This is a genomic window from Streptomyces sp. SID13666 (assembly GCF_010548325.1).
GTDB lineage: Bacteria > Actinomycetota > Actinomycetes > Streptomycetales > Streptomycetaceae > Actinacidiphila > Actinacidiphila fildesensis.
This window is the reverse complement of the sequence record NZ_JAAGLX010000007.1, coordinates 1-57,671: the sequence shown is the minus strand read 5'-3', so window position 1 is coordinate 57,671 and position 57,671 is coordinate 1. Positions and strand designations below refer to the sequence as shown.

At 71.5% G+C, this 57,671-nt stretch carries 44 protein-coding genes, 1 tRNA gene, 2 rRNA genes and 1 pseudogene (1 of these 48 running past the window's edge); 17 read left to right on the top strand and 31 right to left on the bottom strand.

The genetic code is table 11. The features are described from left to right. Positions 1–789, top strand: the 3' portion of a protein-coding gene (locus G3I60_RS13020) for a serine protease (protein WP_138357310.1). The gene continues 375 nt to the left of window position 1, outside the view; only the last 789 of its 1,164 coding nucleotides appear in the window; the start codon falls outside the window, past its left edge; it ends in the stop codon at positions 787–789. An 86-nt stretch (positions 790–875) separates the two neighbouring features. Here G3I60_RS13020 and hflX read toward each other — a convergent pair whose 3' ends face one another. From hflX to miaA, 6 genes are all read right to left on the bottom strand, one after another. Continuing rightward, on the bottom strand, positions 876–2,381 hold the full coding sequence (gene hflX, locus G3I60_RS13015; RefSeq protein WP_164293584.1) for a GTPase HflX: 1,506 nt from the start codon (positions 2,379–2,381) through the stop codon (positions 876–878). Between the two features lie 80 nt (positions 2,382–2,461). After that, positions 2,462–3,934: a M1 family metallopeptidase gene (locus G3I60_RS13010; RefSeq protein ID WP_164293583.1), complete on the bottom strand. Its 1,473-nt coding sequence runs from the start codon at positions 3,932–3,934 to the stop codon at positions 2,462–2,464. Positions 3,935–4,084: 150 nt separating this feature from the next. Beyond that, positions 4,085–6,262, bottom strand: a complete 2,178-nt coding sequence (locus G3I60_RS13005) for a bifunctional (p)ppGpp synthetase/guanosine-3',5'-bis(diphosphate) 3'-pyrophosphohydrolase (protein WP_138357313.1) — start codon at positions 6,260–6,262, stop codon at positions 4,085–4,087. Between the two features lie 230 nt (positions 6,263–6,492). Then, the gene (gene dapF / locus G3I60_RS13000; RefSeq protein ID WP_164293581.1) at positions 6,493–7,401 is read right to left on the bottom strand and encodes a diaminopimelate epimerase; all 909 of its coding nucleotides are present in this window, start codon (positions 7,399–7,401) and stop codon (positions 6,493–6,495) included. A gap of 60 nt (positions 7,402–7,461) precedes the next feature. Continuing rightward, positions 7,462–7,920 (bottom strand): hypothetical protein, encoded by a 459-nt coding sequence (locus G3I60_RS12995; protein WP_138357321.1) that lies wholly within the window; start codon positions 7,918–7,920, stop codon positions 7,462–7,464. Between the two features lie 105 nt (positions 7,921–8,025). Next, positions 8,026–8,976, bottom strand: a complete 951-nt coding sequence (gene miaA, locus G3I60_RS12990) for a tRNA (adenosine(37)-N6)-dimethylallyltransferase MiaA (protein ID WP_138357322.1) — start codon at positions 8,974–8,976, stop codon at positions 8,026–8,028. 195 nt (positions 8,977–9,171) lie between these two features. Here miaA and G3I60_RS12985 point away from each other — a divergent pair, with 195 nt between their 5' ends. Further along, positions 9,172–9,417, top strand: a complete 246-nt coding sequence (locus tag G3I60_RS12985; protein ID WP_164293580.1) for a hypothetical protein — start codon at positions 9,172–9,174, stop codon at positions 9,415–9,417. Between the two features lie 22 nt (positions 9,418–9,439). Further along, a complete protein-coding gene (locus G3I60_RS12980; RefSeq protein ID WP_164293579.1) occupies positions 9,440–9,679 on the top strand; it encodes an antitoxin in 240 nt (79 codons plus the stop codon). Positions 9,680–9,801: 122 nt separating this feature from the next. Here the strand turns inward: G3I60_RS12980 and G3I60_RS12975 are convergent, their stop codons facing one another. Continuing rightward, positions 9,802–10,524: a class III extradiol dioxygenase subunit B-like domain-containing protein gene (locus tag G3I60_RS12975; RefSeq protein WP_164607150.1), complete on the bottom strand. Its 723-nt coding sequence runs from the start codon at positions 10,522–10,524 to the stop codon at positions 9,802–9,804. A 211-nt stretch (positions 10,525–10,735) separates the two neighbouring features. Further along, entirely contained in the window at positions 10,736–12,223 is a 1,488-nt protein-coding gene (miaB, locus tag G3I60_RS12970) for a tRNA (N6-isopentenyl adenosine(37)-C2)-methylthiotransferase MiaB (RefSeq protein ID WP_164293692.1), read from the bottom strand. A gap of 160 nt (positions 12,224–12,383) precedes the next feature. Here miaB and G3I60_RS12965 point away from each other — a divergent pair, with 160 nt between their 5' ends. Together G3I60_RS12965 and G3I60_RS12960 are read left to right on the top strand one after the other, a co-directional pair. Continuing rightward, on the top strand, positions 12,384–13,367 hold the full coding sequence (locus G3I60_RS12965; RefSeq protein WP_138358549.1) for a TAXI family TRAP transporter solute-binding subunit: 984 nt from the start codon (positions 12,384–12,386) through the stop codon (positions 13,365–13,367). Between the two features lie 45 nt (positions 13,368–13,412). Further along, positions 13,413–15,419 (top strand): bifunctional serine/threonine-protein kinase/glutamate ABC transporter substrate-binding protein, encoded by a 2,007-nt coding sequence (locus G3I60_RS12960; protein WP_164293577.1) that lies wholly within the window; start codon positions 13,413–13,415, stop codon positions 15,417–15,419. Between the two features lie 107 nt (positions 15,420–15,526). On the opposite strand, the gene G3I60_RS12955 is transcribed toward G3I60_RS12960, so the two are convergent. Both G3I60_RS12955 and G3I60_RS12950 read right to left on the bottom strand, forming a co-directional pair. Then, positions 15,527–16,933, bottom strand: coding sequence for a HAMP domain-containing sensor histidine kinase (locus tag G3I60_RS12955; protein ID WP_164293576.1), 1,407 nt, complete (start codon positions 16,931–16,933; stop codon positions 15,527–15,529). 16 nt (positions 16,934–16,949) lie between these two features. After that, positions 16,950–17,684 (bottom strand): response regulator transcription factor, encoded by a 735-nt coding sequence (locus G3I60_RS12950; protein ID WP_164293575.1) that lies wholly within the window; start codon positions 17,682–17,684, stop codon positions 16,950–16,952. 293 nt (positions 17,685–17,977) lie between these two features. Here G3I60_RS12950 and G3I60_RS12945 point away from each other — a divergent pair, with 293 nt between their 5' ends. From G3I60_RS12945 to G3I60_RS12925, 5 genes are all read left to right on the top strand, one after another. Then, the gene (locus tag G3I60_RS12945) at positions 17,978–18,754 is read left to right on the top strand and encodes an amino acid ABC transporter ATP-binding protein (protein ID WP_164293574.1); all 777 of its coding nucleotides are present in this window, start codon (positions 17,978–17,980) and stop codon (positions 18,752–18,754) included. A gap of 161 nt (positions 18,755–18,915) precedes the next feature. Further along, complete coding sequence (locus tag G3I60_RS12940) at positions 18,916–19,839, top strand: glutamate ABC transporter substrate-binding protein (protein ID WP_138358557.1); 924 nt, start codon at positions 18,916–18,918, stop codon at positions 19,837–19,839. A 207-nt stretch (positions 19,840–20,046) separates the two neighbouring features. Further along, positions 20,047–20,694 (top strand): amino acid ABC transporter permease, encoded by a 648-nt coding sequence (locus tag G3I60_RS12935; RefSeq protein ID WP_138358559.1) that lies wholly within the window; start codon positions 20,047–20,049, stop codon positions 20,692–20,694. Further along, positions 20,691–21,542 carry an amino acid ABC transporter permease gene (locus G3I60_RS12930; RefSeq protein WP_138358561.1) on the top strand — a complete coding sequence of 284 codons (852 nt, stop codon included), beginning with the start codon at positions 20,691–20,693 and terminating at the stop codon, positions 21,540–21,542. Before G3I60_RS12935 ends, G3I60_RS12930 begins: the two co-directional genes overlap by 4 nt. Positions 21,543–21,818: 276 nt before the next feature. Next, entirely contained in the window at positions 21,819–23,504 is a 1,686-nt protein-coding gene (locus tag G3I60_RS12925; protein ID WP_164293573.1) for an FAD-dependent monooxygenase, read from the top strand. A 105-nt stretch (positions 23,505–23,609) separates the two neighbouring features. On the opposite strand, the gene recX is transcribed toward G3I60_RS12925, so the two are convergent. The 4 genes from recX to G3I60_RS12905 form a co-directional block, all read right to left on the bottom strand. Then, complete coding sequence (recX, locus tag G3I60_RS12920; protein WP_164293572.1) at positions 23,610–24,179, bottom strand: recombination regulator RecX; 570 nt, start codon at positions 24,177–24,179, stop codon at positions 23,610–23,612. A 4-nt stretch (positions 24,180–24,183) separates the two neighbouring features. Further along, the gene (recA, locus tag G3I60_RS12915; protein WP_138358567.1) at positions 24,184–25,302 is read right to left on the bottom strand and encodes a recombinase RecA; all 1,119 of its coding nucleotides are present in this window, start codon (positions 25,300–25,302) and stop codon (positions 24,184–24,186) included. A gap of 215 nt (positions 25,303–25,517) precedes the next feature. Next, positions 25,518–26,603 carry an AI-2E family transporter gene (locus tag G3I60_RS12910; RefSeq protein WP_164293690.1) on the bottom strand — a complete coding sequence of 362 codons (1,086 nt, stop codon included), beginning with the start codon at positions 26,601–26,603 and terminating at the stop codon, positions 25,518–25,520. A 114-nt stretch (positions 26,604–26,717) separates the two neighbouring features. Further along, entirely contained in the window at positions 26,718–26,912 is a 195-nt protein-coding gene (locus tag G3I60_RS12905) for a DUF3046 domain-containing protein (RefSeq protein ID WP_138358569.1), read from the bottom strand. Positions 26,913–27,050: 138 nt separating this feature from the next. On the opposite strand from G3I60_RS12905, the gene G3I60_RS12900 reads away from it, so the two are divergent. From G3I60_RS12900 to G3I60_RS12890, 3 genes are all read left to right on the top strand, one after another. Beyond that, entirely contained in the window at positions 27,051–27,614 is a 564-nt protein-coding gene (locus G3I60_RS12900) for a potassium channel family protein (protein WP_164293571.1), read from the top strand. Then, positions 27,611–28,990, top strand: coding sequence for a chloride channel protein (locus G3I60_RS12895; protein ID WP_164293570.1), 1,380 nt, complete (start codon positions 27,611–27,613; stop codon positions 28,988–28,990). The genes G3I60_RS12900 and G3I60_RS12895 overlap by 4 nt, the downstream gene beginning before the upstream one ends. 126 nt (positions 28,991–29,116) lie before the next feature. Next, positions 29,117–30,031 (top strand): hypothetical protein, encoded by a 915-nt coding sequence (locus G3I60_RS12890; RefSeq protein WP_164293569.1) that lies wholly within the window; start codon positions 29,117–29,119, stop codon positions 30,029–30,031. A 36-nt stretch (positions 30,032–30,067) separates the two neighbouring features. Here G3I60_RS12890 and G3I60_RS12885 read toward each other — a convergent pair whose 3' ends face one another. The 3 genes from G3I60_RS12885 to G3I60_RS12875 form a co-directional block, all read right to left on the bottom strand. After that, positions 30,068–30,379 carry an AzlD domain-containing protein gene (locus G3I60_RS12885; RefSeq protein WP_164607148.1) on the bottom strand — a complete coding sequence of 104 codons (312 nt, stop codon included), beginning with the start codon at positions 30,377–30,379 and terminating at the stop codon, positions 30,068–30,070. Continuing rightward, positions 30,376–31,128, bottom strand: coding sequence for an AzlC family ABC transporter permease (locus G3I60_RS12880; RefSeq protein ID WP_164293689.1), 753 nt, complete (start codon positions 31,126–31,128; stop codon positions 30,376–30,378). The genes G3I60_RS12885 and G3I60_RS12880 overlap by 4 nt, the downstream gene beginning before the upstream one ends. Positions 31,129–31,225: 97 nt before the next feature. Continuing rightward, the gene (locus G3I60_RS12875) at positions 31,226–32,092 is read right to left on the bottom strand and encodes an AraC family transcriptional regulator (protein WP_164293568.1); all 867 of its coding nucleotides are present in this window, start codon (positions 32,090–32,092) and stop codon (positions 31,226–31,228) included. 152 nt (positions 32,093–32,244) lie between these two features. On the opposite strand from G3I60_RS12875, the gene G3I60_RS12870 reads away from it, so the two are divergent. Genes G3I60_RS12870 through G3I60_RS12860 form a run of 3 tightly spaced genes read left to right on the top strand, consistent with a single transcriptional unit; the run spans position 32,245 to position 38,598 of the window. Then, a complete protein-coding gene (locus G3I60_RS12870; protein WP_164293567.1) occupies positions 32,245–36,960 on the top strand; it encodes a DEAD/DEAH box helicase in 4,716 nt (1,571 codons plus the stop codon). Positions 36,961–36,967: 7 nt separating this feature from the next. Beyond that, a complete protein-coding gene (locus G3I60_RS12865; RefSeq protein WP_164607146.1) occupies positions 36,968–37,768 on the top strand; it encodes a DNA-formamidopyrimidine glycosylase family protein in 801 nt (266 codons plus the stop codon). A gap of 32 nt (positions 37,769–37,800) precedes the next feature. Next, on the top strand, positions 37,801–38,598 hold the full coding sequence (locus G3I60_RS12860; protein ID WP_164293565.1) for an SDR family NAD(P)-dependent oxidoreductase: 798 nt from the start codon (positions 37,801–37,803) through the stop codon (positions 38,596–38,598). A gap of 26 nt (positions 38,599–38,624) precedes the next feature. Here the strand turns inward: G3I60_RS12860 and G3I60_RS45365 are convergent. The 10 genes and pseudogenes from G3I60_RS45365 to G3I60_RS12815 all read right to left on the bottom strand — a co-directional run. Then, positions 38,625–38,828 (bottom strand): annotated as a pseudogene (locus G3I60_RS45365) (hypothetical protein); the annotation flags it as partial. Between the two features lie 369 nt (positions 38,829–39,197). Next, on the bottom strand, positions 39,198–39,668 hold the full coding sequence (locus G3I60_RS12855; protein ID WP_164293564.1) for a Dps family protein: 471 nt from the start codon (positions 39,666–39,668) through the stop codon (positions 39,198–39,200). 166 nt (positions 39,669–39,834) lie between these two features. After that, positions 39,835–40,218, bottom strand: a complete 384-nt coding sequence (locus G3I60_RS12850; RefSeq protein WP_138358948.1) for a helix-turn-helix domain-containing protein — start codon at positions 40,216–40,218, stop codon at positions 39,835–39,837. Between the two features lie 94 nt (positions 40,219–40,312). Further along, complete coding sequence (locus G3I60_RS12845) at positions 40,313–40,873, bottom strand: CinA family protein (protein ID WP_164293563.1); 561 nt, start codon at positions 40,871–40,873, stop codon at positions 40,313–40,315. Further along, positions 40,870–41,607 carry a CDP-diacylglycerol--glycerol-3-phosphate 3-phosphatidyltransferase gene (gene pgsA, locus G3I60_RS12840; protein WP_239069791.1) on the bottom strand — a complete coding sequence of 246 codons (738 nt, stop codon included), beginning with the start codon at positions 41,605–41,607 and terminating at the stop codon, positions 40,870–40,872. Before pgsA ends, G3I60_RS12845 begins: the two co-directional genes overlap by 4 nt. Before the next feature lie 38 nt (positions 41,608–41,645). Beyond that, on the bottom strand, positions 41,646–43,136 hold the full coding sequence (rimO, locus tag G3I60_RS12835; protein WP_164293561.1) for a 30S ribosomal protein S12 methylthiotransferase RimO: 1,491 nt from the start codon (positions 43,134–43,136) through the stop codon (positions 41,646–41,648). A 48-nt stretch (positions 43,137–43,184) separates the two neighbouring features. Next, positions 43,185–43,976, bottom strand: a complete 792-nt coding sequence (locus tag G3I60_RS12830; RefSeq protein ID WP_138358940.1) for a helix-turn-helix domain-containing protein — start codon at positions 43,974–43,976, stop codon at positions 43,185–43,187. Positions 43,977–44,208: 232 nt separating this feature from the next. Beyond that, the gene (locus G3I60_RS12825; protein WP_164607144.1) at positions 44,209–46,962 is read right to left on the bottom strand and encodes a DNA translocase FtsK; all 2,754 of its coding nucleotides are present in this window, start codon (positions 46,960–46,962) and stop codon (positions 44,209–44,211) included. A 114-nt stretch (positions 46,963–47,076) separates the two neighbouring features. Further along, positions 47,077–47,757 carry a two-component system response regulator gene (locus tag G3I60_RS12820; RefSeq protein ID WP_138358936.1) on the bottom strand — a complete coding sequence of 227 codons (681 nt, stop codon included), beginning with the start codon at positions 47,755–47,757 and terminating at the stop codon, positions 47,077–47,079. Positions 47,758–47,982: 225 nt separating this feature from the next. After that, positions 47,983–53,415 carry a HAMP domain-containing protein gene (locus G3I60_RS12815; protein WP_343241940.1) on the bottom strand — a complete coding sequence of 1,811 codons (5,433 nt, stop codon included), beginning with the start codon at positions 53,413–53,415 and terminating at the stop codon, positions 47,983–47,985. A gap of 293 nt (positions 53,416–53,708) precedes the next feature. On the opposite strand from G3I60_RS12815, the gene G3I60_RS12810 reads away from it, so the two are divergent. Continuing rightward, on the top strand, positions 53,709–56,330 hold the full coding sequence (locus tag G3I60_RS12810) for a SpoIIE family protein phosphatase (protein ID WP_138358954.1): 2,622 nt from the start codon (positions 53,709–53,711) through the stop codon (positions 56,328–56,330). An 89-nt stretch (positions 56,331–56,419) separates the two neighbouring features. Here the strand turns inward: G3I60_RS12810 and G3I60_RS12805 are convergent. From G3I60_RS12805 to G3I60_RS12790, 4 genes are all read right to left on the bottom strand, one after another. After that, positions 56,420–56,495, bottom strand: a tRNA-Thr gene (locus G3I60_RS12805). 76 nt (positions 56,496–56,571) lie between these two features. Continuing rightward, the gene (locus G3I60_RS12800) at positions 56,572–57,243 is read right to left on the bottom strand and encodes a DegT/DnrJ/EryC1/StrS aminotransferase family protein (RefSeq protein ID WP_138358952.1); all 672 of its coding nucleotides are present in this window, start codon (positions 57,241–57,243) and stop codon (positions 56,572–56,574) included. Between the two features lie 130 nt (positions 57,244–57,373). After that, positions 57,374–57,490: ribosomal RNA gene (gene rrf / locus G3I60_RS12795) — 5S ribosomal RNA — on the bottom strand. Positions 57,491–57,568: 78 nt separating this feature from the next. Further along, a 23S ribosomal RNA gene (locus tag G3I60_RS12790) occupies positions 57,569–57,671 on the bottom strand; the annotation flags it as partial.

Genomic DNA, 57,671 nt, shown 5'->3' with positions numbered 1-57,671 from the left:
GTCAACAAGGCCAAGGCCGTTGACGCGCCGTACCACGAGAACGGCCCCGGCGACGGGAAGATCTTCTTCGACGGCCCCAAGGGCTCGATGGTCTGCTCCGGCACCGTGGTGCAGGACCCGGCGCACCCGGGCAAGTCCAACCTGGTGTGGACCGCGGGCCACTGTGTGCACGCGGGTGGCGCGGGCGGCTGGTACCGCAACGTCATCTTCGTCCCGTCGTACAACGACGCGGGCAGGACCGAGGCGCAGCTGAAGGGCGCCAAGCGCGACGAGCTCGCCCCGCTCGGCGTGTTCTGGGCCGACGGCGCGGCCACCTCCGACCAGTGGATCGCGAACGGCGCGGAGACCGGGGGCAAGGGCTCCCCGTACGACTTCGCGGTGCTGCACGTGACTCCGGACAAGGCGAGCGGCACCAAGTCGCTGGAGGAGAAGGTCGGTTCCGCCCTTCCGGTGTGGTTCAACGCTCCGTCCGTGACGAAGATGGGCAACATCGGCGCCTGGGGCTACCCGGCCGCGCCGCCCTTCGACGGCCAGCGGCTGTTCAACTGCACGGGCAAGGCCGGCCGGCTGTCGCTCTTCGCCGACCAGCCGACCGAGTACCGGCTCGGCTGCACGATGACCGGCGGTTCGTCCGGCGGCGGCTGGTACGCAAAGAACCCGGCGAACAATCAGGTGTCGCTGGTCAGCAACACCTCGATCGGCCCGGTCACGGCTACCTGGCTGGCGGGCCCGCACCTGGGCGCCGAGGCGAAGGCCGTGTACGACAAGGTGAGCAAGCAGTTCAAGTAACACCGGCGTCCAGCCGGTAGCAGGTCACACGGAAGGGCCCGCCCCCATCGGGGACGGGCCCTTCCGTCGGTGCTCCGGCGGACCGGTCAGTGCTTGGCGACGAGCGCGAAGGACGCGAACTCGGCGGCCAGGTCCTCGTGCACCCGTGCCTTGAGCAGCGTGCCCTCGCCGGTGTGCTCCTCGGAGAGCACCTCGCCGTCGGCGTGCGCCCGGGCGATGAGCGCGCCCTGGCTGTACGGCACGAGGACGTCGACCTCGACCTCGGGCCGCGGCAGCTCCTCGTCGAGCAGCGCGAGCAGCTCGTCCATGCCCTGGCCGGTGCGGGCGGACACCGCGATGGCGTGCTTCTCGTTCCGCAGCATGCGCTGCAGGACGAGCGGGTCGGCCAGGTCCGCCTTGTTGATGACGACGATCTCGCGCACCTTGAGCGCCTCGACCTCGCGGAAGACGTCCCGCACGGCGGCGAGCTGCTCCTCCGGGACCGGGTGCGAGCCGTCCACCACGTGCAGGATGAGGTCGGCTTCCGCGACCTCCTCCATGGTGGAGCGGAACGCCTCGACCAGGTGGTGCGGCAGGTGCCGGACGAACCCGACGGTGTCGGTCAGCGTGTACAGCCGGCCGCCGGGGGTCTCCGCCCGGCGCACGGTCGGGTCGAGGGTGGCGAACAGGGTGTTCTCCACCAGCACGCCCGCGCCGGTGAGCCGGTTGAGCAGCGAGGACTTGCCCGCGTTGGTGTAGCCGGCGATCGCGACGGAGGGCACCTTGTTGCGCTTGCGTTCCTGCCGCTTGAGGTCACGGCCGGTCTTCATCTCCGCGATCTCCCGGCGCATCTTCGCCATCTTCTCGCGGATACGGCGCCGGTCGGTCTCGATCTTGGTCTCACCGGGACCGCGGGTGGCCATACCCCCACCACCGCCGGCCCCGCCGCCGCTGGAGCCGCCACCGCCCATCTGGCGGGAGAGCGAGGCACCCCAGCCGCGCAGGCGCGGCAGCATGTACTGCATCTGTGCGAGCGAGACCTGGGCCTTGCCCTCACGGGACTTGGCGTGCTGGGCGAAGATGTCGAGGATCAGGGCGGTGCGGTCGACCACCTTGACCTTGACGACGTCTTCGAGCTGGATGAGCTGTCCGGGGCTGAGTTCACCGTCGCAGACGACCGTGTCGGCGCCTGTCTCCTGCACGATGTCCCGCAGCTCGCGCGCCTTGCCCGAGCCGATGTACGTGGCCGGGTCCGGCTTGTCACGGCGCTGGATCACGCCGTCGAGCACCAGGGCGCCCGCGGTCTCCGCGAGGGCGGCGAGCTCCGCGAGGGAGTTCTCCGCGTCGTGCACGGTTCCGGAGGTCCAGACACCGACGAGTACGACGCGCTCCAGACGGAGCTGCCGGTACTCGACCTCGGTGACGTCCTCCAGCTCGGTGGACAGACCCACGACGCGGCGCAGCGAGGCGCGGTCGGAGCGTTCGAGCTGAGCACCGTCCCGCTCTTCGTCGATCTCGTGGCTCCAGGCGACGTCCTCTTCCATCAGGGCGTCTGCGCGAAGGCTCTCGGGGAGGCGCTGGCGGTCGTTTGAAGAGGAGGAAGAGGAGGTCATTGGATCCTTTGGTCGAGCGGCTGGGATGGGGACGGGCGTGTTGTCCGTCATAACGATGGTCGCACGCCCGCCGCCGGGGGTCACGCGGGTTTCGCCGCCGTCGCCGCACGGGCCCTGGCCGCGCCGGCGACCCAGTCGCCGTGACCGGGCATCGGCGGGGTGACGGTCCCGTACAGCCAGGCGTGCAGGAAGCCGCTGAGGTCCCGCTCAGCGACCTCGGAGGCGAGAGCGGTGAAGTCGACCGTCGAGGCGTTCCCGTCCTGGTGACGGGCCACCCAGGCGCGCTCAAGGCGCTGGAAGGCGGGGGCGCCGATCTCCTGGCGCAGGGCGTACAGGGCGAGCGCCCCGCCGTCGTAGACGTTGTTCCGGAAGATGCCGAGCTTGCCCGGCTCGGGCACCTTCGGTTCGGCGGGCGGGCCGTCCGCCGCCCGTACCCGGTTGTCGCCCTCGTAGGCGGCGCGGACCTGCTGGTCGAGGCCGACGCCGTACTTCTGCGCGTTGTACAGCCACTGGTACCAGGTGGCGTGGCCCTCGTTGAGCCAGAGGTCCGACCAGGCCGCGGGGGTGACGCTGTCGCCGAACCACTGGTGGGCGAGCTCGTGCACCATCAGCGGGGCTGCCAGCGCCTCGGGGGCGAGCAGGACGCGGCGCTCGAAGAGCGAGAGGGTCTGGGTCTCCAGCTCGAAGCCGGTGGTGGTGTCGGCGCTGAGGATCCCGTACGTCTCGAACGGGTAGGGGCCGACCTGCTCCTCCATCCAGGAGATCTGCCCGGGGGTCATCGCGAGCCGGGCCTCCAGCCGGTCGCGGTCGGCGGCTCCGACGACGTCGCGCAGCACCAGCCCGTGCGGACCGGCGCGGTGCAGTACGGCGGAGCGGCCGATGGAGACCTGCGCGAGCTCGGTGGCCATCGGGCTCGCGGGACGGTACGTCCAGGTGAGAGCGGACGCGGGCGCGGCCTCGGGGACGGCGTCCGGGACGCCGTTGGTGATGACGGTGAGGTCCTTGGGGGCCGTGACGTGGAAGGTGAAGGCGGCCTTGTCCGAGGGATGGTCGTTGCACGGGAAGACGCTGTGGGCGGCATCGGCCTGGTTGGCCATCGCCAGTCCGTCGGCGGTCCGCACCCAGCCGGTGTTCGCGGCGCGCGGATCGCTGGTGTGCGTGACGGTGATCAGCAGCTCGCCGCCGTCCGGTACCGGCTCCTCGGGGGTGACGACGAGCTCCTCGCGCTCCCGGGTGTAGACCGCCGGATGCCCGTTGACCTGCACCGATGAGACCGTGCCCGCGGCGAAGTCCAGATGGAACCCGGTCAGTGGCGCCGTCGCGCGGGCCTTGATGCGGGTGACGGCGTCCAGCGGCCGGTCCTGGCCGTGATAGTCGAAGGAGAGGTCGTAGGCGGCCACGTCGTAGCCGGGATTGCCGAGGTCGGGATAGAGCCGGTCGCCGAGACCCGACGTCGATACGGCGGGATCGCCGGGCAGGTCCGCCGCGGTCAGGGTCAGTACGGCGGCGAACGCCGCCAGCACGGCGCCGCTGCGCGGCGTGATGGGGATCATGCGCTACCGCTATCAGGGGGCGGCGGCCGGGGACGCGCGACGCGCAGCAGCACACCCGATCGGCCCTGATCCGCCCGGCCGGTTGTCCGAACCCGACCGGACCCGACCGGCATGGAGCGGATCGGACCGGATCAGAGCGCGTCGCGCCCGTTACCGACGCGCGGCGGCCATCGCCCGCTGGGCCCGGTAGACGTCGTAGACGCCCGGCACCGATCGCATGGCGCGCATCAGGCTCGGCAGGGCTTCCGCGTCGGGCAGCTCGACGGTGTACGTGTGCCGCACCCGGTGTTCCTGCGGGGGTTCCACGGAGGCGGAGACGATGCCCACGCCCTGGCCCGCGATGGCCTCGGTGAGATCCGCGAGCAGCCGCGGCCGGCCGAGCGCCTCGGCCAGCAGGGTGGCGCGGAATCCGGCCCCGGCGGGGCGGCCGCCCCGCCACCGGACGGGAACCGGCTCCCGTCCCGCGCCGATCATCCGGACCGCGGTCGGGCACTCCTCGCGGTGCACGGCGACCGTGCCGCCGCGGATGACGAACCCGGTGACCTCGTCGGGCGGTACCGGCGTACAACAGCGCGCCAGCCGGACGGCCGCGCCCGCCAGGTCGGTGACGGCGACCGGTTCGTCCTCGGCCGCGGTGTCCGCGCTGTACGCGGGGCGTTCCGCGCGGGCGGCGGGCTCCTCGTCGGCGGGCGGCACCGGATGGAGTTCCAGCCAGCGGGTGACGGCGATCCGGGCCGCCGGTGTACGGACGTGCTCCAGCCAGTCGGCGGACGGGCCGGAGGCGCCGGTCTCGTCCAGCAGGATCTGCACGATGTCGCCGTCCCGCAGCTTGCTGCGCAGCGGTGCGAGACGGCCGTTGACGCGGGCGCCGACGCAGGCATGGCCGGCCTCGCCGTGCAGCGCGTAGGCGGCGTCCACACAACTGGCCCCTGCGGGTAGCCGGATGGTGCCGGTGGTGTCCCCGCCGTGCGCGGAGAAGACGGTGACCTCCCGGTCCTGGGCGAGGTCGGCGCGCAGCGCGGTCCAGAAGGTGTCGGGGTCGGGGGCGTCGCGCTGCCACTCCAGCAGGCGCGACAGCCAGCCCGGCTGGGTGGGGTCGACGCGTTCGCCATCGGCGGCCTGCGGGGGCTCGTCGACGGTGTGCGGATTGCCCAGCGCGATGACACCGGCCTCGGCGACCCGGTGCATCTGCCGTGTGCGGACCAGGACTTCGGCGATCCGGCCCTCTTCGTCGGCGACGGCGGTGTGCAGCGACTGGTACAGGTTGAACTTGGGGGCCGCGATGAAGTCCTTGAACTCCGCGATCACCGGGATGAAGCAGGTGTGCAGCTCACCGAGGACGGCGTAGCAGTCGGCGTCCTCCGCGACGAGCACCAGGATCCGGCCGAACTCGCAGCCGCCGAGCTCGTCCGCGCCGCGCTTGAGCAGCACCCGGTGGACGGAGACGGTGTGCCGCGGCCGGATGGCGACCTCGGCGGCGATCCCGGCCTCGCGCAGCACGGCCCGCACGGCGTCGGCGACGGCCGCCAGCGGGTCCGGGCGGACGGAGTTGGCGCGGATCATCGCGCGGGTCCTGGCGTACTCCTCGGGGTGGAGGATGGCGAAGACCAGGTCCTCCAGTTCGCTCTTGAGGGCCTGGACACCCAGCCGTTCGGCGAGCGGGATGAGCACGTCCCGGGTGACCTTCGCGATCCGCGCCTGCTTGTCGGGTCGCATCACCCCGAGGGTGCGCATGTTGTGCAGCCGGTCGGCGAGTTTGATCGACATGACGCGTACGTCGCTTCCGGTGGCGACCAGCATCTTGCGGAAGGTCTCGGGCTCGGCCGCGGCACCGTAGTCGACCCGTTCGAGCTTGGTGACGCCGTCGACGAGATAGCAGACCTCCTCGCCGAACTCCTCCCGCACCTGATCGAGTGTCACTTCCGTGTCCTCGACGGTGTCATGCAGCAGAGAGGCCGTCAGGGTCGTTGTCTCGGCGCCGAGTTCGGCGAGGATCAGCGTCACGGCGAGCGGATGCGTGATGTACGGCTCGCCGCTCTTGCGCATCTGGCCGCGGTGCGAGGACTCGGCGAGCAGATATGCGCGGCGCAGCGTCTCGATGCCGGCCGCGCCGACCCCCGGGTGGCGCAGCCGGTGGACTTTGGCAAGGTGCTCGATGGCGTCCGGCACGCGCTGGCCCCTGCCGCCGGCGGGCAGGCCCCACTCCCGGCCGCCGGGGCCGAGCAGTGCCGCCCGGCCGAGTCTGCGCAGGTCGATGCGGCGAAGTCCGCGCCTGCGGCCCTCATCGTCGGGGGCGGGGGCGGCATCCACTGCGTTGTCCGCGCTCATCGGGCACCTCCGGCAGCGTCAACCGGCGGCGGGCGCTCTCCACGGAGAATGGGGGCCGCGCCGGTGCTTGATGCTACCGAGCCCACCACGTGCGGCAGCCGCGCTCTCGTCCAGAGTGATCGCCATCACCCGTTCGAGGGAACAAGTGCGGGAAGTCAGTACGGGAGGCCAGTTCGGAAAGGGGGCTCAGGAGTCCGATTCCCGGCAGGGTTTCGGGCGGTGGCGGGCCGTCAGGCTGACGGTGCGTCCAGCCACTCCCGGTCGATGGTCCCCTCGGCGACGATGACGGCGGGGCCGGTCATCTCGATCTCGCCGTCGGCGCGCTCGGTGATCACCAGACGGCCGCCGGGGACGTCCACGGTGTAGGTGACGGGGCGTCCGGTGATGGCCGGGTCCGCGCCGTCGCGGCGGGCGGCGGCGACCATGACGGCGCAGGCGCCGGTGCCGCAGGAGCGGGTCTCGCCGGAGCCCCGCTCGTGGACGCGCATCGCCACATGCCGCTCACCGCGGTCGACGACGAATTCCACGTTCACGCCGGTCGGGTACGCGGCGGCGGGCGTGACGGTGGGCGCGGTGTACAGGTTTCCCGCGTCGTCCAGGCTGCCGACGAAGGCGACGGCGTGCGGATTGCCCATGTTGACGTTGCTCGCCAGCCAGCTGCGGCCGTCCACGGTGACGGTCACCTCGCCCGCGGGCAGGGCGGCCGCGCCCATGCCGACGGTGATCCCGCCCAGGGTGCCGTCCGCGTCCGTCTTGGCGATGTGCACCCGGCGGACGCCCGCGCGGGTGGCCACGGCCAGGTCACCGGGCCCGGTCAGCCCGGCGCGCTGCAGATACCGGGCGAAGACCCGGACGCCGTTGCCGCACATCTCGGCGATGCTGCCGTCGCTGTTGCGGTAGTCCATGAACCACTCGGCCTCGCCGGCCATGCCGGCGGCCTCCGGATGGGCCTCCGAGCGCACGACCCGCAGCAGCCCGTCGCCACCGATGCCCGCCCGGCGGTCGCAGAGCCGCGCGACGGCCGCCGCGGACAGCTCGATGCGGCCGTCCGCGTCGGGGACGATGACGAAATCGTTCTCGGTGCCGTGGCCCTTGAGGAAGGACAGGCCCTGGTGCGTGGTGGGCTGCGAGGTGGTCACAAGGACAAGCGTAAGGCCACCGGCCCGGCACGCTCCGGTGCGGGGCGCTCGGCGGGCGGCTCAGCGCAGGCGGGCCACGCGCCAGATGGCGAGGACCGCCAGCAGGCCGCTGATCAGGGTGTAGGCGACGATGAAGCGCCAGTCCGCACGGCGGCCGGAGCCACGGGCGGGCAGTCCGGGCCAGGTGTAGCCGACCCGGCGGGCGGCCATGATGCCCCAGCCCGCGGAGCAGCAGCTGAGCAGCAGGCCGAGCATGGCCACGACCGCGCCGCCGTCACCGAACTCGAAGGCGAGCGGGAAGGCGAACATCAGGGAGCCGCCGACACCGAGGGCGACGATCGGGGCGAGCTGCCAGATCCGCAGCCGCCGCTGCGGCCGCAGCTCCACCGGAACGAGTTCCGGCTCGATCATCGCCTCCGGGTCGATCAGCGACCCGGGTTCGAGCAGTTCGTCCGTCCCGAGCTGTGCCTCGGTCTCGGCATGACGGTCGGGTGAGGAGTCTCGGGGACCGGCTTCCATCGCCACGCGCCCTCCCCCTTCTCCGACGCCGTAACTCGTTGCTCGATGATGGCACGGCCGCGTGGCCGTCTCCTCACGCTGAGGCGTCCCGATGCCATCACGTGATCAGGCTGTAACCGCAGCTTCGACCAACGTCAGCGCCTGATCGGTGAGTTCCGGGCCCCGGGCGGAGAGCCAGTGAACCCGCTGATCGCGGCGGAACCACGAGTCCTGGCGCCGGGCGAAGCGCTTGGTGGCCCTGACGGTCTCGGCGCGCGCCTCGTCGTCGGTGCACTCCCCCACGAGCGAGGCGAGTACCTGCTGGTAGCCCAGCGCCCGTGAGGCGGTGCGGCCGTCCCGCAGCCCCACCGCGGCCAGCTCCCTTACCTCGTCCACCAGTCCGGCGTCCCACATCCGGTCGACGCGCAGCGCGATGCGCTCGTCGAGCTCGGGCCGCGGCACGTCGACCCCGATCTGGACGGTGCCGTAGATGGAGTCGGGGCCCGGCAGATTGGCCGTGAACGGCCGGCCGGTGATCTCCACCACCTCCAGCGCCCGGACGATCCGCCGGCCGTTGCTGGGCAGGATCGCCCGGCCCGCCTCGGGGTCGACCGCGGCCAGCCGGGCGTGCAGCGCCGCGGAACCCTGCTCGGCGAGCTCCGCCTCCAGCCTGGCCCGGACGGCGGCGTCGGTGCCGGGGAACTCCAGCGCGTCGATGGCGCCGCGCACGTACAGCCCGGAGCCGCCGACCAGTACGGGGGTCCGCCCGGCCGCGTGCAGCCGGTCGATCTCGGCGCGGGCGAGCCGCTGGTACTCGGCGACGCTCGCGGCCTCGGTGACGTCCCAGATGTCCAGCAGGTGGTGCGGCACGCCGTGGCGCTCGTCGGTGGTGAGCTTGGCGGTGCCGATGTCCATGCCCCGGTAGAGCTGCATGGAGTCGGCGTTGACGACCTCACCGTTCAGGGCCTGGGCCAGGGCTACGCCCAGATCGGACTTGCCGGCCGCGGTGGGGCCGACGACGGCGATGACAAGATCTTTACTCGGAAGTACGGGGGGTCGCTCCCCGGGAGTGTGCAGCACGTGTCCAGTCTCCCAAACCTCCGGGCCCCCTCACGATCGAGGGACGTGACGCGGCGCTGCCGGACTCGTTGCCTCTGGAGAGATTCCGCAGGCCGGATTCCGGGTTCTCCGGACCGGCCGGACCCGAGCGGTGCAACGAGGCGCCCCGGGCAACGCGGATTTTCGACCTCACGAGTATGGTCTGGAGTAGAAATGGGCGTTTTCGGATGGTTTCGGCGTCAGTCGGCCGACCCGTCAACCGAAGCGGCGGAAGCCGTCACTCTGACGGCGGAGCCGGAGGGCGTCGAGGCGGTCGCTGAGCCCGCCGAGACGGAGGAGGCGGCGGAGCCGGCCGGGGACGCGGAGCCCGCGGGCGCGGCGGAGCCCGTCGGCATCCCGAAGCAGCAGTCCACAGCGGACGCCGCCGACAGCGAGGCCGGTGAGGGCGCCCGCGCGTAGCCGCCCCGAGGGAAGGTGCCGGATGGGCCTGATGGACACGATCAAGGACAAACTCGGACTCGCCAGGAACAAGGCGGGCGACCTCGCGCAGCAGCACGGGGGAAAGATCGAGTCGGGGCTCGAGAAGGCCGCCCGGACGGTGGATTCCAAGACCCACGGCAAGTACACGGACAAGATCGACACGGGTGTGCACAAGGCGAAGGGCGCCTTGGACCACCTGAAGAGCGGCAAGGAGGGAAGCGGGCCGGACACTCCGGCCTGACGCCCCCAGCCACCGCTGGGAGGTGCCCCCGGACCCCAGCGCGGGAAGGCCGCGGGTGCTTCGGCCCCGCGGTCTTCCGCCGTCCCGGTCCGCACCAGGCGGCGGCTACGGCCGAGCGGGGGCTACGTCCACGTGGCGACGAAGTAGCCGACACCGTACGGGGCGTCCTCGTAGAGCAGTTGTCCGGCCAGGCCCGCGCCCTGCGCGGCGCCCGCGAGGACCTGCCAGGGGGCGCGTCCCGCGGCCTGGAGCGTCTCCGCCAGTTCCGCGTCCAGTGCGGCCAGCGCCTCGGTGTCGGCGGCGGCCTGCGCGGCGGCGACCGAGGCGTCGAAGGGTGCCGCGCGCTCGTCCAGATACCCGGGAGCCTTGAGGGTGCGGCAGGCGCTGCCGTCGCCCATCACCAGCAGCGCGACCCGGTCCGCCGTTGACGCGATCATGGCACCGGTGGCGGCGCAGCGGTCCTGTTCGAGCGGCTCGCCCACGCCCAGGCCCTCCAGCGGAGCGGCGGCCCAGCCGCGCAGCAGCCAGGCGGCGACGGCCAGCGAGGGCGGCAGCGCGCGGTCGGCGCCGACGTCCTCGGACGGAATCCCGGGTGCGGTGCCGAGGCGTACGTCCAGGTCCACGCCGAACTCCCGGAACGAGCCCCGCGCGCCCTCGTGGTGCCGCCCCCGGTCGGGCTGCCCGGCCGGGCCGATCACCACCAGCCGGTCCGGCCGGGACGCCGCGAGCACCCCGACCGCGTCGGCGCACGCTGCGCGCAGCGCGTCCAGTTCGAACGCGGCACCGGCCGCGACCTCGGGTACGAGCAGCGGGGCGGACGGGCAGACTGCGGCGGCTACGAGCATGAACGCAGCCTAATGGGGCTGATCACCGTTCCCCAGGACCGTGCACACCGTTCCGACCCCTGTCGCCGACATCCCCGCCACCGACCTGTGGGCCTTCACCCTCGAGGACGACGGCCGGCCTCGGAAACTGACAAGCCACGGCGTGAGCTTGCGCGGCCGCACCGCCGGACCGTCGGCACCGGTCCGGCGGAACCGTGATCGGACGCTGTCGTCAGCCGAGCCCGCAGCCGCTCTCCACCGCGGGCGACGGCGCCGGGGCGCCGATCGTCGGCAGCCCGAGCATCACTCCGGCCGGCGCCTTGGGCGCGGCGTTGCGCTGCTCCCACGCGTCGCCGGCCCGGGTGCGCCGCACGGAGAGCGCGGGGCGCTCGGCGAGCAGGTGGTGCGGGGCGGCGTAGGTGATCTCCACCGTGGCCATGTCACCGGGGCGCGGGTCGGTGCCCGCCGGCTTCTCGAAGTGCACCAGACGGCTGTCGGGGGCCCGGCCGGACAGCCGGTGCGTCGCCTTGTCCTTGCGGCCCTCGCCCTCGGCGACCAGGACCTCCAGCGTGCGGCCGATCTGCGTCTTGTTCTCCTGCCAGGAGATCTCCTCCTGGAGCGCCGACAGCCGCATGTAGCGCTCCTGGACGACCTCCTTGGGGATCTGCCCGTCCATGTCGGCGGCCGGGGTCCCGGGGCGCTTGGAGTACTGGAAGGTGAAGGCCTGCGCGAAGCGCGCCTCGCGCACCACGTGCATCGTCTGCTCGAAGTCCGCCTCGGTCTCGCCCGGGAAGCCCACGATGATGTCGGTGGAGATGGCGGCGTCCGGCATGGCCGCGCGCACCTTCTCGATGATGCCGAGGTAACGGTCCTGCCGGTACGAGCGGCGCATCGCCTTGAGGACGGTGTCGGAGCCGGACTGCAGCGGCATGTGCAGCTGGTGCATCACGTTCGGCGTCTCGGCCATGGCGGCGATCACGTCGTCGGTGAAGTCCCGCGGGTGCGGGGAGGTGAAGCGCACCCGCTCCAGCCCCTCGATCTGCCCGGTCGCCCGCAGCAGCTTGGAGAACGCCTCGCGGTCGCCCATGCCCGAGCCGTACGCGTTCACGTTCTGCCCGAGCAGGGTGATCTCGACGACGCCCTCGGCGACCAGCGCCTCCACCTCGGCGAGGATGTCGCCGGGCCGCCGGTCCTCCTCCTTGCCGCGCAGCGCGGGCACGATGCAGAAGGTGCAGGTGTTGTTGCAGCCCACCGAGACCGAGACCCACGCGGCGTAGGCGGACTCGCGGCGGGACGGCAGCGTGGAGGGGAACGCCTCCAGCGACTCGGCGATCTCGACCTGCGCCTCTTCGGCGATCCTGGCCCGCTCCAGCAGCACCGGCAGCCGGCCGATGTTGTGGGTACCGAAGACCACGTCGACCCAGGGGGCCCGCTTCACGATGGTGTCGCGGTCCTTCTGCGCGAGACAGCCGCCGACCGCGATCTGCATACCCGGCCGGGCCGCCTTCTGCGGGGCGAGCTGGCCGAGGTTGCCGTAGAGCCGGTTGTCGGCGTTCTCCCGCACCGCGCAGGTGTTGAAGACGACGACGTCCGCCCCGTCCGCTCCCTTGGGCGCGCGGACATAGCCCGCGCCCTCCAGGAGGCCGGACAGCCGTTCCGAATCGTGCACGTTCATCTGGCACCCGTAGGTGCGGACCTCGTATGTCCTCAAACCAGCCACCTCACCGCTCACCCAACCAGGGTACGGGGGGCGCGGGGGTACGGAGAGCCGCGGGCGGCCCGGCCCCCTCGGCCCCTCCCGCCCCACGGGCCCCGCTCGTGCGGCAGGCCCCCGGGGCCGGCCCTACCCACGGCGGCGCCCGCCTGGCAGGATCCGGACCATGAACGTCCCCCACATCGGCAGACGCCGCGCGCTGCAGTCGGTCCTCGCGGCCGCCGCCGCACTCGCGCTGCTCCTGTGGTGGCTGCTGCCGTCCCGCGGTCCGTCGTATCCGCACGAACCGGTCTCGTTCTCCACCGGCGTGGCCGCCGGGGTGTACGAGACCTACGGGAAGATGCTCAAGACCGATCTGCGGGACCAGCTGCCAGGGGTGGCGGTGAACCTCGTCCAGTCGCAGGGCTCGGTCGACAACGTGAAACGCGTCGCCTCGGGGCAGGCCGACTTCACGATCGCCGCCGCCGACGCGGTCGCGGACTACCAGGGCCCGGGCAAGGACCGGCTGCGCGCCTGCGCGCGGCTGTACGACGACTACATGCAGCTCATAGTCCCCAGGGACTCGCCGATCAGCTCCGCCCGCGATCTGCGCGGCAAGCGCGTCGGGGTGGGCCAGGCGGCCTCCGGTGTGCACCTCATAGCCCGTCGGCTGCTGGACGCCGCCGGGCTCGACATGGCCAAGGACCTCACCGCGGTGCCGGTCGGCATCGACACGGCACCCGGCCTGCTCAAGGCGGGCAAGCTCGACGCGTTCTTCTGGTCCGGCGGCCTGCCGACGAACACCGTGACGAATCTGGCGGCGTCCAGCAACGTCAAGCTCGTCCAGCTCGGCGACCTCGTGGACAAGCTGCACGCCAAGGGCGACACGATGGGCTACTACCGGCAGGCGGTGATGCCCGCCGACGCCTATCCGACGATGCAGCACGGCACGGCCGTCACGACCATCGCCGTCGCCAACCTGCTCGTGACCACCGACCGGGCGGACACCGGACTCGTCGAACGGCTCACCCGCGCGGTCATCGACAGCCGCGACGAGATCGGCAACAAGGTCCACGCCGCCCAGCTGGTCGACCTGCGCACCGCCGTCTTCACCAACCCCCTTCCACTGCACGAAGGCGCCAGCCGCTACTACCGGTCGGTAAAGCCCTAGGGTGCCCCTCGCGCGACTGCCGGGGATAGGCCCTAATCTCTACGCATGCGAAACGGGGGTACACCAGACGGCGGGCCCCACACTCTTGTCGACGGCCGGTACGAGCTGCAGCGCCCGCTGGGCCGTGGCGGTATGGGCGTGGTGTGGGAGGCGTACGACAACCGGCTGGGGCGCCAGGTCGCCGTGAAGGAACTGCTGTTCCGGGGCGCGGTGGACCCCGACACCCAGGCCCAGTGGGTGGAGCGGGCACGCCGGGAGGCGCGGGCCATCGCCCGGATCGGGCATGAGCACGTGGTGGCGGTGCACGACGTGATCGAGGCCGACGGCCAGGTCTGGATCGTGATGGAGCAGGTCAATCCGCGGTCGCTCGCGGACCAGTTGCAGGAACGCGGCCGGCTGGCCGCGCTGCAGACGGCCAGGATCGGCCTGGAGGTGCTGCGCGGGCTGCGCGCGGTGCACGCGGCAGGCGTGCTGCACCGGGACGTGAAGCCGCACAACATCCTGTTCCGCCGGGACGGGCGCGCGGTGCTGATGGACTTCGGCATCGCGACCTTCGAGGGCGCGGCCCAGGTGACCCGGCTGCACGAACTCGTCGGCACCCCGCGGTACCTGGCACCCGAGCTGTGCACCCCGCACGGCCGGTCGCCGCGCGAGGCGACGCCCGCCGCCGACCTGTGGTCGCTCGGGGTGACGCTGTACGAGACGGTCGAGGGACGCGCGCCCTTCCGCGGGCCGACCCCGTACGAGGTCCTGGAGGCGGTGCGTGAGGACGAGCCGCCGCCGATGGAGTACTGCGGCCCGCTGCGGCCGCTGATCGAGGGCCTGCTGGTGAAGGAGCCGCTGGAGCGGCTGACGGCGCAGCGGGCCGAGCAGTTGCTGCAGCATGTGGCGCAGGAGACCCCGCAGTATCCGACGGCGTTCTACCCGGAGGACGGCCACCCGCCGGTCACGGAGTCCCCGTGGACCGCGGGCGGCAGCGTCACGAGCACCGGTGCCGACACGGGCCCGCTGGAACCGCCGGACGTGACGGACCCGCCCGTTCCGACCGCTGCAGCCGGTTCGGCTGCTTCATCCGGTTCAGCTGCTTCATCCGGTTCAGCTGATCCTTCTCATCCTTCTGATCCGTCCGGTTCGGCGGACCCGGGGGCACCCGTCCCGCCCCGCCGCCTCGCCGCCCGCCTCCGCGGTCCCCGCGCGTGGGCGGCCGCCGCAGTGGCGCTGGTCGTGCTCGTGACCGCCGGCTGGTTCACCGTGGACCGGCTCACCACGGCCGCCGGCCCGTCCCTCGACAGCTCCGCGACCCTGCGGGCGGCCCGGGAGCGCGGCTTCCTGCTGGTCGGGGTGAAGGGCGACCAGCCGGGGCTCAGCGAGCGTTCGGCACAGTCCGCCGGCGGCTTCCGCGGGTTCGACATCGACATCGCGCGGGCGGTCGCGAAACATCTGGGCTTCGACACGGTGCGGTTCGAGGTGGTCAACACCCAGAGCCGCGAATACCGGCTCAGCACCGGGCAGGTCGACCTGATAGTGGCCAGCTACTCGATCACCCAGGGGCGCAAGGAGTCGGTGGACTTCGCCGGCCCGTACTACGTGGCAGGACAGGACTTCCTGGTACCGGCCCGGTCGACCGGCGTGAACGGCGTCGCCGACCTGGACGGTCACAAGGTCTGCACCGTGCAGGGCTCCACGCCGGAGGCCCGGCTGCGCACGGAGTATCCGCGGATAGTGCTGGAACCGCGCGCTTCGTACGGGTTGTGCGTCACCGACCTGCTGGCCGGCACGGTGGACGCGGTCTCCACCGACGATGTCATCCTGGCCGGCTACCGGGCCCAGCACCCCACGGAACTGCGGCTGCTCGGCGCCCCGTTCGGCAGCGAGCAGTACGGCGTGGGCCTGCACCGGGGCGAGCCGGCGCTGCGCGCCGCGGTGTGCGGCGCCATAAGGGACGAGATCTCCTCGGGCCGCTGGAAGTCCTCGTACAACACCTATCTGAAGCCGCTGGCCCCGAAGGAGCTGGCGGACCAGCTGCCGCCCGACCAGACGGAGTGCGGCTGACGGAGTGCGGCTGAGGCCCGGATCGCCTCGCCGGGCCCCTGGAGGGGCCGCTACATGCTTGCTCTGCGGCTCTAGGGCTCTAACGGCTCCTACGGGCTCTCCGGGCTCTACGGCGCCGAGCGCGGCACCGTGAGGGTCACGGCGAGGCCGGTGGGCTCGTTCGCCGCGAAGGAGAGCCGGCCGCCGCTCTGGTTCAGCAGGACGCGGGCGATGGACAGACCGAGTCCGGAGCCGTCGATGTTCTGGTGGCGGGGGCTGCGCCAGAAGCGGTCGCCGATCCGGGCGAGCTCCTCCTCCGTCAGACCGGGTCCGCCGTCGGAGACGGTGACGGCGACCTCGTCGCCCACTCCCGCGACCAGCACCTGGACCAGTCCGCCGCGCGGTGTGAACTTCAGCGCGTTGTCGATGACGGCGTCCAGCGCGCTGGACAGCGCGACCGGATCGGACCAGCCGGTGACCGCGGTCTTGCCCGCGTACTCCAATGCGACGCCCTCACGCGCGCCGACCGGCCGCCACGCGCCGAGGCGCTCGCCGACGAGTGCGGCGATGTCGGTGAGGGCGAGGTCCGCGTCCGCGTGCTCCGCCAGCGCCAGGCCGAGCAGATCGTCCAGGACCTGGGCGAGCCGTCTGCCCTCGTCCTGGACGGAGGCCACCTCCGCGTTGCCCTCGGGGAGTTCGAAGCCGAGCAGCTCGATCCGCAGCATGAGCGCGGCCAGCGGATTGCGCAGCTGGTGGGAGGCGTCGGCGACGAAGGCCCGCTGCTGTTCGAGCACCTGCTCGACGTTGTCGGCCATCTCGTTGAACGACCGGGACAGCCGGCGCAGTTCGGGCGGCCCGCCGGCCGCCGCGACCCGGGACTTCATCCGCCCGGTGGCGATGTCGTGGGTGACGCGGTCGAGGATCGCGACCGGTCGCAGCACCCAGCCGGTGAGCCGGAACGCGAACAGCACGGCGATGGCCATCGCGGCCAGCTCACCGGCGCCGAGCAGCAGCCAGCCGTGCAGGATGCGCGAACGCAGCGCCCCGGTGGGCGATTCGGTGAGGACGACGGCGACGACGTCCCCGTCGCGGATGATCGGTGAGGCGACGGCCAGCGTGCGGCGCTGCCACGGCCACACCTGCTCCGGGTCATGGCTGCGGCGGCCGGCCAGTGCCGCGCTGTAGGCGCCGTACGCCTCCCCCGCTTCGGGGAGTCTCCAGTCCGCGGGCGCCACACCCATCGCGGTGCCGTCGCGGTAGAAGACACCGACGCGGATGCCGTACAGCTCCTCGTACCGGCTGAGTTCGGAGCGCAGCGCGTGCAGCCGCTCGTCGTCCCCGACGTCGCTCGCGGACTGAGGGGTGCGCGAGGTGACGAACTGGGCGAGCGACGCGAAGCGCGCGGTGTCGTCGATGCGGTCGACGACGACGCGCTGCTGCTGCGCGGCGGCCATGCTCGCGGCCAGCGGAAAGCCCAGGGCCAGCAGGACGCCCGCCATCAACGCGAGCAGCAGGGGGAGAAGACGCGAGCTCAACGGCGGGTCCTGGATCTCAGACGGCGGGAACGACGAGCCGGTAACCGACCCCGCGCACCGTTTCGATCATGGACGGCATCCGCAGCTTGGAACGCAGCGAGGCGACGTGCACCTCCAGGGTGCGCCCCGTCCCCTCCCAGCTGGTGCGCCAGACCTCGCTGATGATCTGCTCGCGGCGGAAGACCACCCCGGGCCGCTGGGCGAGCAGGGCCAGCAGGTCGAACTCCTTGCGGGTGAGCGCGATCGGCTCGCCGCTCACCATAACGCGGCGGGTGGGCAGTTCGATGTCGACGGGGCCGAGCTGCAGACTGCCGGCCGGCGGCCGCTCACCGGCAGCGGATCCGTCGGCGGGCGCGGGGGCGGCGGACTCCGTACCGGGCCGCAGCGGGGGCCGGCGGCCGACCGCGTGGATCCGGGCGAGCAGCTCACCGGTGTCGTACGGCTTGACGACGTAGTCGTCCGCGCCGAGGTTCAGGCCATGGATCCGGGACCGCACATCGGCGCGGGCGGTGACCATGATGACGGGGGTGGAGGTGCGCCGGCGGATCCGGCTGCACACCTCGAAACCGTCCTGGTCGGGCAGGCCGAGGTCGAGCAGCACACACCCGTAGGACGGGCCCTGGGCGGGCAGCAGCGCGCGCAGCGCCTCCTCGCCGCTGCGGGCATGGGTGACGTCGAAGCCGTGCTTCGCGAGCACGGCCGACAGTGCGGCGGCGACCCGGTCGTCGTCCTCCACCAGCAGCAATCTCATCGGTTCACCCTCCTTTCCCACATCGGCAATCGTTCGGCCACAGGTCGGACACCCGCCGTCGGCCGGCGTCCGGTACCTACCCGGAATACAGACCGACCGGCGAGGGGCGCGTCAAGGGGGCATCGGTACCTGCCGCGGACTGTTATCCAGCCGGTACGCACGACAACACAGGGCACATCACTCGTGGCGGAGAGTATCCGAATCGTGATGCTCAAGTTCAGCTCAGATGTAATGACGCTCGTCATCATGCATCACTAAGGTCTGCCAGACCGACGAGGATGGAGCACAGGCCGATGACCGAAGTCTCAGTGACCAAGGACGCCGCGCCGGCGACCGATGACCTGGTCGTACTGGGAGGCGTGAACAAGCACTTCGGCGCGCTGCACGTGCTCCAGGACATCGACCTGACGATCACCCGCGGTGAGGTCGTGGTCGTCATCGGTCCTTCGGGGTCCGGCAAGTCCACGCTGTGCCGCACCATCAACCGGCTGGAGACGATCGATTCGGGCTCCATCACGGTGGACGGGAAGCCGCTTCCCCAGGAAGGGCGGGAACTGGCCCGGCTGCGTGCCGATGTGGGCATGGTCTTCCAGTCCTTCAATCTCTTCGCGCACAAGACCGTTCTGCAGAACGTGATGCTCGGACAGGTCAAGGTCCGCAAGACCGACAAGAAGGCGGCCGAGGACCGGGCCCGGCAGCTGCTCGACCGGGTCGGCGTGGGGGTCCAGGCGGACAAGTACCCCGCGCAGCTCTCCGGCGGACAGCAGCAGCGGGTCGCGATCGCCCGCGCGCTGGCGATGGACCCCAAGGTCATGCTCTTCGACGAGCCCACCTCCGCACTCGACCCGGAGATGATCAACGAGGTGCTGGAAGTCATGCAGCAGCTCGCCCGGGACGGCATGACGATGATCGTCGTCACGCACGAGATGGGCTTCGCCCGCTCCGCCGCCAACCGGGTCGTCTTCATGGCCGACGGACGGATCGTCGAGGAAGCGACGCCGGAGCAGTTCTTCAGCAATCCGCGCAGCGACCGCGCCAAGGACTTCCTCTCGAAGATCCTTCACCACTGACGTTGCCTGACGGCCGGCGGGCGCCCCTGCGCGCGGCCGGCCCCGCACCACGGCCGACCGACGGCTGACGTACGACGGCTGACGTACGACGACGCACTGATGACCGATGACTGATGACCGACGACTGACGACTGACGACTGACGACGCAAGGGATGTCCCCATGAATATCCGTAAATCCGCCGCCGCCGGACTCGTCGTCCTGGCGCTGACCGCCTCCGCGACCGCCTGTGGCGGCAAGGAGGGCACGCCGACCGCGCCCGGCGCCAAGCCCACCACCGGCGCCGACGCCCCGAAGCTGCCGACGTACACGCCGAAGACGGGCGTCACGCTCGACTCCGCCGTACTGAAGAAGGCTCAGCAGCGCGGCAAGCTGGTCATCGGCGTCAAGTCCGACCAGCCGTTCCTCGGTTTCCAGCCGCCCGGCTCCAACGACCGCAACGGCTTCGACATCGAGATCGCCAAGATGGTCGCCGCGGACCTCGGCTTCGGTCCCGACAAGATCGAGTGGAAGACCTTCGACTCCAGCCTGCGCGTGCCGGCGATCAAGAAGGGCGACGCGGACTACTACGTCGGCACCTTCACGATCAACGACGCCCGCAAGAAGGACATCTCCTTCGCCGGCCCGTACTACATCGCCGGCCAGGACCTGCTCGTGGCCAAGAGCAACACCGACATCACCGGCCCGGACAGCCTCAAGGGCAAGAAGGTCTGCAGCATCACCGGCTCCACGCCGCTGGAGCGCATCAAGGACCCCAAGTACGGAGCCGTCGTCAACGCCCTCGGCAAGTACTCGGACTGCGTGCAGCAGCTCCAGACCGGCCAGGTCGACGCGGTCACCACCGACGACGCGATCCTCAAGGGCTACGCGGCGCAGGCCCCCGGCAAGTTCCGGGTGGTCGGCAAGCAGTTCTCCCAGGAGCCGTACGGCGTCGGCCTCGCGCACGACGACAAGGCGCTGCGCGACGCGATCAGCGACGCACTGAAGGCGCACCAGGACAACGGCGACTACAAGAAGGCCTACGACGCGACGCTGGGCCTGTCCGGCGCCCCGTACACCGCGCCGCCGGCCCTCGACCGCTACTGATCAGCCGACCCGCAGGCCGGCCGTCGCGGCACCGTCGTTCCCGCGACGGGCCGCCGGCCGGCCGGCGGGCCGCAACGCCCTCGTGAGGCCAACCTCGATGCTGCTTCCCTCCGGGGCGCGACCCGTCGTACCCCCCGCACGCCCTGGACCGACGATGCCTTCCTGGCCTTTCCGCCAGACCCCAGCGAACCGGCGAGGTGAGCCACGATGAACGTGCTGGTCGACAACTTCGCCCTGTTCCGCCAGGGGTTCTTCGGCACGCTGTCGCTCACCGGCGCCAGCGCGGTGCTCGCCCTGCTGCTCGGGGTGCTGATAGCCGCGTTCCGGGTCTCACCGGTGCCTCCGCTGCGGGCCTTCGGCACGCTGTGGGTGACGCTGCTGCGCAACACCCCGCTGACCCTGCTGTTCCTCGTCGCCACCTTCATCGTGCCCGAGGTCCTCACGACCGGCCTCAGCTCGTACCAGCTGGCGGTGCTCGCGCTCGGCTTCTACACCTCGGCGTTCGTCTGCGAGGCGGTGCGCTCCGGCGTCAACACCGTCCCGCTCGGCCAGGCCGAGGCCGCGCGCAGCATCGGGATGACGTTCACCCAGATCCTGCGGCTGATCATCCTTCCGCAGGCGGCCCGTACGGTCATCGCGCCGGTCGGCAGCCTCATGATCGCGCTGACCAAGAACTCGGCGATCGCCGGCGCCTTCAGCGTCACCGAGCTGTTCTCCACCCAGAAGCTCCTGAGCGACCAGGGGCTCAACCTCACCGTGATCTTCATCTGGATCGCCCTCGCGTACCTGATCATCACGTTTGCGATCAGCGGCCTGTTCCGGCTGCTCGAGAACCGGCTGGCGGTGGCCCGATGACGGCGAGTGTTCTGTACGACGCCCCGGGCCCCAGGACCCGGCTGCGCAACCGGATCTACACGGTCGTCGGCAGCCTGGCGCTCGCCGGGCTGCTGGTCTTCTTCGCCATGCGGCTCAACTCCAAGGGCGAGTTCAAGTCCTACATGTGGGACCTGTTCCAGTACGCCGGGGTCCAGCAGCAGATCACGGACGGCGTGGTCGCCACTCTCAAGGCGTTCGCCCTCGCGGCGGTCTTCTCGCTGCTGCTGGCCACCGTGTTCGCCGCCGGACGGCTCTCGGACCACAAGCCGGTGCGGATCGCCGCCTCGGCGGCCGTGGAGTTCTTCCGCGCACTGCCGCTGATCATCATGATCTATCTGCTGTGGGCGACCGTCTTCGAGCCCTTCTGGGCCCTGGTCATCGGTCTGACGCTCTACAACGGCTCGGTCCAGGCGGAGATCTTCCGGGCCGGTATCAACTCCGTGCCCAAGGGCCAGAGCGAGGCCGCCTACGCGCTGGGCATGCGCAAGACCCAGGTCATGCTGACCATCCTGGTCCCGCAGGCCGTACGGGCCATGCTGCCCAGCATCATCAGCCAGCTCGTGGTGACCCTGAAGGACACCTCGCTCGGCTACCTGATCGCCTACACCGAACTGCTGTACGTCGGCCGGATCCTGGCGGGCAACACCCCGACCCTCGGGAACTACCCGTACTTCCAGGTGCTGCTCGTCATCGGCACGATCTACATCGCGATGTGCATGCTCCTGTCCGCCGTCGCCACCTGGGTCGAGAAGCGCGCCCGCCGCAGCCCGAAGGGCGCGCCGCCGGCCACACCGGAGGCGGAGGCCCTGGTCGCCACGGCGGAGTGACAGCGGGGTGACGGCGGGGTGACGGCGGTGCGGATGTGCCGTCGCCGCGCTGGAATTGACGGTGCGTCGGTGACGGATGGGTTCCTGATCGGTGCCTGACCGGTGCCTGATCGGTGCCTGGCCGGTGCCTGGCCGGTGACGGAAGTGACGGTACGTCGGCTCGCGGAGTGACGGTGTGTCGGTTCGCACCGCGCCGACGTTCCGCCGTCACTTGACGCACGCACCCGCAGTGGATTGCATACGTATCGTGACTGCACATCTTCCGGGGACCGCCCTGTGGACCCGGTGATCGTCGCGGGGGCGGGCCCTGTGGGCCTCGCCCTCGCGCTCGCTCTGGCCAAACGCGGTGTCCCGACCATCGTCCTCGACGAAGCCGAGGGGCCGGCCGACGCCCGTGACGACCTGCGCCATCCACGCACCACCGTCCTGGGCGCGGATACCGCCGCCCTGCTGGAACGGCTCGGCTATCCGCAGGTGTACGCGGACGGCACCACCTGGACCGGGTGGCGCACCCTGCGCCGGCGGCAGGAGGTGCTGCGCGTCGACTTCGGCCCCGCGTCCGACGACGAGCCCGCCCGGCCGTCCCCGGTGCACATCTCCCAGCACCGGCTGGAACGGGGCCTGCGGCAGACCCTGCACGGCCACGGCCTCGTGCGGATCGTGACCGGCTCCCGCGTCGACGCGGTCGACGAGGACGCCACCGGCGTCACCGTGCACACCCGGGGCGCCGACCGCACCTGGTGGCGGGGCAGTTATCTGGTGGGCTGCGACGGGCCGCGTTCGACGGTCCGCAAGCTGCTCGCGGTGCGCTTCCCCGGGAAGACCGCCGTCGACCGGCACGCCGTCGCCGCGCTGCGCGTCGACCTCCCGGAACCCGGTGTGGCCCTGCTGCACCGTGATCCGCCCGGCGCCGGTACCGGCCAGGAGGTGACGGCCCGTCCGCTGCCGGACGGCCTGTGGCGCTTCGACTGGCTGCTGCCCGCCCGGGGCGAACTGCTGACCCCCGACGAGCTGGTGACCCGGATCCGCTCCATCCTGACCACGTGGTGCGGCAGCGTCGTACCGTACGAACTGGTCGGCTCCGCCGAGTACCCGGTGCACCAGCGGCTCGCCCGCCGCTGGCGGGTGGGCCGGACGTTCCTCGCCGGCGACGCCGCCCACCTGATGGGCGCCCTGGGCGCCCAGGGCGTGGAGGAGGGCCTGCGGGACGCCGAGAACCTCTCCTGGAAGCTCGCGCTCGCCTGGCACGAGGGCGCGTCCGACACCCTGCTCGACAGCTATCAGGCCGAGCGGCGCGAGGCGGTCGGGGCCCGGCTGCGCGCCACCGACCAGGCGCTGCCGCTGGTACGCGCCGGCGGGACCTGGAACATGGTCCGCCATTCGCTGCTCTCCGGATCCGCCCGCGGGCACGCCGAGCTGCTGACCGACAGCCACCTCGGCCGGGGATCCGCCGCGTCCCCGCCGGTCTACGGCCGGTCGCCGCTCGCCCTGCCCGCGCCGCGGCCGGGCGGGGGCGGCAGCGGCGGCGGCAAGACCGCCGGATCACCGCTGGTCGCCACCTGCGCCACTCCCCCGGGCGGGCTGGTCGTCGATGTGCCGGTGACGGCGCTGGACGGCACGGTCGGCCGGCTGCGGGACCGGCTGGGCCAGAACCTGCTGGTGATGCTGATCGCCCCGGGCACCGGTGTCTGGGACAGCCGGCACTGGCTGACGGCCGGTCTGATGCCACGGCTCGCGTCGGCGGTCGCCGCGCTGCCGATGCGCGCCGAGCTGCTGGTGACCGAGGGCTATCCCGGTGCGACGGCGCACAGCGTGCTGCTGATCCGCCCGGACGGCCATCTGGTGACGGCGATGGTCGGCTGCCGCCCGGCCGAGCTGTACTCCTACGCGGACCTGGCCCGCGGCGGCCCCCCGCACCGGACCGCACCGCAGGACGAACCGGTCAGCGGCCGGACGCCCTGACCCGCCGCCCCAGCGGCAGTCCGTTCCCGGGCGTGAGCGGCCGGGAACGGGCAGGAGTGGGCGTGAGCGGCAGGTGTTCCAGCGGGACGTCTTTCCAGCGGGAGGTCATCCCAGCGGGTGGTACTCCAGGACATCCGGCTCGTCCTCGCCCTCCTGCTCCAGGGCCCTGCGGACCACCCGGAGGGCGAGGCCCTCCGGGTAGCCCTTGCGGGCGAGCATTCCCGCGAGGCGGCGCAGCCGCTTGTCACGTTCCAGCCCGCGGGTGGTCCGCAACTTGCGGTCCACCAGCTCGCGGGCCCGCTCCTCCTCCTGGTCGGAGTCGAGCTGGCCCACCGCCTCGGTGACCAGCTCCGCGTCCACCCCGCGGGTCTGGAGCTCCCTCGCCAGCGCCCGGCGGGCGAGGCCCCGCCCGCGGTGCCGCGACTCGACCCAGGCGTTGGCGAACGCCTGGTCGTCGATCAGGCCGGCTTCCTGGAACCGCTCCAGCAACTGCTCCGCCACGTCGTCCGGGATCTCCCGCTTGCGCATCGCGTCGGCGAGCTGTTGACGCGTGCGGGGATTCCCGGTGAGCAGGCGCAGGCACAACGCCCGCGCCTGCTCCTCCGGGCTGAGCGGCGGCTCTTTCGAGGCCCTCGACTCGGAAGAGCCGCCGCGATCGGGGTACCGACTCGCCACGGCCTCAGGCCTTGGCCGCGGTGGCCTTGGTCGCCTTCACCGTCTTGGGCGCCGGAACCTCGGCCTTGGCGGGATCGGCCGCCGGACCCGCCGCGTCCGCGCCCGGCTCCACGCCGGGGGCTACGGTCCGGACACCGATGCCGAGCTTGTCCTTGATCTTCTTCTCGATCTCGTCGGCGAGGTCCGGGTTGTCCTTGAGGAAGTTACGGGCGTTCTCCTTGCCCTGGCCGAGCTGGTCGCCCTCGTACGTGTACCAGGCACCGGCCTTGCGGACGAAGCCGTGCTCGACACCCATGTCGATCAGGCCACCCTCCTTGCTGATGCCGTGGCCGTAGAGGATGTCGAACTCTGCCTGCTTGAAGGGCGGTGCGACCTTGTTCTTGACGACCTTGACACGGGTCCTGTTGCCGACCGCGTCCGTACCGTCCTTGAGCGTCTCGATACGGCGGATGTCGAGTCGTACGGAGGCGTAGAACTTCAGCGCGCGGCCACCGGTGGTGGTCTCCGGCGAGCCGAACATCACACCGATCTTCTCGCGGAGCTGGTTGATGAAGATCGCCGTGGTGTTGGACTGGTGCAGCGCACCGGTGATCTTGCGCAGCGCCTGGCTCATCAGCCGGGCCTGCAGACCCACGTGCGAGTCACCCATCTCGCCCTCGATCTCGGCCCGCGGCACGAGGGCGGCCACGGAGTCGATCACGATGAGGTCGATCGCGCCGGAGCGGACCAGCATGTCCACGATCTCCAGCGCCTGCTCGCCGGTGTCCGGCTGGGAGAGCAGCAGGTTGTCCGTGTCGACACCGAGCGCCTTGGCGTACTCGGGGTCCAGCGCGTGCTCGGCGTCGACGAACGCCACCGTGCCGCCGGCCTTCTGCGCGTTGGCCACCGCGTGCAGCGTGAGGGTGGTCTTGCCGGAGGACTCCGGCCCGTACACCTCCACCACACGGCCACGCGGGATACCGCCGACGCCGAGTGCCACGTCCAGTGCGGTCGACCCGGTGGGGATGACATCAATGGGGTCGTTCGGCTTGTCGCCGAGGCGCATGACCGCGCCCTTGCCGAACTGCCGTTCAATCTGTGCGAGCGCGGCGTCCAGCGCCTTCTCGCGGTCGTTACCTGCCATGGGCTCCACCCGGGATGTTTGAGTCGATCGCTTCACGTCCATGACGCTAGTCCCTGCCACTGACAATGCGCCCGGCCGTCGCTCCGAGCTGTGGAAAACCTCCGCGGATAACCGGCCCGGACCACCCATGAGAATGGATGTTCGATTTGCGTGTCAAGCGACACGCGGGGCCTCAGGGGCGATGGTGCGCTGTCTTCTCTCCCCGGGCTGATGTCTCACGTCCGATGCCTTCTCCGCAGCCAGGGCCGCCGCCGCGGCCCGTGCGCCCTCGGGTCCGTCACCTCGTACCGCTTCACGTACGCCCCGAAGAACCCCTGCAGCGTCGCGGTCACCGGGATCGCGACCAGCGCGCCGACCGCCCCCAGCAGCGCGGTACCGGCGACGACCGACCCGAAGGCGACGGCCGGGTGGATGTCCACGGTCTTCGCCGTGATCCGCGGCTGCAGCACGTAGTTCTCGAACTGCTGGTAGACCACGACGAAGCACAGCACCCACAGCGCGTCCCACGGGTCCTCGGTGAACGCGATCAGCATCGGCAGCGCGCCCGCGAGATACGTCCCGACCGTCGGCACGAACTGCGACACCAGCCCCACCCACACCGCCAGCGCCGGGGCGTACGGCACCCCCAGCACCTGCAGCAGGACGTAGTGCGCGACGCCCGACACCAGCGCCATCAGCGCCCGCGAGTAGATGTACCCGCCCGTCTTGGCGACCGCGATCTCCCACGCCCGCAGCACCTCCGCCTGCCGCGCCGGCGGCAGCACCGAGCACAGCGCCCGGCGCAGCCGAGGTCCGTCGGCCGCGAAGTAGAACGCGAACAGCACCACGGTGAAGAGCTGGAAGACGCCCCCGAGGACCGTGGCCGACAGCCCCCACACATTGCCCGCGCTGTTCTGCAGGTAGTTGCGCAGCCAGTCGGAGTGCAGCACGTTGTCCTGCAGCTTCCCGACGTCCAGCTTCGTGTGGAAGTTCTGGTTGAGCCACACCACGACGTCGTTCACATACTGCGGGAAGTTGTCGGCGATCGTCGTGATCTGGTCCACGAGCAGCGAGCCGAGCGCCACCACGAACACCGCGACCGCGACGATCGCCCCCAGCAGGACCAGCCCCGTGGCCACCCCGCGCCGCATCCCGCGCGCCGCCATCCAGTCCACCGCCGGCTCGACGGCCAGCGCGCCGAAGAACGCGATCAGGATGTTGATCAGCAGCCCGGTCACCTGGTGGAACGCCCAGCCGGCCAGTTGGAAGCAGCCCACCAGCACCAGCGCCAGCATCATCGCGCGCGGCAGCCACCGCGGCATCCCCGCACGCGGAGCCGGTGGCTCCTCTTTCTGAACGGTGCTCTCGCCGGTTCCTGACACGAACCCCAGTCTGAACGCGCGGGGCGGAAAGTCCGGGACCAACCCTCCGCGGTCTCAGCGCCGTCCGGCCGGCACATCCATCGCCGTACAGACCGCCCGCCACACATCCTTGGCCTCCCACCCCGAGTCCAGCGCCTCCCACACCGTCCGCCCGCCGAGCTCCGCCATCACATGATCCCGGGCAAACGAATCCGCATACCCCTCCCCGAACTGCGCCCGCATCCGCTCCCAGAACACCGTCAACTTCATGCGCCCAGTATCCCGCGCCGCGAGCGGTGCGAAGGGGGGCGGGCGGACGGGGGCGAGGGGTGGAGCGCGAGGTGCGGGGGGCTGGGGTGGGTGTTGCAATGGCCGCAGGGCCGCCGAGGCCCGTTGTGAGGAGAGGTGATGAGCGGCATCCCCATCACGCGGCAGCGCCGGCGGGTTCTGGTGGGATGTCTGCTCCGCTCTGCGGCCTCGGCCGTACTGCTCACCTGGCTGTACTACCTGGCGCCGCTGGACCGCGCGCTCAACGCGACCACTGCCACTCTGCTCGTCCTGGGCCTGCTCGCTTTCGGCTGCCTGATCGCCTGGCAGGTGGTCGCCGTCACTCATGCGGCGTATCCGGGGCTGCGCGCCATCGAGGCGCTGGCCACCGCCGTGCCGCTGTTCCTGCTGCTGTTCTCCTCGACGTACTTCCTGGTCGCCAGGGACCGGCCGGGATCGTTCTCGGAGCCACTGAACCGGACCGACGCGCTCTACTTCACCGTCACGGTGTTCGCGACCGTGGGCTTCGGGGACATCACGCCCGTCACCGAGCTCAGCCGGGTGCTGACCACGGTGCAGATGATCGCCGATCTGATCCTGGTGGGCCTGATCGCGAAGGTTCTCTTCGGCGCGGTCCGGATCGGGCTGCGGCGGCGGGGGACGGCATCGCCCACCCCGTCGGAACTCCCGGAGGACGGCCCATGACGGAACCGAAACCCCGGACGGCGGCAGCCGCGGACGGCGAGGCGCAGCCGGAGGAACCGGACCTGTTGCGGGCCATCCTGCTGACGCCGGGCTACCTCAAGTCGCTCGTCCTCTGCGCCCTCATCGGCATCCCGGTGTCCCTTGCCGCGTTCTGGTTCCTCGTCGGGATGCACCAGCTGGAACACGTGCTGTGGGCCGATATCCCGCACGCCTGGGGCTGGGACACCCCGCCGTGGTGGTGGCCGCTGCCCCTCCTCGCGATCGCCGGTGTCTGTGTCGGCCTGATCGCCACGCGGCTGCCCGGCGGGGGCGGCCACGTCCCCGCCTCCGGACTGCACGTCGGAGGCGCGTCGCCCATCGCGCTGCCCGGTGTGCTGCTCGCCGCGATGGCGAGTCTGCCGTTCGGCGCGGTCCTGGGACCCGAGGCGCCGCTGATCGCGCTCGGCAGCGGCCTGGCGCTGCTCTTCAGAAACCTCGCCCGGGGCGCCGCGACCCCGCAGAGCACGGCCCTTCTGGCCGCGGCCGGGGCCGCCGCGGCCATCGCGGCCATCTTCGGCAACCCGCTGATCGCGGCCGTGCTGCTCATCGAGGTGGCGGGGGTCGGCGGTCCGCAGCTGTTCGCCGTCATGCTGCCGGCCCTGCTGTCCAGCGGGGTGGGGGCGCTGGTGTTCACCGGCTTCGGACGGTGGACCGGGCTGCAGACCGGCAGCCTGGCGCTGAAGCTGCCCACCCCCATTCCCCGGCTGGACGCGGGGGACGTCCTCTGGTCGTTGCTCTTGGCCGTGGCCATCGGCACCTTCGTGCACCTGGTGCTGGGCGCGGGCCGGCTGACCGCGGCGTTCGTCCCGGTACGGACGTTCCCCCGGACGGTGCTGTGCGCGCTGGGCGCGGCGGGCTGCGCCGCCCTCTACGCGCTGATCACCGACCGCGCGCCCGACGAGGTCGCCTCGTCGGGCCAGAGCACGCTCGCCGCGCTGGCCGGCGACCCGCACGCCTGGGGGATCGGGGCGCTCGTCGCCGTCCTGCTGTTCAAGGGCGCCGCGTACGCGCTCTGTCTCGGCAGCCTGCGAGGCGGCCCCATCTTCCCCGCGCTCTTCCTGGGGGCCGCCGCGGGCGTCCTGTGCGCGCCTCTTCCGGGCCTGGGGATCGTTCCGGCCCTGGCGGCGGGAATGGCGGCCTCGGCGGCCAGCGCCCTGCGGCTGCCGGTCAGCAGTGTGGTGCTCGTGGTCCTGCTGCTCGGCAGCTCGGCCATGATGCCGGTCGTGATCCTGGCGGCCGTCGTCGCCTTCGTCACCACGGAGCTGCTGCCGTCCTGGCCCGGGCCGGCACCGCCGACTCCGGTCCCGGCATCGGCTCCCGACCCGACGAAGGCCTGAGGAGCCCGCCGGAATCGTCAACTTCGGGGCGGGAGGATCCCGCGCATGGGGGCTTGGGGTCGCACGGCCGGGTGCTCCCTTGTGCCAGGCGTATGCACTGCGGGGAAGGCGCCCTACTGTGCGGACATGCCAGGAACTCCCCTCGCGCGCGCAGAGCACTTCGTGTGGCTGACCGCGCGCGTGCTCGAGCAGCGCAGGTTCACCTTCCACTTCCTCGACGGGTCGGACGCGGCGGCCGAGGCGGTCGAGATCGCGCTGAACGCCTACCGCAACGACGACGGCGGCTTCGGGCACGCCCTGGAACCGGATCTGCGGGGGCCGGTGAGCCAGCCGTTGCCCACGGCGCACGCGTTGCGCGTGCTCGACGGGATCGGGCGGTGCGGGGGGCAGCGGGCCGAGCGGGTGTGCCGGTATCTGACGGAGGTGTCGACGGCGGAGGGGGCGCTGCCCGCGGTGCATCCTTCGCTGCGGGGCTATCCGGCGGCACCGTGGATCCAGGTCGTCGAGGCCCCGAAGGGCTCCTTGCTGGCGACGGGTCCTGTGGTGGGAACGCTGCACGACAACGGGGTGTGGCACGCGTGGCTGTTCCGGGCCACGGACTTCTGCTGGGCGGCGATCGAGGCACTGGACGCGACGCATCCGTACGAGGTCGAGGCGGCGGTTGCGTTCCTGGACGCCGTCCCCGACCGGGCGCGGGCACGGGACGCGGCACACCGGTTGGGGAAGCTGGTGCGCGAGCAGCAGCTGGTGGTGCTGGATCCGGACCGCGCGGACCGGTATCCGCTGCCCGCCGGATACGCGCCGGGCGAGTACCACTTCGCGTACGACTACGCCCGCGGCCCGGATTCGCTGGCCCGGCAGTGGTTCACCGACGCGGAGCTGGAACGGTCGCTGGACTTCCTGACGGCGGAGCAGGGCGAGGACGGCGGCTGGCCGATGCGCTGGCGCGCATGGGCGCCGGGCACCCGGCTGGAGTGGCGGCCGATCATCACCATCGAGGCCCTGCGGACACTGCGCGCCTACGGCCGCCCCATCATCTGAAACGTGGTCGGGCGGTTCGATCGGCCGGTCAGCGGGTCAGCCGGTCAGGGCCCGTACGGCGGCGGTCACCAGGACCGCCGCACCGATCACGACCAGGAACGGTGCGCGCAGCAGCAGCGCCAGCGGCGCCGCGGCGAGCCCGGCCGCGCGGGCGTCGACGACGAGTTTCAGCTCGCTGGTGCTGAACGTCTGCAGCGCGGTGAGAGCGGCGAGCAGAGCGAGCGGGACGAGGGCGGCGAGCCGCTTCACCAGCGGCCGCTCCAGGATCCCGGCGGGCACGGAGAGGCCGAGCAGCTTCACCGCGTAGCAGCCGAAGGCGGTCACACCGATCGCGATCCAGGTGGTCATCGGTCCTTCTCCGTCCGCTGTGCGGTGGTGGTGGCATCGGCGGCGTCCTCGCGTGCCGTCCCGCGGCGTGCGGCGATCAGGACGATCGGTGCGGCGAGTGCCGCGACGAGTACCGGCACTCCGGCGGGCAGCAGCGGCACACAGGCCAGGGCGAGGATGACGGCGAGCCCGGCCACCGTGCGCTCTCGGCGGCCCTTCAACATCGGTGCGAGCAGCGCGAGGAAGACGGCGGGACCTGCCGCGTCCAGCCCCCAGCCGGCCGGGTCGCCCAGCGCGGAGGCGCCGAGCGCGCCGAGGAGCGTGGTGAGGTTCCACAGCAGGTAGATGGTGACGCCGGTGACGGTGAAGCCGAGCCGCGCGCTGCGCCGGTCGGGCTGCGCCAGGGTGACGGCGGAGGTCTCGTCGATCACCCACTGGGCGGCGAACGGGCGCACCGCCCGGGGAAGGCGCAGCAGCTGCGACAGCCGCAGCCCGTAGAACGCGTTGCGCGCGCCGAGGAAGAACGCACCGGCGGCCGCCGCGAACGGGCTGCCGCCCGCGCCCAGCGCGCCGACCAGGGCGAACTGCGAGGCGCCGCTGAAGACCAGCAGGGAGAGCGCGCAGGTCTGCGCGACGGTCAGACCGGCCCCGGCCGAGGTCACACCGAAGGCGAACCCGGACAGACCGACGGCGACACCGACGGCCAGCGCGTCACGGACCACGGCGGACGTCGGCCTCGTCGCAGGTTCCGGCGCCTGCAACGTCTCCAACGCCTCGGACGCGTCCGAAGACTCCGTCGCATCCGAGGACTCCGACGGCTCCGCCTGAGAACTGTGTATGTGTGCTGCTCGTGTCACTCCACGAACGTTAGGGAGCGAGGTCCTCGCCTGTCTTGTACGTTCTTGCGCGTTCGCGCCGGTAGGCGCCCGGGGGTACACCCACGATGCGGGTGAAGTGCCGGTTCAGATGAGGCTGGTCGGTAAACCCCACCGCGAGTGCCGCTTCGGCGGGCGGGATCCCGGTGTCGAGCATCCGGCGGGCCGCCCGCACCCGCTCGCCGGTCAGCCAGGCGTGCGGCGGCAGCCCGTAGGCGCTCTTGAACGCGCGCAGCAGCGCGAACGGCTTGGTGCCGAGTTCCGCGGCCAGCTGGTCCAGCGTCGGCGGGCACGCGATCCGCTCGACGAGCAGTTCCCTGGCCCGCCCGGCGGCCAGCGCACCGGCGGACGGCAGCGCGCCCGGCGGGACCGGGTCCGCGCCGTAGCGGCGCAGCAGCCCGGCGACGGCGACCCGCAGCAGGGTGTCGGCCGCGAGCGCGTTGTCGCGTTCCGCGGCGGCGTGGATGTCCGCGATCTGCCGGGCGCAGTCCGGGTCGTCGAGGACGGTGTCGGTGAACGCCGGGGTGCCGTTCCGGCCGGTCGTCTCGGCGGCGACGGCCGCCACCACGTCGATGCTCGGGTAGAGGACGCGGTAGCTCCAGCCGTCCTCGGTCCCCGCGTACGCGGAGTGCGGCGTCTCGGGATTGATGAGGACGACCCCGCCCGCGCCCGCGCGGAGGTCGCCGCCGGGCATGCCGATGCCCTCGACGCCCTTGGTGACCGCCGCGATCACATATCCGTCGTGGGAGTGCCGGGAGAAGGTGTGGCTGACGTACCGGGCGCGCAGCAGGTCCACGCCCGGCAGCTGCGGATGCTGCCAGTGCCGTGCCTGCTCGGGTGCCGGTTCGCGTCGTGCCATGAACCCATTCTGCGTCCGGGCCTGGAACCCCGCGGAACGGCCCTGGTGCGGGTCCCGGTGCGGCTCCCGGCCCGGGTCCCTGTGCGGGTACCGGCGCAGGACCCGACGCGGGTCCCGGGGCCGTTGTCAGTGGGGCGGGGCAGGATGGGGACATGTCGCGACGGAGCAGTCAGGGCGAGCCGGAACCGGAAGGGGACCCGGCCGCCGCCCTGGAGGCGTTCTCCCCGGCCACCCGAGCGTGGTTCACGGGAGCCTTTCACGCGCCCACCGCCGCCCAGGCCGGTGCCTGGCGGGCGATCGGCGAGGGTTCCGACGTCCTGGTGGTCGCGCCCACCGGCTCCGGCAAGACGCTGGCCGCGTTCCTGGCCTCGCTGGACCGGCTGGCGAGCGTCCCGCCGCCCGCCGAGACCCAGCGCCGCTGCCGGGTGCTGTACGTGTCCCCGCTCAAGGCCCTCGCGGTCGACGTGGAGCGCAACCTGCGCAGCCCGCTCACGGGCCTGCGCCAGGAGTCCGTCCGGCTCGGCCTGCCCGAGCCCGAGGTCCGGGTCGGGATCCGCTCCGGGGACACCCCCGCCGCCGAACGCCGCACCCTGGTCACCCGCCCGCCGGACATCCTGATCACCACCCCCGAGTCGCTCTTCCTCATGCTCACCTCGGCCGCCCGCGAGGCGCTGCGCGGGGTGGAGACGGTGATCCTCGACGAGGTGCACGCCGTCGCGGGCACGAAGCGCGGGGCGCATCTGGCCCTGTCGCTGGAGCGGCTGGACGAGCTGCTCGACCGGCCCGCCCGGCGGATCGGTCTGTCCGCGACGGTCCGGCCGGTCGAGGAGATCGCCCGCTATCTGTCGCCGCAGCGCAAGGTGACGATCGTCCAGCCGGCGTCGCAGAAGAAGTTCGACCTGTCGGTGGTCGTGCCCGTCGAGGACCTGGGCGAGCTCGGCGGCTCCCCCGTCGCGGATCACAGCGGGCCCGCGGCGGGAGCGGAGCAGCGGGCGTCGATCTGGCCGCATGTGGAGGAGCGGATCGCCGATCTGGTGCAGGCGCACCGCTCGACGATCGTGTTCGCCAACTCCCGCCGGCTGGCCGAGCGGCTGTGCAACCGCCTCAACGAGATCGCCTACGAGCGGGCCACCGGTGAACCGCTGCCCGACACCTCGCCGCCCGCCGAGATCATGGCCCAGTCGGGTGCCGCGCAGGGCGCGCCACCTCTGATGGCCCGCGCGCACCACGGGTCGGTGTCCAAGGAGCAGCGCGCACTCGTCGAGGAGGACCTCAAGGCAGGGCGGCTGCCCGCCGTGGTGGCGACGTCCAGCCTGGAACTGGGCATCGACATGGGCGCGGTCGATCTCGTCATCCAGGTGGAGTCGCCGCCGTCCGTCGCCTCCGGGCTGCAGCGCGTCGGCCGGGCCGGTCACCAGGTGGGTGCCGTGTCGACGGGTGTGGTCTTCCCCAAGTACCGCGGTGACCTCGTACAGGCGGCCGTCGTCACCGAGCGGATGCGGACCGGCTCCATCGAGTCCCTGCGCGTGCCGGCGAATCCGTTGGACGTCCTGGCGCAGCAGATCGTCGCCATGACCGCGCTCGACACGTGGGACGTGGACGAGCTGCTCGCCCTGGTGCGCCGGGCCGCGCCCTTCGCGGCGCTCCCGCACTCCGCGTACACGGCCGTGCTCGACATGCTGGGCGGCCGCTACCCCTCCGACGCCTTCGCGGAGCTGCGGCCGCGCATCGTCTGGGACCGGGTGGCGAACACGGTCGCCGGCCGCCCCGGAGCGCAGCGGCTGGCCGTGACCTCCGGCGGCACCATCCCGGACCGCGGGCTGTTCGGTGTCTTCCTGGCCGGCTCCGACCCGAAGAAGGGCGGCGGCCGGGTCGGCGAGCTGGACGAGGAGATGGTCTACGAGTCGCGGGTCGGCGATGTCTTCACGCTGGGCACCACCTCCTGGCGGATCGAGGACATCACCCGCGACCGGGTGCTCGTCACGCCCGCACCCGGGGTGCCGGGCCGGCTCCCCTTCTGGAAGGGCGACCAGCTGGGCCGCCCGCTGGAGCTCGGCCGGGCGGTGGGCGCCTTCGTCCGGGAGGTCGGGCGGCTGGGGCCCGAGGAGGCCCGCGAACGGCTGGCCGCGGCCGGGCTCGACACCTGGGCGACGGACAACGTGCTGGCGTATCTGTCGGAGCAGCGGCAGGCCTGCGGTCACATCCCCGACGACCGGACGATCGTCGTGGAGCGGTTCCGCGACGAGCTGGGCGACTGGCGGGTGGTGGTCCACTCCCCCTTCGGCGCGCAGGTGCACGCACCCTGGGCGCTGGCGCTGGGCGCCCGCCTCATGGAGCGCTACGGGCTGGACGCCCAGGTGATGCACGCCGACGACGGCATCGTGCTGCGACTGCCGGACGCCGACCTCATGGGCCTCGACCTGCTCGACAACGACACGGGCAACGGCACCGGCAGCGACTACACCGGCGCCGACCCGGTCCGGGCGGGCACCGAGTTCGACAGCGACCAGTCGCCGGTCGGCGCCGCGGACGTCGCCTTCGACAAGGGCGAGGTCGAGCAGCTGGTCACCGACCAGGTCGGCGGCTCCGCCCTGTTCGCCTCCCGCTTCCGCGAGTGCGCTGCCCGCGCCCTGCTGCTGCCCCGGCGCTCCCCCGGCAAGCGCACTCCGCTGTGGCAACAGCGCCAGCGCGCCGCCCAGCTCCTCCAGGTCGCCTCGGACTTCGGCTCCTTCCCGATCGTCCTCGAAGCGGTCCGCGAGTGTCTGCAGGACGTCTTCGACGTGCCCGGGCTCGTCGAGCTCATGGGTGACATCGAGGCGCGCCGGGTGCGGTTGGTGGAGGTCACGACACCCGAGCCCTCCCCCTTCGCCCGCTCGCTGCTCTTCGGCTACGTCGCACAGTTCCTCTACGAGGGTGACTCGCCGCTCGCCGAGCGCCGCGCCGCCGCCCTGTCGCTGGACTCCCGGCTGCTGGCGGAGCTGCTGGGCCAGGCCGAGCTGCGCGAGCTGCTGGACGGCGATGTCCTGGCCGAGCTGGAGCAGGAGCTGCAATGGCTGACGGAGGACCGCCGGGTCAAGGACGCCGAAGGCGTCGCCGACCTGCTGCGGCTCCTCGGACCGCTCACCGAGGCCGAGTTGGCGGCGCGCGGTGCCGAGCCGGGCTGGGCGGCGCAGCTGGAGTCGGCGCGCCGCGCGATCCGGGTCCGGATCGCCGGCGGCGAGCACTGGGCGGCGGTCGAGGACGCCGGGCGGCTGCGGGACGCACTGGGCACGGCGCTGCCCGTCGGAGTCCCCGAAGCCTTCACCGAGCCGGTCAAGGACCCGCTCGGCGATCTGCTCGCCCGCTTCGCCCGCACCCACGGTCCGTTCACCTCCGTCGAGGCCGCACGGCGCTTCGGTCTCGGCACCGCCGTGGTGGACGGTCTGCTGCAGCGGCTGGCCGCGGGCGGCCGTGTCGTCCAGGGCGAGTTCCGGCCGGGCGGCGCGGGCCACGAATGGTGCGACGCGGCGGTGCTGCGCCGGCTGCGGCGCCGCTCGCTGGCCGCGCTGCGGCACGAGGTCGAACCGGTGCCGCCCGCCACCCTGGCCACGTTCCTCCCCCAGTGGCAGCACGTCGGCACCCACAGCCTGCGCGGTATCGACGGGCTGGTCCGGGCCGTCGAGCAGCTGCAGGGCGCCGAGGTGCCGGCCTCCGCGCTGGAGAAGCTCGTCCTGCCGTCCCGGGTCTCCGGCTACACCCCGGCGATGCTGGACGAGCTGACCGCCTCCGGCGAGGTCCTGTGGTCCGGTGCGGGGGCGCTGCCCGGCAAGGACGGCTGGGTCTCGCTCCATCTCGCCGACACCGCGCCGCTGCTGCTCAAGGAGCCCCAGCCGCTCGAACTCTCCCCGCTGCACCAGGCCGTCCTCGGCGCGCTGTCCGGCGGCTACGGGCTGTTCTTCCGGCAGATCGCCGACCAGGTGCGGGCCGCGGGCGAGGCCCCGTCCGACCCCGAGCTGGCGGACGCCGTCTGGGATCTGGCGTGGTCCGGCCGGCTCACCAACGACACCCTGGCTCCGCTGCGCGCCCTGCTCGGTTCCGGGCGCACCGCCGGATCCACCGCGCACCGCGCACCGCGTTCGGTCCCCCGTGGTCGCTACGGCTCCCTCACCGGCCGGGCGCCGCGCGCGACCGCGTCCCGCACCGGGCCCCCGACGACGGCGGGCCGCTGGTCGCTCGTCCCGCCCCCGGAGTCCGACCCGACGCTGCGCGCCCACGCCCTGGTCCACACCCTGCTGGACCGCCATGGTGTGGTCACGCGCGGGGCGGTCGCCGCCGAAGGCGTCGAGGGCGGCTTCTCCGCCGCCTACCGGGTGCTGTCGGCCTTCGAGGAGACCGGCCAGACCCGGCGGGGATACGTGGTCGAAGGGCTCGGTGCCGCGCAGTTCGCGATGGACGGCGCGGTGGACCGGCTCCGCGCCATCAACACCGCCCGCGACCGCGAGGAAGGCGCCCGCACCGGACAGCGGGCCGTCGTCCTCGCCGCCGCCGACCCCGCCAACGCGTACGGCGCCGCCCTGCCCTGGCCGGCACAGCCCGACGGCGTCACCCACAAGCCGGGCCGCAAGGCGGGCGCCCTGGTGGTCCTCGTCGACGGTGAGCTGGCCCTGTACGTGGAACGCGGCGGGAAGACGCTGCTCGCCTGGCCCGACGAGGAGGAGCGGCTGCGGGTCGCCGCTGACGCCCTCGCCCTGGCGGTCCGGGAGGGCGCGCTCGGCCGGCTCACCGTGGAGCGCACCAACGGGGAGTCGGCCCTCACGTCACCGCTGGGCCGCGCCCTGGAGACCGCGGGCTTCCACGCCACTCCGCGCGGTCTGCGACTGCGGGGATGATGGGGAGGTGCCCGAAGGAGACACGGTCTGGCTGACCGCACGCCGGCTCGACGAGGCCCTGGCTGGCCGGTCCCTCGTCCGCGCCGACCTGCGCGTGCCGCAGCTCGCCACCACCGACCTCACGGACCGTCGCGTCACCGAGGTGGTCGCGCGCGGCAAACATCTGATGACGCGCTTCGACGGCGGTCTGACGCTCCACTCCCATCTGCGTATGGACGGCTCCTGGCATCTGTACGGGCCGGGTGACCGGTGGCGCGGCGGCCCCCTCCACCAGGTCCGCGCCGTGCTGGAGACACCCGCGCGGGTGGCGGTCGGCTACCGGCTGCCGGTGCTGGAACTGCTGCCCACCGCCGAGGAGGACAGCGTCGTCGGCCATCTCGGCCCCGATCTGCTGGGCCCGGACTGGGATCCGGCCGAGGCCGTGGCGCGGCTGCGCGCCGAGCCCGCCCGGCCGGTCGGCGAGGCGCTCCTGGACCAGCGCAATCTGGCGGGCGTCGGCAACGTCTACGTGTCGGAGCTCTGCTTCCTGCGCGGAATCACCCCCTGGACGCCGGTCGGCGAGGCCGGGCCGGAGAAGCTGGTGGTGCTCGCCAAGAAACTGCTGGAGGCGAACAAGGCCCGCCCCGGCCACATCACCACCGGGGACCTGCGGCGCGGCCGCACCCACTGGGTGTACGGCAGGGAGCACCGGCCGTGCCTGCGCTGCGGCACCGCCGTCCGTGTCGGGCAGCACGGACCACCGGAACGGGCCCGCGTCGCGTACTGGTGTCCGCGCTGCCAGCGAGGTCCGCACCCGCACGCTAATTGACGGACCGTCAGATACAGTCGTACCGTCGCGTCATGCCCATGAAGGCGTACGACCTCACCGGACGCACCGCCCTGGTCACCGGCGCCGCGAGCGGGATCGGCCGCGCGTCCGCCGTTCTGCTGGCCGAGGCCGGCGCCACCGTCATCTGCGCGGACCGCGACGGCCCCGGCGTGCGGGAGACCGCGGAACTGATCGAGAAGGCCGGCGGCGCCGCCCGCGCCCGGCAGTTGGACGTCACCGACCGGGCCCAGATCGCCGAGACCGTCGCCGAGACGGTCCGCGACCACGGGCGGCTGGACGTCCTGGCGGCCATCGCCGGGATCATGCACAGCAGCAGCGTCCTGGAGACGGACGACGCCGATCTGGACCGCGTCCTCGGCGTCAACTTCAAGGGCGTGCTGCACAGCGCCCAGGAGGCGGCCCGTGTCATGACAGCCCAGCGGTCCGGCAGCATCATCACGATGGCCTCCGGCGCGATCGACACCGGCGCCCGCGGGCTGCTCTGCTACAGCGTCTCCAAAGCCGCCGTCGTGCAGCTCACCAGAACCCTGGCGACCGAACTCGGTCCGCTCGGCATCCGCGCCAACGCCATCGCCCCGGGGTTCATCCGCACCCCGATGACCTCCCACTACGGGACGGGGTCCGACGGATCCTTCGACGAGACCGCCCAGGTGCGCGCCGAGGCGTCGCTCGTGCGGATGGCGCCGCTGGGGCGGGTCGGCACCCCCGAGGACGTGGCGGGGTCCGTGCTCTTCCTCGCCTCCGACGCCTCGGCCTTCACCACCGGCCAGATCCTCCGGCCGAACGGCGGAGTGGCGATGCCCTGGTAGCGGCCGCGCCGGGTTCGGGCAGCGGTGCGCGGTACGGCGTGCAGCGGTATCAGGCCCAGCCCCCAGCCACCCGCTGTCACGGCACTCTCGAGGGGCCCGGCCCGGTCGGGCTGCACGGCGAGCCGCAGCGCGGCCCACCACCACAGGACGCCCAGGCCCAGCGCGACGGTCCAGCGGACCGCCCTGCGGGACCACAGACTCCGGATGACCTGGAGCTGGAGCACGCGCATGGCCGCCTCCTTCGGAACCCCGAGGTTGCGGCGGAGAGCCCCGGGAGGCTCTCCGTACCAGGGTGCGATGCCCGGTTCCCAAGATCGCTAGCCCTCTGCCGCCGCCCCCGCCCGGACGTTCACCCGATGGGAGCAGCGTATCGCCACTGCCTGCGACGATACATCAACGTAACGTGACGAGCCGCCCATCGTAGACCGCCCAGGACCACGGGCACCAGGGCGTACGAGGCGCGCGGGGCGCGCAGCCCGGGGCACGCGGGGCGCAGGAGGCTCCTGGGGCGCCCCGAGCGGCCGCGCCGCCGGCCCCTAAGCACCCGACCGCCCCCGAGCGCCACGGGCGCCCGCCGAGCGCAGCGCCGGCGCTTCCCGCTACACGTTCTCCGCCTGGAACATCCAGTGGAACTTCTCCAGGTCCGCCGTGAGCCCGATGATGATGTCCTGCGTGACCGGGTCGGCGTCCCCCGTCGTCCCGATGCGCTCCCGCATCCGCTCGATCACCGAGTCGAGTGCCGCGATGAGGATGCCCACCGCCTGCGTGTCCTTGATCCAGCCGTCGGTGACCGTGTCGATCCCGCTGGTCTTCGAGACCGTGTCGGCCCGCCCGTCCGCCGTGACGCCGATCGCGGAGGCCCGCTCCGCCACCGTGTCGGCGTGCAGCCTGGCGGTGTCGACGACCTCGTCGAGCTGCAGATGGACCGAGCGGAAGCGCGGGCCCACCACGGTCCAGTGGACCTGCTTGGACACCAGCGCCAGATCCACGAGATCCACCAGAGCGCCCTGCAGCGCCTCACCGACGATCTTGCGGTGCTTCTCGGACAGCGGGCTCTTGACGACACTCATGCGGAATCCTCCTACTGGCGACGGGCCTGACAAATAGTCCGTTAAGCCCTGTTAACTCCGTATCGCCTACCCTGCCTCGTCCCGCTGTGCCTGGCAAAAGAGCGGGACCCCGGTCGGCAGTGCCGACCGGGGTCCCGGTGCAAGAACTTCTGGAGTGACGTAGGGCTCAGGCCGCAACCACGTCAACGGCCTCAGCGGGCGCCTTCGGCGCCTTGATGGTGACCCGCTCGGTCGTCACGGATGTGACGGAGGTCACCGCACCCAACAGTGGTCGCATCGGCGCCGCGGGAGTCTCGGACGCCGCCGACTGGGCCAGCTCCGCGAGCGACAGATCATCGCTGACCTCGCGCATCACCTCGGACATCGGGACGTCCAGCGCGTCGCAGATCGCGGAGAGCAGCTCGGAGGATGCCTCCTTCTGCCCTCGCTCCACTTCGGACAGATAGCCCAGGGACACCCGGGCGGAAGAGGAGACCTCACGCAGAGTGCGGCCCTGACGTTGGCGCTGCCGACGCAGCACGTCACCCAACAGGCGACGGAGCAGGATCATCGGTGGCTCCCTCCTCGGACCGCGAATCCGGATCCTTCTTGCCCCACCGTACCGCCTCGGGCACCGGCCGTGCGGGGAGCGATGACGTGTTCACTCAGGGCTGCAAACATCCCTTGCCCCCGTCTTCTTCCCTATCCTTCGCCCGCACCCCGGTCGTGAGGGACGGCACCCCTGTTGCGCGGGACGGCACCCCTGTTGTGAGGGACCGTTCCAGCAGAGCGAGTGCGGCGGTCACGCTGGCGGCACGGATCCCGGAGCGGCTGCCCTCCAGCCGCAGCAGGTCGACCGCCGAGCCTCCGGGACCGGCCACCGCCACGTACACCGTGCCGACCGGCTGCCCGTCCTGCGGATCCGGTCCCGCGACGCCGGTGGTGGCCACGCCCCAGTCGGCTTCCAGTCTGCTCCGCACGCCCTCGGCCATCTCGAGGGCCACCTGAGGGTCGACCGCTCCTCGATCGGCCAGCAGTGCGGCGTCCACGCCGAGCAGTACGTGCTTGAGTTCCGTCGCGTAGGCCGTCACCGAGCCGCGGAAGGTCCGGGAGGCTCCGGGGACGGACGTCAGCTCCGCGGCCAGCAGACCGCCGGTCAGCGACTCGGCGACCGCCAGGGTGAGGCCCCGGCCGTCGAGCAGTCGCAACACCTCGGCAGCTGTCATCCGTTCTGGTGACTCTGCCGCCGCGAGGAGGTCCGCTGTTCGCGCTCCGGATCCTGTCCGTGCTCCGGTTCCGCGTCCACCGTGGCCCGGAGATCAGACGCGGCCCGCAGGCCGGGTTCGGCCGGCGGTTCGGCCTGGGCGGCCGCGCGCTCGCGCTGCGCGGCGAGGCCGGCCCGGCGCAGTACGACGGCCTGCCGGATGTAGTCGAGCCCGGTGAGGACGGTCAGCACAACGGCCGCGGCCATCGCCCAGGCCCGCAGCGTCGCCAGCGGCCCGGTGAGAGCCAGGATGTACATGCCGACCGCGATGCCCTGGGTCAGCGTCTTGAGCTTGCCACCGCGGCTGGCCGGGATCACTCCGTGCCGGATCACCCAGAAGCGCATCAGCGTGATGCCGATCTCCCGGAAGAGGATCACTCCGGTCACCCACCACGGCAGGTCGCCCAGCGCGGACAGCCCGACGAGCGCGGCGCCCATGATCGCCTTGTCGGCGATGGGGTCGGCGATCTTGCCGAAGTCGGTGACCAGCCCGTAGCGCCGGGCCAGTTCCCCGTCGAAGAGGTCGGTGATCATCGCGATGGCGAACGCCGCCCAGGCGAACGAACGCCAGGCGGGGTCGTGGCCGCCGTCGTGGATCAGCAGCATGACGAAGCCGGGAACCAGCACCAGCCGCATCATCGTGAGCAGGTTGGCGATGTTCCAGAGCCCGGCCTGGCCGACCACAGGATCGCCCATGTGGTCCGGGGTGGCCGCGGCCGGCACGGGGACTCCGGTCATCTGCCCACCTCCTCCACAGAACAGTCGCCCCCGGTCAGGGGTTCCGCGATGAGGTCGACACCTTCGGTGTCGATCACCTTCGCGGTTACCATCATGCCCGGCTTCAGCCCCTCGCAGGAGGTCAGCGTGGTCGATCCGTCCGTTTCCGGCGCCTGGTGGTCGGCGCGGCCGACCGCCTCGCCGGTCTCCTCGTCGATGGATTCGACCAGCACCCGCACGGTGGAGCCGAGCCGCTCCAGGGCGCGCTGCGCGGTCAGCTCCTCGGCGAGACGCGACACGCGCGCCAGCCGCTGGGCGACGGTGTCCTCGTCGAGCTTGTCCCCGTAGCCGGCCGCTTCGGTGCCGTCCTCGTCCGAGTACCCGAAGACCCCGATGGCGTCGAGCCGCGCGGAGCTGAGGAAGCGTTCCAGCTCCTCCAGGTCCGCCTCGGTCTCGCCGGGGAAGCCGACGATGAAGTTGGAGCGGACGCCGGCCTCCGGGGCCTTGCCGCGGATGGTGCCGAGCAGTTCCAGGAAGCTCTCGGTGCTGCCGAAGCGGCGCATCGCGCGCAGCACGCCGGGCGCCGAGTGCTGGAACGAGAGGTCGAAGTACGGCATGACCTTGTCGGTCGAGGTCAGGGCGTCGATCAGGCCGGGGCGCATCTCGGCGGGCTGCAGGTAGCTGACCCGGATCCGCTCGATGCCCGGGACGGCCGCCAGCTCCGGCAGCAGCGTCTCCAGCAGCCGGATGTCGCCGAGGTCCTTGCCGTACGAGGTGTTGTTCTCGCTGACCAGCATGACCTCGCTGACGCCCTGGTCGGCGAGCCAGCGCGTCTCGCCGAGGACATCGGAGGGGCGGCGGGAGATGAACGAGCCACGGAAGGACGGGATGGCGCAGAACGAGCAGCGGCGGTCGCAGCCGGAGGCCAGCTTCACCGAGGCGACCGGGCTGTTGTCCAGGCGGCGGCGCAGCGGCGCGCGGGGCCCCGAGGCGGGGGCGACGCCCTCGGGGAGGTCGGCCGGCGCGGGGGCCGGGGCCTCCTGCGCGTGGCCGGGCAGCGCCACCGTGGCGCCCTGCCGCTCGGCGGGGCTGATCGGCAGCAGCTTGCGGCGGTCGCGCGGGGTGTGCGAGGCGTGCACGCCACCGGAGAGGATGGTCTGGAGGCGGTCGGAGATGTCCGTGTAGTCGTCGAAGCCGAGCACCGCGTCGGCCTCGGGCAGGGCCTCGGAGAGCTCCTTGCCGTACCGCTCGGCCATGCAGCCGACCGCGACGACCGCCTGGGTGCGGCCATGACCCTTGAGGTCATTGGCCTCCAGGAGGGCGTCCACGGAGTCCTTCTTGGCGGCGTCGACGAAGCCGCAGGTGTTGACCACGGCGACGTCGGCGTCCGCGGCGTCATCCACCAGCTGCCAGCCGTCCGCCGCCAGACGGCCGGCGAGCTCCTCGGAATCCACCTCATTGCGGGCGCAGCCGAGCGTGACAAGGGCGACGGTACGGGGTTCGGGCATAGGCTCAGCCTACTTTGTCCCAGCCGTCCCTCTGACGTTCACCCTCGTTCACCCGGCCTGGGGGTCTCCGGGGGTGAAGGTGAGCCGCACGACCTGGCCGTCCGTGCCCGCCGGACCGAGGTCCTTGCCGTTGACGAAGAGCTTGATCGCGCCCGCGTCGCCGATCACGAGTTTGATCTTCTTGCCGTCGGTGAAGGTCTTGGAGTCGCCCTTCTCCAGGGTGTCGGCGAAGAGCGGCTTGCCGGTGCTGTCCGTCACCTGGATCCAGCTCTTGCCGACGTCCGCGGTCAGCTTCACGGTCACCTTGCCCACCGGAGCGGCGGCGATCGCGCTGTCCGTCGGCTCGGGCTTGGGGTCGGCCGGCTTGGGACTGGGCTTGGCCGTGGTGGCGGTCACCGAGGGCTTCGCGGCGGCCGACGGCGTGTTGCCGCCGGATCCGTTGAACGCGGTGAAGCCCACGAACCCGACGACGGCGACGATCGCCGCGACCATCGCCGCGGTCCAGTTCGGACGGCGGCGGTCCGGGCGGATCCGCTCCGCCTCGTAGAGCGGCGCGACGGGGACCTGGGTGGTGGCGCCACCGTGCTCGTCCGCGTACTGCTGGACCAGCGGCTCGGGGTCGATCCCGACGGCGCGGGCGAGGTTGCGGATGTGACCGCGGGCATAGACGTCGCCACCGCAACGGGAGAAGTCGTCCTGTTCGATGGCGAGCACGATGGGGGCGCGCACCCGCGTCGTGGAGCTGACCTCGTCAATGGTCAGTCCGGCGGCGAGGCGGGCCTGGGCAAGGGCACGACCGACGGAGGGCCGGTCGTCGGAGGGCGGGTTGCCGAGGGACACGAGGAAGCCTTTCAGGCTGCAGCCACCTGCTGGAGATTCAGTCTAGGGGGGTAGCGAAAGAGTGGGGCAAGCGGACAGCCGGTCTTTGTCCGCCATCAGGATTGCCGGACCGTCTCTCACGGATCCGGCGCGCATGGACCTGACAGCCCGAGCGAGCCTGACAGTCGGCCATATGTCGTCCTCCTGCATCAACTTGACGCACGAACAGGAGAAACGGTTGCCCCGCATGCTCTTACGAGTGAGCATCACCGCGGATGACGGCCAGCACCCCATCCAGTTCGTCCGCTTTGACCATGACGTCCCGCGCCTTCGAACCTTCGCTCGGCCCGACGATTCCGCGCGATTCCATCAGATCCATGAGCCTGCCCGCCTTGGCGAATCCCACACGCAGCTTTCGCTGCAGCATCGAGGTCGAGCCGAACTGGGTGGAGACGACCAGCTCCGCCGCCTGGCACAACAGGTCCAGATCGTCGCCGATCTCCTCGTCGACCTCCCGCTTGGGCGCCGTGCCGACCGCCACGTCCGTCCGGTACGTCGGCGTCAGCTGCGCCTTGCAGTGCTCGACGATCTTGGCGATCTCCTCCTCGGTGACGAAGGCGCCCTGCATACGGGTCGGCTTGTTCGCGCCCATCGGGAGGAAGAGCCCGTCGCCCCTGCCGATCAGCTTCTCGGCGCCGTTCTGGTCCAGGATGACCCGGCTGTCGGCGAGCGAGGAGGTGGAGAAGGCCAGCCGCGACGGCACGTTCGCCTTGATCAGACCGGTGACGACGTCGACGCTGGGCCGCTGGGTGGCCAGCACCAGGTGGATCCCGGCGGCGCGGGCCAGCTGCGTGATGCGGACGATCGAGTCCTCCACATCGCGCGGCGCGACCATCATCAGGTCGGCCAGCTCGTCCACGATCACCAGCAGATACGGGTACGGCGACAGCTCGCGCTCGCTGCCCGGCAGCGGCTGGGTCTTGCCGGACCGCACCGCCGCGTTGAAGTCGTCGATGTGCCGGAAGCCGAAGGCCGCCAGGTCGTCGTAGCGCAGGTCCATCTCGCGGACCACCCACTGCAGGGCCTCGGCGGCCCGCTTCGGATTGGTGATGATCGGCGTGATCAGGTGCGGGATGCCCTCGTACGCGGTCAGCTCGACGCGCTTGGGGTCCACCAGCACCATCCGGACCTCGTCCGGGGTGGCGCGGCACATGATCGAGGTGATGAGGCCGTTGATGCAGGACGACTTTCCCGACCCGGTCGCGCCGGCGACCAGGATGTGCGGCATCTTGGCGAGGTTCGCCATGACGTACCCGCCCTCGACGTCCTTGCCGAGCGCCACCGTCATCGGGTGGTCCTCGCCGGCCGCCGCGGCGGACCGCAGTACGTCGCCGACGTTGACCATCTCGCGGTCGCTGTTCGGGATCTCGATGCCGACCGCCGACTTGCCGGGGATCGGGCTGATGATCCGGACGTCCGGGCTGGCGACGGAGTACGCGATGTTCTTGGCCAGCGCCGTGATCCGCTCGACCTTGACCGCCGAGCCCAGCTCGATCTCGTAGCGGGTGACCGTCGGGCCGCGGGTGAAGCCGGTGACCGTGGCGTCGACCTTGAACTCGGTGAAGACCTGCTGCAGCGAGGCGACCACCGCGTCGTTCGCCGCGCTGCGGGTACGGCCGGGCCCGCCGCGTTCCAGCAGGTCCAGCGAGGGCAGCGAGTAGGTGATGTCGCCGGACAGCTGGAGCTGCTCGGCGCGCGGCGGAAGCGGGTCCACCGGGTCGAGGGTCTTCTTGGTCAGGTCGGGGACGCCGGAGCCGGTCGACGGCTCGTCCTCGGCGCGGGCCGCGGGCACGCCCGATCCGCTGCCGGACCCCGTCTTGACGCTGTTGCTGAGACCGGCGAGCAGCGGTGACGGCTGCACGCCGTGCAGCACGGCGCCGTCCAGCGCCGCGGCCGCGGCGGCCGCCACGTCCACCGCGTCCATGCCGGAGGCGGCCGCGTAGTCCTGCTCGCCGGGCTCGGGCCTGCGCCGCGGGCGGCGGCGCGGCCGGGGCTCGTCGGCCGCCTCGTCACCGAACTCCCCCAGTGCCGCGAGTTCCTCCATGCCCTGGTCGTGCTTGGTGAAGCGCAGCGGGGACCTGCGGCGCGGGACGTCGTGCTCCTGCTCCTGATCGTCCTCGAACAGCTCCTCCATCGGAACGGCGTCCAGGTCGTCCAGATCCTCCGGGGCCTCGTACAGGCCGAGCTTGGTGCCGAGCAGCCGCAGCCGCTGCGGAATCGCGTTGACCGGGGTGGCCGTCACGACCAGCAGCCCGAAGACGGTGATGAGCAGCAGCAGCGGTACGGCGAGCGCCGAGCCGACGGTGTAGAGCAGCGGCGACGCGGCCGCCCAGCCGATCAGGCCGCCCGCGTCGCGCAGCGCCTCGGCTCCCGCGTCCCGGCTCGGCGAACCGCAGGCCAGGTGGACCAGGCCGAGGGCGCCGAGGACCAGGGTGGACAGCCCGATGACGATCCGCCCGTTGGCCTCGGGCTGCTCCGGGTGCCGCATCAGCCGGACCGCGACGACGCCGATCAGTATCGGCACCAGCAGATCGAGCCGGCCGAACGCGCCGGTGACGAGCATCTCCACGAGATCGCCGACCGGGCCGCGCAGATTGGACCAGGTGCCCGCGGCCACGACCAGCGTCAGACCGAGCAGCAGCAGCGCCACGCCGTCCTTGCGGTGCGCGGGGTCGAGGCCGCGTGCGCCGCGCCCTATGCCGCGGAACACCGCGCCGATGCCGTGGGCGACGCCGAGCCACAGGGCGCGCGTCATCCGGTACACGCCACCGGTGGGCGACGGGGCCGCTTTGGGAGCGGGCTTGGGAGCGGCCCCCTTCGCCGCACGGGGGGCCGCCGCCTTCTTGGCAGGTGGTTTCTTCGCTGCGGTCTTCTTCGCCGCGGTCTTCTTGGCCGCAGGCTTCGCCGGAGCTTTCTTGGCAGTGCCGCCGGGCGTACGTGAGGCCATGGTGCCGAGATTACCTCCGAAGACCCGGCTGGACACGCGTGCGTCGGATACCCCCGTCCGTGTCGCGCCTCGGGTGGGCCAAGGGTGACACAGCGTCAACGGCGGGGGTTCCGCTCAGTCCTGTGGGGGATACCTGACGCCGCCGTCGCCGGTGCCGGGCTCCAGAGCGTCCAACGCCCGCCGCAGACCGGTGAGCTTGCGCTCCAGATGCGCGGCGGTCGCCACCGCGGCCGCGTCCGCCGACTCGTCGAGCTGCTTCGACAGCGCCTCGGCCTGCTCCTCGACGGCGGCCAGCCGCGCGGACAGCTCGGCGAGCAGCCCGGCAGGCTCCTTCGCCCCGTTGACGCCCACCGAAGCGCCCTGCTCGAGCTGGAGGCGCAGCAGCGCCGCCTGCTCCCGCAGCTGGCAGTTCTTCATGTAGAGCTCGACGAAGACCGACACCTTGGCGCGCAGCACCCACGGGTCGAAGGGTTTGGAGATGTAGTCGACCGCACCGGCCGCGTAACCGCGGAAGGTGTGGTGCGGGCCGTGGTTGATCGCCGTCAGGAAGATGATCGGGATGTCACGGGTCCGCTCGCGCCGCTTGATGTGGGCGGCGGTCTCGAACCCGTCCATGCCCGGCATCTGCACATCGAGCAGGATCACCGCGAAATCGTCCGTGAGCAGCGCCTTCAGCGCCTCTTCCCCGGATGCCGCCCGTACCAGCGTCTGATCGAGCGCCGAGAGGATCGCCTCCAGCGCCAGCAGATTCTCCGGCCGGTCGTCGACAAGAAGGATCTTGGCCTTCTGCACCATGGCCCGCCCTCCTCGTCCCGGCACCACGCTGGTGGCCGCCCCCGGGGACGACTCCCTTGCGCCGCCCGTCCTTGTGCCGGTCATGGTAGCCGCACCTGCCGTTCGCCACACCCTGTCACCGCCATGTCACTGTGCACGAAGCAGAAACGCTAGCGGAGACCAGAAGGTTCCCTGAATCCCGCCCCCTCACACCTGAAGGGACACACCCCGTCAACAGTCCACCTTTCAACGGGGTGTTCCACGGGCGTTCATCCACTGCTCCATGAGTGCCAGCAGGTGATCGGTGTCGACCGGCTTGGTGACATAGTCCGACGCTCCGGACTCGATGCTCTTCTCCCGGTCACCCTTCATCGCCTTCGCCGTCAGCGCCAGGATCGGCAGTCCGGCGAACTGCGGCATCCTGCGGATCGCCGTCGTCGTCGCATAACCGTCCATCTCCGGCATCATGATGTCCATCAGGACGATCGCGACATCGTCGTGCTGCTCCAGGACCTCGATCCCCTCGCGGCCGTTCTCCGCGTAGAGCACCGTCAGCCCGTGCTGTTCCAGCACGCTGGTCAGCGCGAAGACATTGCGGATGTCGTCGTCGACGATGAGCACCTTCTCGCCGTTGAACCCGCCCGCGAAGCGCGCGTACCCGTCGGAGTGCGTGCCGTCCACCCAGGACTCCTCCGCGGGCAGCGCCGTGGGCTGTCCCGGGAGCGACTGCAGCTGCGGGGGCGCCGAGCGGCGGCGCAGCCGGGACAGGCTGCTGCCCGCGAGACGGTTGCGGGCGGGCGTGTGGTGCTCCGACTCGCTGATCACCTCGCCCCCGGGCAGCTGCGGGTAGCCGTGCGGCGGCAGTTCACTGCTGCTGAGCGGCAGGTACAGGGTGAAGGTCGAGCCGCGGCCGGGCTGGCTGTCGGCGTGGATCTCGCCGCCCAGCAGCCGGGCGATCTCCCGGCTGATCGACAGGCCCAGGCCGGTGCCGCCGTACTTGCGGCTGGTGGTGCCGTCGGCCTGCTTGAACGCCTCGAAGATCACCCGCATCTTGCTCGCCGCGATCCCGATCCCGGTGTCGGTGACGGAGAACGCGATCAGCGGCTGGTCCGCGTCGCGCAGCGCCCCGGACTCCAGCAGCTGCTCACGGATCGACTGCGGGACCTCGGGACCCGCCGGCCGGATGACCAGTTCGACGGAGCCGCTGTCGGTGAACTTCACCGCGTTGGAGAGCAGGTTGCGCAGCACCTGCAGCAGCCGCTGCTCGTCCGTGTGCAGGGTGACCGGGAGCTCCGGCGAGACCCGGACCGAGAAGTCCAGGCCCTTCTCCGCCGTCAGCGGACGGAACGTCGCCTCGACGTAGTCGACGAGCTGCACCAGGGCGATACGGGTCGGACTGACGTCCATCTTGCCCGCCTCGACCTTCGACAGGTCGAGGATGTCATTGATGAGCTGCAGCAGGTCCGAGCCCGCGCCGTGGATCGTCTCGGAGAACTCGACCTGCTTGGACGACAGGTTCCCGTCGGCGTTGTCGGCGAGCAGCTTGGCCAGGATCAGCAGCGAGTTGAGCGGGGTGCGCAGCTCGTGCGACATGTTGGCCAGGAACTCGGACTTGTAGCGCATCGAGACCGCGAGCTGCTCGGCGCGCTCCTCCAGGACCTGCCGGGCCTCCTCGATCTCGGTGTTCTTCACCTCGATGTCGCGGTTCTGCCGGGCCAGCAGCTCGGCCTTCTCCTCCAGCTCGGCGTTGGACAGCTGCAGCGCCTTCTGCCGGTTCTCCAGCTCGCCCGAACGCTCCTTGAGCTGCTCGGTCAGCTCCTGGGACTGCTCCAGCAGCCCCTCGGTCTTGGTGTTGACGCTGATCGTGTTCACGCTGATCGCGATGATGTCGGTGATCTGGCTGAGGAAGTCCTTCTGGATCTGGGTGAACGGCTGGAACGCGGCCAGTTCGATCACACCCAGGATCCGGTCCTCGAACAGCACCGGAAGGACGATGACATGCGCCGGGGGCGCCTCACCGAGCCCCGAAACGATCTTCAGGTACCCCGGCGGCACGTTCTCCACCAGGATCGACCGCTTCTCGATCGCGGCCTGCCCGATCAGCGCCTCACCGGGCAGGAACGTGGTGGGCATCGAGCGCTTGGAGAAGCCGTACGACCCGACGAGCCGCAGCTCGTACGCGTCCTCGTCCTCCCCCGCGCCGATCTCGCTGCCGTCACCGATCTCCTCGGCGAGGAAGAACGCGCCGTGCTGCGCGGAGACCACCGGGGTCAGCTCGCTCATGATCAGCGCGGCCACGTCGCCCAGCTCCCGGCGGCCCTGCATCAGACCGGAGATACGGGCCAGGTTGCCCTTGAGCCAGTCCTGCTCCTTGTTGGCGAGCGTGGTCTCCCGGAGGCGCACGATCATCGTGTTGATGTAGTCCTGGAGCTCCAGGATCTCGCCGGCCGCGTCCACGTCGATCCGGAGATTGAGGTCGCCGCGGGTCACCGCGGTGGCCACCTGCGCGATGTTGCGGACCTGGCTGGTCAGGTTGTTGGCCATCAGGTTCACCGATTCGGTGAGGTCCTTCCAGATGCCGGACACGTCCGGAACCCGGGCCTGGCCGCCCAGCCGGCCCTCGGTACCCACCTCGCGCGCCACCCGGGTGACCTCGTCACCGAAGGCGGACAGCTGGCCGACCATCGTGTTGATGGTCGTCTTCAGCTCCAGGATCTCGCCGCGGGCGTCCACGTCGATCTTCTTGGACAGGTCGCCGCGGGCGACCGCGGTGGTCACCATGGCGATGTTGCGGACCTGGCCGGTGAGGTTGGACGCCATGCCGTTCACCGATTCGGTGAGGTCCTTCCACGTGCCGGCGACGCCGGGAACGCGGGCCTGGCCGCCGAGGATGCCCTCGGTGCCGACCTCGCGGGCGACGCGGGTGACCTCGTCACCGAACGCCGACAGCGTGTCGACCATCGTGTTGATCGTTTCTGCAAGCTGGGCGACCTCGCCGCGCGCCTCGACGGTGATCTTCTTGGTGAGATCGCCGTTGGCGACCGCGGTGGCGACCGCGGCGATCGAACGCACCTGATTGGTCAGGTTGTTGGCCATCAGGTTGACGTTGTCGGTCAGGTCCTTCCAGATGCCCGACACGTCGCGCACCCGGGCCCGGCCGCCCAACTGGCCCTCGGTACCCACCTCACGGGCGACGCGGGTGACCTCGTCACCGAACGCCGACAGCGTGTCCACCATCGTGTTGACGGTGGTGACCAGGGCGAGGATCTCGCCCTTGGCGTCGACGGTGATCTTCTTCGACAGATCGCCGCTGGCGACCGCCGTGGTGACCTCGGCGATGTTGCGGACCTGGCTCGTCAGGTTGTTGGCCATGAAGTTGACGGACTGCGTGAGGTCCTTCCACGTGCCGCTCACTCCCTTGACCTCGGCCTGGCCGCCCAGGATCCCCTCGGTACCCACCTCGCGGGCCACCCGGGTCACCTGCTCGGCGAAGGACGACAGCTGGTCGACCATCGTGTTCAGGGTGTTCTTCAGCTCGAGGATCTCGCCCCGTGCGTCCACGTCGATCTTCTGCGACAGGTCACCGCGCGCCACCGCCGTCGCGACCTGCGCGATGTTGCGGACCTGGGCGGTCAGGTTCCCCGCCATGCCGTTCACCGAATCGGTCAGATCGCGCCACACACCCGCGACGCCGGGCACCTGCGCCTGGCCGCCGAGCCGGCCCTCGGTACCCACGTCGCGGGCGACGCGGGTCACCTGGTCGGCGAACGAGGACAGCTGGTCGACCATCGTGTTGATGGTGTTCTTCAGCTCGAGGATCTCGCCCCGGGCGTCCACGTCGATCTTCTGCGACAGGTCACCCCGCGCCACCGCCGTCGTCACCTGGGCGATCTGCCGCACCTGGGACGTCAGGTTGCCCGCCATGAAGTTGACGGAGTCCGTCAGGTCCTTCCAGGTGCCGGCGACGCCGTCCACCCGCGCTTGGCCGCCGAGCCGGCCCTCCGTGCCCACGTCCCGCGCCATCCGGGTCACCTGGGCCGCGAAGGACGACAGCTGGTCGACCATGCGGTTCACGGTGTTCTTGAGCTCCAGCATCTCGCCGGAGACATCCACCGTGACCTTCTGCGACAGGTCGCCGTTGGCGACCGCCGTCGTCACCTGCGCGATGTTGCGGACCTGGCCCGTCAGGTTGCGGAAGGCGGTGTTCACCGAGTCGGTGAGGTCCTTCCACGTCCCCGCCGCGCCCGGCACCTGCGCCTGACCGCCCAGCTCACCCTCGACGCCGACCTCACGCGCCACCCGTGTCACTTCCGCGCCGAAGGAGGACAGCTGGTCCACCATCGGGTTCACGGTGTTCTTGAGCTCCAGCATCTCGCCCGAGACGTCCACCGTGACCTTCTGCGACAGGTCGCCGTTGGCGACCGCCGTCGTCACCTGCGCGATGTCCCGCACCTGTGCGGTGAGGTTGCGGAAGGCGGTGTTCACCGAGTCCGTGAGGTCCTTCCACGTCCCCGCCGCCCCCGGCACCTGCGCCTGACCGCCCAGCAGCCCCTCGGCGCCCACCTCGCCCGCCACGCGGGTCACCTCGTCGGCGAACGTCCGCAGCGTCTCGGTCATCGCGTTGATCGTCTCGGCGAGCTGCGCCACCTCGCCGCGCGCCCCGATGGTGATCTTCTGCGACAGGTCGCCGTTGGCGACCGCCGCCGTCACCTGTGCGATGTCCCGCACCTGGGCCGTCAGGTTCCCGGCCATGAGGTTGACGGAGTCCGTCAGGTCCTTCCACACCCCGGCGACGTCCGGCACCTGCGCCTGACCGCCGAGCTCACCTTCAGTACCGACCTCACGGGCGACTCGCGTCACCTCGGAGGCGAACGACGACAGCTGGTCGACCATCGTGTTGACGGTGTTCTTCAGTTCCAGCATCTCGCCGGCCACGTGAACCGTGACCTTCCGGGACAGATCGCCCTTGGCGACCGCCGTCGTCACGAGAGCGATGTCACGTACCTGGGCGGTGAGCCGGGACGCCATCGTGTTGACGGAATCCGTCAGGTCCTTCCACGAACCGGACATACCGCGCACCTTGGCCTGGCCGCCGAGCTTGCCCTCGGTGCCGACCTCGCTGGCGACGCGGGTCACCTCGTCGGTGAACGCGGACAACTGGTCCACCAGGCCGTTGACCGTCCGGCCGACCTTGAGGAACTCACCGCGCAGCGGATGCGCGGAACCGTCCGCGCCCTGCGACCGCAGGTCCATCCGCTGTTCCAGATCGCCCTCCGCGACCGCCGACAGCACCCTTCCCACCTCGGAGACCGGCCGGACGAGATCGTCGACCAGCGCGTTGGACGCGTCGATCGCCGCCGCCCACGAGCCCTCGCAGGCACCGGTCTCCAGCCGCTCCGTGAGCTTTCCCTCACGGCCGACCACCCGGCGCACCCGCGCCAGCTCACCCGTCAGATGCTGATTGCGGTCGGCGACCTCGTTGAAGACGGCGGAGATCTCCGCCATCAGCCCGTCTCCCGACACCGTCAACCGCTTGCGGAAGTTGCCGTCCCTCATGGACGCCAACGCCGCCAGAAGTCTGTACAAGGCAGCCGAATCCACCTCGATGGTCCCGTTGGCGCGGGATCGCGCGTTCTTTGCACGCGAAACTGCACCGCGCGTCGATGCGCTGGACTCCACCGTGTCCCTCCCGGAGGGTCGACCAAACTGCTCGTGAACTGCCTCTTAGACATGCCCAGTGTTTCACCATGCCTGCGCATGGCCATAACAGTTCGGCAGCTTCGCATATGACCTGTCGCACGATCGGGGCAGAAACACCCGGAACCAGCGCACACGCCATCAGCAGAGGTAAGTAACCTGGCATCCGGTTGCCCGCCACAGACCGGGCCTACACCTCACGGGGGCCGCCGGTGACGGCGCAGGGAATCGAGAGCGAGACCGACGACAGCGTCCTGGGGCGCACAAGGAGTTCTGTGATCACGGCGCGGGCAGCGGCCACCTTCCAGCCGGTGGGGCGATCGGTCGCCATCGCGCGCGCCTTCGTCCGCGACACTCTGCAGGGCTGGGGCTTCTCCGACATCGTCGATGACGCTGTCGTTCTGACCAGCGAACTCGTCACCAATGCCGTGGTCCACGCCGGCACCTCCGCTGACGTACAGTGCCTGCGCTACGACACAGCGGTACGGGTGGAGGTCGCCGACCGGTACCCCGAGCGTGAGGTTCCCCTCCAGGACGCCGGACTCCAGATCCGCAACCCGGACAGTGAGGGCGGCCGCGGCCTCGTCCTGTGCTCCGCCCTCGCCAGCCGCTGGGGCGTCGAGTACACCCCCGCCGCCAAGCACGTCTGGTTCCAGCTCGACCTGCCGGAGCGCTCCGCGGGCACCCGCGCCGCGAGCCCCGCCCTGCCGACCGCCGCCCTGCCGCTGACCGACGAGCGGGTCCGGGTCGCCGTGATCCAGGTCGACCGGCACGCCGTCGTCACGCGCTGGAACGACGACGCCACGGATCTGTTCGGCCACACCTCCGAGCGGATGATCGGAAAGCCCCTCACCGAACTCACCGCCTGGCCGCAGACCCCCGGCACCGGCATCGGCCTCGCCGAGGCGCTGCTCCTCTCCCGCTGGGAGGGCACCTACGGGATACGGGGCGCCGACGGCCGCGTACAGCCCGTGTACGGCTCCCATCTGCGGGTCCGCGACACCACCGGTGAGCCCTCCACCGTCTGCCTGCTGGTCCGCGCCGACGAGCGGGCCGTCCTGCAGAGCCCCGCGCGCGGCCCCGTCAACTCGGACTCCGCGTCCGGCGACCGCGGAAAGGCCGCGGACGCCTTCGAGGTGTTCATCGGCTCCCCGGCGCCAGACGACCTCGACGGGCTGCTGCAGCGCACCGTGGAGCGCGCCCGCGACATGCTCGACGGCGACGCCGCGTACCTGCTGCTCGCCACCGACGACGAGACGGAGCTGGAGGTACGCGCCTCCACCGGCCTGCCCTCCGCCCGGCAGCGCTTCGCCCGCGTCCCCGTCGAGGCCGGCACCGGCCGCTACGGCAGCGCCAGGATGCCCGCCGTCCACGAGGACCTCAACGCCGTCCCCGGCGCCGTCCCACTGCTCGCCGGCACCGGTATGCGCTCCATCGTCACCGTGCCGCTGAAGGTCGAGGGCCGCCTCACCGGCTCCCTGGGCGTCGCCGCCGAGGCACCGGGCCGCTACTCCAACGAGGAGGCGCTGCGGCTGCAGTTCGCCGCGGACCGCATCGCGCTGGCCGTCGAGAGCGCCCGCCTCACCGAGCTGGAACGGCTGCGCCGCGGCTCGCTGTCCTTCCTCGTCGAGGCCTCCGACCTGCTCGCGGGCACCCTGGAACGCGACCAGACGCTGGCCCTCATGGCCCAGATGACCGTGCCCACCCTGGCCAGTTGGTGCGCCGTTTACACCATCGCCGAACAGTCGGAACCCGAACTCGCCTTCGTGCTGCACGAGGACGAGGACCGGATCGACGGCATCAAGGCCCTGCTGTCGAAGCTCAACCCGCCCGCGCCGGAGCCCACGCCCGGCGCGCGCATCTGGACCGCGCCCTCCGACGCCGCCCACTCCACCGCACTGCGCGCCTCCTTGCGCAGCCTCGGCCTCGGCGAGGCCGGCCGCCCGGCGACCGGACCCGGCACCGCCCTGGCGACCGCCGCCGCGGTCGGCGGCGAGACCGTCGTCCTGCCGCTCGTCGCCCGTAACCGCGTCATCGGCATGCTCACCCTCGGCAAGCCCGCCGACGAACGCTTCCGCCAGGAGATCCTCGAACTCGCCGAGGACCTCTCCCGCCGCGCCGCCCTCGCCCTGGACAACGCCCGGCTGTACAGCGAGCGCACGGCCATCAGCCAGGCCCTCCAGCGCAGCCTGCTGCCGCCGGGCCTGCCGCCCATCCCCGGCGTCGAGGTCGAGGTCATCTACCGGGCGGCCGGCGAAGGCAACGAGGTCGGCGGCGACTTCTACGACCTGTTCCCGATCCGCGACGGCTGCTGGGGCTTCGCCATCGGCGACGTCTGCGGCACCGGCCCCGAGGCCGCGGCCGTCACCGGCCTGGCCCGGCACGCGATCCGGCTCCTCGCCCGCGAGGGCTTCGGCGGGCCGGCCGTCCTGGAGCGGCTCAACGCCGCCATCCTGGACGAAGGCGCCCGCAGCCGCTTCCTGACCCTGCTCTACGGGGAGTTGTGGCCGCAGCCCGACGGCAGCGCCATCCTCAAGGTCGTCTGCGCCGGCCACCCGCTGCCGCTGCGGCTGCGTCCGGACGGCACCGTGGAGTCCGCCGCCGACCCGCAGCCGCTCCTCGGCGTCCTGGAGGACCTGGAGCTCGTCGAACAGACCATCACCCTGGACCCGGGCGACGTCATGCTCTGCGTCACCGACGGCGTGACCGAACGCCGCGAGGGCACCCGCATGCTCGGTGACGACGGCCTCGCCGACGTTCTCGCCACCTGCACCGGCCTCACCGCCGGCGCCGTCGCCGCCCGTATCCAGCGCGCGGTGGAACGCTTCGCCTCCGACGCGCCCTCCGACGACATGGCCATCCTCGCGATGCGCGTCCCCGCCCTGCCCGACAACTGACGGCACGGCAGGAACCCGCGGTGCCCCGGGCGCCGGGGGCCCGGACAACGAAAAGACCCCCCGCCGTCAGGCGGGGGGTCTTTCTGTACTGGGGCCCCCATGCGGAATCGAACCGCAGACCTTCTCCTTACCATGGAGACGCTCTACCGACTGAGCTATAGGGGCTCGGTGTCGACATGGAAAATCTTAACCCATGAAGTGCCGTGCTCGGTAACCCGCCCCGAACCGCCGCCGGACCGGATCAGAGCAGGCCACCGAGGGCGTTGCAGGCGTCGGCGATATGCGTCAACTCCCGCTGGGTGAGACCCGAGTGCACCGGCAGCGACAGCGCCTGCGCCGCGGCCCGCTCGGTCTCCGGCAGCACCTCACGGGACCGGTGCGCCGCGAGCCGGTGCACGGGCGTCGGGACGCTCACGGTCGCCCGTACGCCGCGCCTCGACAGCGCCCTGGCGAAGGCGTCCCGGTCGGGCCGGCCGTTGCCCGGGATCCGCACTGTGTAGTGGTGGTAGACGTGGTGCGCGCCCGGCTCGACGTACGGCACGATGACGCCGGTCAGCGCCGAGTCCAGGAAGCGGGCGTGCGCGCGGCGGCGGGCGATCTCCCCCACGTCCCCCGCCGGCTCCTCCTCCTCGACCAGCGCGATCCCCTGCCGCGCCGCCAGTTCCCCCAGCTCCCGCATCGGGGCCGGGTGGCCGAAGAGGTGCACCGCTATGACGGCCGACGTCCTGGGGGTCAGTGCGGCCTCCACGGAGGCGGGGTCGAGGCAGTACGTCCGCGGGTCGATATCGGCGAACACCGGTGTCGCGCCCACCATCACCACGGCCGCCGCGGACGACTCGGGCGCGAAGGACGGCACGATCACCTCGTCGCCCACACCGATACCGAGAGCTTGCAGGGGCTGTCTGTCCATCATCAGCTGACGCACGTCCCTACCTCCACATGTCGAGGTGCCAAGGTTCCCGCCGGCACATGAACATGGGGTGACGGACAACAAAAAAGCCCCAACCCCCGAGCCGAAGCTCGGGGGTTGGGGCTGAATGATTGTTCGGCGGCGTCCTACTCTCCCACAGGGTCCCCCCTGCAGTACCATCGGCGCTGAAAGGCTTAGCTTCCGGGTTCGGAATGTAACCGGGCGTTTCCCTAACGCTATGACCACCGAAACACTATGAAGTTAACCAACCGGGTGTTATCACGGTTCGTTACTTCAGAACTACACAGTGGACGCGAAGCAAAAATAGTTAGACAAGCCCTCGGCCTATTAGTACCAGTCAGCTCCACCCGTTACCGGGCTTCCACATCTGGCCTATCAACCCAGTCGTCTACTGGGAGCCTTAACCCCTC

Bases quoted from the DNA above. Each gene is read 5' to 3' on its own strand.
- G3I60_RS12850 (WP_138358948.1), bottom strand. From the start codon at position 40,218: ATGATCCTGCTCCGTCGCCTGTTGGGTGACGTGCTGCGTCGGCAGCGC.
- G3I60_RS12800 (WP_138358952.1), bottom strand. From the start codon at position 57,243: ATGATGGACAGACAGCCCCTGCAAGCTCTCGGTATCGGTGTGGGCGAC.
- G3I60_RS12885 (WP_164607148.1), bottom strand. From the start codon at position 30,379: ATGACCACCTGGATCGCGATCGGTGTGACCGCCTTCGGCTGCTACGCG.
- G3I60_RS12930 (WP_138358561.1), top strand. From the start codon at position 20,691: ATGACGGCGAGTGTTCTGTACGACGCCCCGGGCCCCAGGACCCGGCTG.
- G3I60_RS12985 (WP_164293580.1), top strand. From the start codon at position 9,172: ATGGGCGTTTTCGGATGGTTTCGGCGTCAGTCGGCCGACCCGTCAACC.
- G3I60_RS12855 (WP_164293564.1), bottom strand. From the start codon at position 39,668: ATGAGTGTCGTCAAGAGCCCGCTGTCCGAGAAGCACCGCAAGATCGTC.
- G3I60_RS12975 (WP_164607150.1), bottom strand. From the start codon at position 10,524: ATGCTCGTAGCCGCCGCAGTCTGCCCGTCCGCCCCGCTGCTCGTACCC.
- pgsA (WP_239069791.1), bottom strand. From the start codon at position 41,607: ATGGGCGATCCTGTGGTCGGCCAGGCCGGGCTCTGGAACATCGCCAAC.
- G3I60_RS12845 (WP_164293563.1), bottom strand. From the start codon at position 40,873: ATGACAGCTGCCGAGGTGTTGCGACTGCTCGACGGCCGGGGCCTCACC.
- G3I60_RS12980 (WP_164293579.1), top strand. From the start codon at position 9,440: ATGGGCCTGATGGACACGATCAAGGACAAACTCGGACTCGCCAGGAAC.
- recA (WP_138358567.1), bottom strand. From the start codon at position 25,302: ATGGCAGGTAACGACCGCGAGAAGGCGCTGGACGCCGCGCTCGCACAG.
- G3I60_RS12860 (WP_164293565.1), top strand. From the start codon at position 37,801: ATGCCCATGAAGGCGTACGACCTCACCGGACGCACCGCCCTGGTCACC.
- G3I60_RS12935 (WP_138358559.1), top strand. From the start codon at position 20,047: ATGAACGTGCTGGTCGACAACTTCGCCCTGTTCCGCCAGGGGTTCTTC.
- G3I60_RS12995 (WP_138357321.1), bottom strand. From the start codon at position 7,920: ATGGAAGCCGGTCCCCGAGACTCCTCACCCGACCGTCATGCCGAGACC.
- G3I60_RS13005 (WP_138357313.1), bottom strand. From the start codon at position 6,262: ATGAGCGCGGACAACGCAGTGGATGCCGCCCCCGCCCCCGACGATGAG.
- G3I60_RS12900 (WP_164293571.1), top strand. From the start codon at position 27,051: ATGAGCGGCATCCCCATCACGCGGCAGCGCCGGCGGGTTCTGGTGGGA.
- G3I60_RS12870 (WP_164293567.1), top strand. From the start codon at position 32,245: ATGTCGCGACGGAGCAGTCAGGGCGAGCCGGAACCGGAAGGGGACCCG.
- G3I60_RS12890 (WP_164293569.1), top strand. From the start codon at position 29,117: ATGCCAGGAACTCCCCTCGCGCGCGCAGAGCACTTCGTGTGGCTGACC.
- G3I60_RS13010 (WP_164293583.1), bottom strand. From the start codon at position 3,934: ATGATCCCCATCACGCCGCGCAGCGGCGCCGTGCTGGCGGCGTTCGCC.
- G3I60_RS12825 (WP_164607144.1), bottom strand. From the start codon at position 46,962: ATGGCCTCACGTACGCCCGGCGGCACTGCCAAGAAAGCTCCGGCGAAG.
- G3I60_RS12875 (WP_164293568.1), bottom strand. From the start codon at position 32,092: ATGGCACGACGCGAACCGGCACCCGAGCAGGCACGGCACTGGCAGCAT.
- G3I60_RS12960 (WP_164293577.1), top strand. From the start codon at position 13,413: ATGCGAAACGGGGGTACACCAGACGGCGGGCCCCACACTCTTGTCGAC.
- G3I60_RS12940 (WP_138358557.1), top strand. From the start codon at position 18,916: ATGAATATCCGTAAATCCGCCGCCGCCGGACTCGTCGTCCTGGCGCTG.
- G3I60_RS12965 (WP_138358549.1), top strand. From the start codon at position 12,384: ATGAACGTCCCCCACATCGGCAGACGCCGCGCGCTGCAGTCGGTCCTC.
- G3I60_RS12950 (WP_164293575.1), bottom strand. From the start codon at position 17,684: ATGAGATTGCTGCTGGTGGAGGACGACGACCGGGTCGCCGCCGCACTG.
- G3I60_RS12820 (WP_138358936.1), bottom strand. From the start codon at position 47,757: ATGGTGCAGAAGGCCAAGATCCTTCTTGTCGACGACCGGCCGGAGAAT.
- G3I60_RS12905 (WP_138358569.1), bottom strand. From the start codon at position 26,912: ATGAAGTTGACGGTGTTCTGGGAGCGGATGCGGGCGCAGTTCGGGGAG.
- hflX (WP_164293584.1), bottom strand. From the start codon at position 2,381: ATGACCTCCTCTTCCTCCTCTTCAAACGACCGCCAGCGCCTCCCCGAG.
- rimO (WP_164293561.1), bottom strand. From the start codon at position 43,136: ATGCCCGAACCCCGTACCGTCGCCCTTGTCACGCTCGGCTGCGCCCGC.
- G3I60_RS12895 (WP_164293570.1), top strand. From the start codon at position 27,611: ATGACGGAACCGAAACCCCGGACGGCGGCAGCCGCGGACGGCGAGGCG.
- G3I60_RS12945 (WP_164293574.1), top strand. From the start codon at position 17,978: ATGACCGAAGTCTCAGTGACCAAGGACGCCGCGCCGGCGACCGATGAC.
- G3I60_RS12910 (WP_164293690.1), bottom strand. From the start codon at position 26,603: ATGCCGCGGTGGCTGCCGCGCGCGATGATGCTGGCGCTGGTGCTGGTG.